The organism is Bowmanella pacifica (assembly GCF_014645355.1).
Classification (GTDB): Bacteria; Pseudomonadota; Gammaproteobacteria; order Enterobacterales; family Alteromonadaceae; genus Bowmanella; species Bowmanella pacifica.
Genome location: NZ_BMLS01000003.1, coordinates 343,424 through 401,094, shown reverse-complemented (window position 1 = coordinate 401,094; position 57,671 = coordinate 343,424). Strand labels below are relative to the sequence as shown.

Annotated in this window: 53 protein-coding genes and 1 pseudogene (2 of these 54 running past the window's edge); 38 read left to right on the top strand and 16 right to left on the bottom strand. The window is 48.8% G+C overall.

Annotated elements, in window-relative coordinates:
• Window positions 1–135 carry the 3' end of an L-2-hydroxyglutarate dehydrogenase gene (gene lhgD, locus IEX02_RS11795; RefSeq protein ID WP_188695107.1) on the top strand. It extends 1,068 nt beyond the left edge of the window, so the window shows 135 of its 1,203 coding nt (coding positions 1,069–1,203); its start codon lies off the left edge, out of view; the stop codon is at window positions 133–135.
• A gap of 96 nt (window positions 136–231) precedes the next feature.
• Complete coding sequence (locus tag IEX02_RS11790) at window positions 232–1,059, top strand: pirin family protein (protein WP_188695104.1); 828 nt, start codon at window positions 232–234, stop codon at window positions 1,057–1,059.
• 17 nt (window positions 1,060–1,076) lie between these two features.
• Here IEX02_RS11790 and IEX02_RS11785 read toward each other — a convergent pair whose 3' ends face one another.
• A complete protein-coding gene (locus IEX02_RS11785) occupies window positions 1,077–1,370 on the bottom strand; it encodes a hypothetical protein (protein ID WP_188695101.1) in 294 nt (97 codons plus the stop codon).
• The gene (locus IEX02_RS11780) at window positions 1,367–3,019 is read right to left on the bottom strand and encodes a response regulator (protein ID WP_188695099.1); all 1,653 of its coding nucleotides are present in this window, start codon (window positions 3,017–3,019) and stop codon (window positions 1,367–1,369) included. The genes IEX02_RS11785 and IEX02_RS11780 overlap by 4 nt, the downstream gene beginning before the upstream one ends.
• A gap of 136 nt (window positions 3,020–3,155) precedes the next feature.
• On the opposite strand from IEX02_RS11780, the gene IEX02_RS11775 reads away from it, so the two are divergent.
• The 4 genes from IEX02_RS11775 (at window position 3,156) to IEX02_RS11760 (ending at window position 6,386) form a co-directional block, all read left to right on the top strand.
• Complete coding sequence (locus tag IEX02_RS11775; protein WP_188695096.1) at window positions 3,156–3,620, top strand: VC2046/SO_2500 family protein; 465 nt, start codon at window positions 3,156–3,158, stop codon at window positions 3,618–3,620.
• A gap of 97 nt (window positions 3,621–3,717) precedes the next feature.
• Window positions 3,718–4,707, top strand: a complete 990-nt coding sequence (locus IEX02_RS11770) for a GlxA family transcriptional regulator (RefSeq protein ID WP_188695094.1) — start codon at window positions 3,718–3,720, stop codon at window positions 4,705–4,707.
• A 230-nt stretch (window positions 4,708–4,937) separates the two neighbouring features.
• Window positions 4,938–5,540: a PEP-CTERM sorting domain-containing protein gene (locus IEX02_RS11765; protein ID WP_188695091.1), complete on the top strand. Its 603-nt coding sequence runs from the start codon at window positions 4,938–4,940 to the stop codon at window positions 5,538–5,540.
• A gap of 243 nt (window positions 5,541–5,783) precedes the next feature.
• The gene (locus IEX02_RS11760; protein ID WP_188695088.1) at window positions 5,784–6,386 is read left to right on the top strand and encodes a PEP-CTERM sorting domain-containing protein; all 603 of its coding nucleotides are present in this window, start codon (window positions 5,784–5,786) and stop codon (window positions 6,384–6,386) included.
• A gap of 95 nt (window positions 6,387–6,481) precedes the next feature.
• Here the strand turns inward: IEX02_RS11760 and IEX02_RS11755 are convergent, their stop codons facing one another.
• The 10 genes from IEX02_RS11755 to IEX02_RS11710 all read right to left on the bottom strand — a co-directional run bounded on the left by IEX02_RS11755 (window position 6,482) and on the right by IEX02_RS11710 (window position 17,678).
• Window positions 6,482–7,447 carry a D-cysteine desulfhydrase family protein gene (locus IEX02_RS11755; RefSeq protein WP_188695085.1) on the bottom strand — a complete coding sequence of 322 codons (966 nt, stop codon included), beginning with the start codon at window positions 7,445–7,447 and terminating at the stop codon, window positions 6,482–6,484.
• Window positions 7,444–8,214 carry a type I methionyl aminopeptidase gene (gene map / locus IEX02_RS11750; protein ID WP_188695083.1) on the bottom strand — a complete coding sequence of 257 codons (771 nt, stop codon included), beginning with the start codon at window positions 8,212–8,214 and terminating at the stop codon, window positions 7,444–7,446. Before map ends, IEX02_RS11755 begins: the two co-directional genes overlap by 4 nt.
• Complete coding sequence (locus IEX02_RS11745; RefSeq protein WP_188695080.1) at window positions 8,214–8,744, bottom strand: mechanosensitive ion channel domain-containing protein; 531 nt, start codon at window positions 8,742–8,744, stop codon at window positions 8,214–8,216. Before IEX02_RS11745 ends, map begins: the two co-directional genes overlap by 1 nt.
• 10 nt (window positions 8,745–8,754) lie before the next feature.
• Window positions 8,755–8,976: a TerC family protein gene (locus IEX02_RS11740; RefSeq protein WP_505625240.1), complete on the bottom strand. Its 222-nt coding sequence runs from the start codon at window positions 8,974–8,976 to the stop codon at window positions 8,755–8,757.
• Window positions 8,977–9,014: 38 nt separating this feature from the next.
• A complete protein-coding gene (locus IEX02_RS11735; protein ID WP_188695077.1) occupies window positions 9,015–9,338 on the bottom strand; it encodes a YdbL family probable chaperone protein in 324 nt (107 codons plus the stop codon).
• A gap of 9 nt (window positions 9,339–9,347) precedes the next feature.
• Entirely contained in the window at window positions 9,348–9,494 is a 147-nt protein-coding gene (locus IEX02_RS20370) for a YnbE family lipoprotein (RefSeq protein WP_229702218.1), read from the bottom strand.
• 43 nt (window positions 9,495–9,537) lie between these two features.
• Entirely contained in the window at window positions 9,538–11,985 is a 2,448-nt protein-coding gene (locus IEX02_RS11725) for an intermembrane phospholipid transport YdbH family protein (RefSeq protein WP_188695071.1), read from the bottom strand.
• Window positions 11,986–12,047: 62 nt separating this feature from the next.
• Window positions 12,048–13,097, bottom strand: a complete 1,050-nt coding sequence (locus IEX02_RS11720) for an efflux RND transporter periplasmic adaptor subunit (protein WP_188695068.1) — start codon at window positions 13,095–13,097, stop codon at window positions 12,048–12,050.
• 1 nt (window position 13,098) lies between these two features.
• A complete protein-coding gene (locus tag IEX02_RS11715) occupies window positions 13,099–16,185 on the bottom strand; it encodes an efflux RND transporter permease subunit (protein ID WP_188695065.1) in 3,087 nt (1,028 codons plus the stop codon).
• 212 nt (window positions 16,186–16,397) lie between these two features.
• A complete protein-coding gene (locus IEX02_RS11710) occupies window positions 16,398–17,678 on the bottom strand; it encodes a citrate synthase (protein WP_188695062.1) in 1,281 nt (426 codons plus the stop codon).
• 696 nt (window positions 17,679–18,374) lie between these two features.
• On the opposite strand from IEX02_RS11710, the gene sdhC reads away from it, so the two are divergent.
• From sdhC to IEX02_RS11585, 26 genes and pseudogenes are all read left to right on the top strand, one after another.
• A complete protein-coding gene (gene sdhC / locus IEX02_RS11705; RefSeq protein WP_188695059.1) occupies window positions 18,375–18,749 on the top strand; it encodes a succinate dehydrogenase, cytochrome b556 subunit in 375 nt (124 codons plus the stop codon).
• The gene (gene sdhD, locus IEX02_RS11700) at window positions 18,743–19,090 is read left to right on the top strand and encodes a succinate dehydrogenase, hydrophobic membrane anchor protein (protein WP_188695056.1); all 348 of its coding nucleotides are present in this window, start codon (window positions 18,743–18,745) and stop codon (window positions 19,088–19,090) included. The genes sdhC and sdhD overlap by 7 nt, the downstream gene beginning before the upstream one ends.
• Window positions 19,091–20,863: a succinate dehydrogenase flavoprotein subunit gene (gene sdhA, locus IEX02_RS11695; RefSeq protein WP_188695053.1), complete on the top strand. Its 1,773-nt coding sequence runs from the start codon at window positions 19,091–19,093 to the stop codon at window positions 20,861–20,863.
• A 16-nt stretch (window positions 20,864–20,879) separates the two neighbouring features.
• The gene (locus IEX02_RS11690) at window positions 20,880–21,590 is read left to right on the top strand and encodes a succinate dehydrogenase iron-sulfur subunit (RefSeq protein ID WP_188695051.1); all 711 of its coding nucleotides are present in this window, start codon (window positions 20,880–20,882) and stop codon (window positions 21,588–21,590) included.
• A 249-nt stretch (window positions 21,591–21,839) separates the two neighbouring features.
• Window positions 21,840–24,656: a 2-oxoglutarate dehydrogenase E1 component gene (locus IEX02_RS11685; RefSeq protein ID WP_188695048.1), complete on the top strand. Its 2,817-nt coding sequence runs from the start codon at window positions 21,840–21,842 to the stop codon at window positions 24,654–24,656.
• A 12-nt stretch (window positions 24,657–24,668) separates the two neighbouring features.
• Entirely contained in the window at window positions 24,669–26,159 is a 1,491-nt protein-coding gene (gene odhB, locus IEX02_RS11680) for a 2-oxoglutarate dehydrogenase complex dihydrolipoyllysine-residue succinyltransferase (protein ID WP_188695045.1), read from the top strand.
• Window positions 26,160–26,393: 234 nt separating this feature from the next.
• Complete coding sequence (gene sucC, locus IEX02_RS11675) at window positions 26,394–27,563, top strand: ADP-forming succinate--CoA ligase subunit beta (protein WP_188695042.1); 1,170 nt, start codon at window positions 26,394–26,396, stop codon at window positions 27,561–27,563.
• A complete protein-coding gene (sucD, locus tag IEX02_RS11670; RefSeq protein ID WP_188695039.1) occupies window positions 27,560–28,432 on the top strand; it encodes a succinate--CoA ligase subunit alpha in 873 nt (290 codons plus the stop codon). The genes sucC and sucD overlap by 4 nt, the downstream gene beginning before the upstream one ends.
• Window positions 28,433–28,718: 286 nt before the next feature.
• On the top strand, window positions 28,719–29,630 hold the full coding sequence (locus tag IEX02_RS11665) for a glycosyltransferase family protein (protein WP_188695036.1): 912 nt from the start codon (window positions 28,719–28,721) through the stop codon (window positions 29,628–29,630).
• Window positions 29,631–29,677: 47 nt separating this feature from the next.
• A pseudogene (locus tag IEX02_RS11660) lies at window positions 29,678–29,767 on the top strand (succinate--CoA ligase subunit alpha); the annotation flags it as partial.
• 629 nt (window positions 29,768–30,396) lie between these two features.
• Window positions 30,397–30,702: a hypothetical protein gene (locus tag IEX02_RS11655; RefSeq protein WP_188695033.1), complete on the top strand. Its 306-nt coding sequence runs from the start codon at window positions 30,397–30,399 to the stop codon at window positions 30,700–30,702.
• Window positions 30,703–30,828: 126 nt separating this feature from the next.
• Window positions 30,829–31,221: a hypothetical protein gene (locus tag IEX02_RS11650; protein ID WP_188695029.1), complete on the top strand. Its 393-nt coding sequence runs from the start codon at window positions 30,829–30,831 to the stop codon at window positions 31,219–31,221.
• 93 nt (window positions 31,222–31,314) lie between these two features.
• On the top strand, window positions 31,315–31,947 hold the full coding sequence (gene catB, locus IEX02_RS11645; RefSeq protein WP_373285004.1) for a type B chloramphenicol O-acetyltransferase: 633 nt from the start codon (window positions 31,315–31,317) through the stop codon (window positions 31,945–31,947).
• A 117-nt stretch (window positions 31,948–32,064) separates the two neighbouring features.
• Window positions 32,065–32,856, top strand: coding sequence for an MBL fold metallo-hydrolase (locus tag IEX02_RS11640; RefSeq protein WP_188695022.1), 792 nt, complete (start codon window positions 32,065–32,067; stop codon window positions 32,854–32,856).
• Window positions 32,857–32,954: 98 nt separating this feature from the next.
• Window positions 32,955–33,167 (top strand): hypothetical protein, encoded by a 213-nt coding sequence (locus tag IEX02_RS11635; RefSeq protein WP_188695020.1) that lies wholly within the window; start codon window positions 32,955–32,957, stop codon window positions 33,165–33,167.
• 75 nt (window positions 33,168–33,242) lie between these two features.
• Window positions 33,243–34,420 (top strand): IS3 family transposase gene (locus IEX02_RS11630; protein WP_188695017.1). Its coding sequence is split into 2 segments (ribosomal slippage): window positions 33,243–33,536 and window positions 33,539–34,420, totalling 1,176 coding nucleotides; the frame shifts between segments, so codons are not numbered across the junction.
• Complete coding sequence (locus tag IEX02_RS11625) at window positions 34,410–35,084, top strand: MBL fold metallo-hydrolase (RefSeq protein ID WP_188695014.1); 675 nt, start codon at window positions 34,410–34,412, stop codon at window positions 35,082–35,084. The genes IEX02_RS11630 and IEX02_RS11625 overlap by 11 nt, the downstream gene beginning before the upstream one ends.
• Window positions 35,085–35,198: 114 nt before the next feature.
• Window positions 35,199–35,999 carry a class I SAM-dependent methyltransferase gene (locus IEX02_RS11620; RefSeq protein ID WP_188695011.1) on the top strand — a complete coding sequence of 267 codons (801 nt, stop codon included), beginning with the start codon at window positions 35,199–35,201 and terminating at the stop codon, window positions 35,997–35,999.
• A gap of 284 nt (window positions 36,000–36,283) precedes the next feature.
• Window positions 36,284–36,811: a cytochrome b gene (locus IEX02_RS11615; RefSeq protein WP_188695009.1), complete on the top strand. Its 528-nt coding sequence runs from the start codon at window positions 36,284–36,286 to the stop codon at window positions 36,809–36,811.
• Between the two features lie 206 nt (window positions 36,812–37,017).
• Window positions 37,018–37,407, top strand: coding sequence for an HIT family protein (locus IEX02_RS11610; RefSeq protein WP_188695006.1), 390 nt, complete (start codon window positions 37,018–37,020; stop codon window positions 37,405–37,407).
• 128 nt (window positions 37,408–37,535) lie between these two features.
• Window positions 37,536–37,964, top strand: coding sequence for an amidohydrolase family protein (locus IEX02_RS20365; protein WP_229702200.1), 429 nt, complete (start codon window positions 37,536–37,538; stop codon window positions 37,962–37,964).
• Window positions 37,894–38,340, top strand: coding sequence for an amidohydrolase family protein (locus IEX02_RS11605; RefSeq protein ID WP_229702199.1), 447 nt, complete (start codon window positions 37,894–37,896; stop codon window positions 38,338–38,340). The genes IEX02_RS20365 and IEX02_RS11605 overlap by 71 nt, the downstream gene beginning before the upstream one ends.
• Window positions 38,341–38,481: 141 nt before the next feature.
• A complete protein-coding gene (locus IEX02_RS11600; protein ID WP_188695000.1) occupies window positions 38,482–38,862 on the top strand; it encodes a hypothetical protein in 381 nt (126 codons plus the stop codon).
• 26 nt (window positions 38,863–38,888) lie between these two features.
• Complete coding sequence (locus IEX02_RS11595; RefSeq protein WP_188694998.1) at window positions 38,889–40,217, top strand: serine hydrolase domain-containing protein; 1,329 nt, start codon at window positions 38,889–38,891, stop codon at window positions 40,215–40,217.
• A 482-nt stretch (window positions 40,218–40,699) separates the two neighbouring features.
• A complete protein-coding gene (gdhA, locus tag IEX02_RS11590) occupies window positions 40,700–42,052 on the top strand; it encodes an NADP-specific glutamate dehydrogenase (protein WP_188694995.1) in 1,353 nt (450 codons plus the stop codon).
• A 269-nt stretch (window positions 42,053–42,321) separates the two neighbouring features.
• Window positions 42,322–43,749 carry a GGDEF domain-containing protein gene (locus tag IEX02_RS11585; RefSeq protein WP_188694993.1) on the top strand — a complete coding sequence of 476 codons (1,428 nt, stop codon included), beginning with the start codon at window positions 42,322–42,324 and terminating at the stop codon, window positions 43,747–43,749.
• Between the two features lie 2 nt (window positions 43,750–43,751).
• On the opposite strand, the gene IEX02_RS11580 is transcribed toward IEX02_RS11585, so the two are convergent.
• Both IEX02_RS11580 and IEX02_RS11575 read right to left on the bottom strand, forming a co-directional pair.
• A complete protein-coding gene (locus tag IEX02_RS11580) occupies window positions 43,752–44,519 on the bottom strand; it encodes a DUF3307 domain-containing protein (RefSeq protein ID WP_188694990.1) in 768 nt (255 codons plus the stop codon).
• Window positions 44,512–45,150: a hypothetical protein gene (locus tag IEX02_RS11575; RefSeq protein WP_188694987.1), complete on the bottom strand. Its 639-nt coding sequence runs from the start codon at window positions 45,148–45,150 to the stop codon at window positions 44,512–44,514. The genes IEX02_RS11580 and IEX02_RS11575 overlap by 8 nt, the downstream gene beginning before the upstream one ends.
• A gap of 183 nt (window positions 45,151–45,333) precedes the next feature.
• Here IEX02_RS11575 and glnS point away from each other — a divergent pair, with 183 nt between their 5' ends.
• Window positions 45,334–46,998, top strand: a complete 1,665-nt coding sequence (gene glnS, locus IEX02_RS11570; RefSeq protein ID WP_188694985.1) for a glutamine--tRNA ligase — start codon at window positions 45,334–45,336, stop codon at window positions 46,996–46,998.
• A 70-nt stretch (window positions 46,999–47,068) separates the two neighbouring features.
• Here the strand turns inward: glnS and IEX02_RS11565 are convergent, their stop codons facing one another.
• Window positions 47,069–47,812 carry a YciK family oxidoreductase gene (locus tag IEX02_RS11565; protein WP_188695701.1) on the bottom strand — a complete coding sequence of 248 codons (744 nt, stop codon included), beginning with the start codon at window positions 47,810–47,812 and terminating at the stop codon, window positions 47,069–47,071.
• Window positions 47,813–48,109: 297 nt separating this feature from the next.
• Between IEX02_RS11565 and IEX02_RS11560 the strand changes: the two genes are divergently transcribed.
• Window positions 48,110–50,686, top strand: a complete 2,577-nt coding sequence (locus tag IEX02_RS11560; protein WP_188694982.1) for a VolA/Pla-1 family phospholipase — start codon at window positions 48,110–48,112, stop codon at window positions 50,684–50,686.
• A gap of 105 nt (window positions 50,687–50,791) precedes the next feature.
• Entirely contained in the window at window positions 50,792–51,820 is a 1,029-nt protein-coding gene (gene sohB / locus IEX02_RS11555; RefSeq protein ID WP_188694979.1) for a protease SohB, read from the top strand.
• A gap of 455 nt (window positions 51,821–52,275) precedes the next feature.
• Here sohB and IEX02_RS11550 read toward each other — a convergent pair whose 3' ends face one another.
• A complete protein-coding gene (locus IEX02_RS11550; protein WP_188694976.1) occupies window positions 52,276–53,622 on the bottom strand; it encodes a dicarboxylate/amino acid:cation symporter in 1,347 nt (448 codons plus the stop codon).
• Between the two features lie 128 nt (window positions 53,623–53,750).
• Here IEX02_RS11550 and IEX02_RS11545 point away from each other — a divergent pair, with 128 nt between their 5' ends.
• The 3 genes from IEX02_RS11545 to IEX02_RS11535 all read left to right on the top strand — a co-directional run.
• Window positions 53,751–55,946 (top strand): Ig-like domain-containing protein, encoded by a 2,196-nt coding sequence (locus IEX02_RS11545; protein WP_188694974.1) that lies wholly within the window; start codon window positions 53,751–53,753, stop codon window positions 55,944–55,946.
• A gap of 196 nt (window positions 55,947–56,142) precedes the next feature.
• On the top strand, window positions 56,143–56,631 hold the full coding sequence (locus tag IEX02_RS11540; RefSeq protein WP_188694971.1) for a TlpA family protein disulfide reductase: 489 nt from the start codon (window positions 56,143–56,145) through the stop codon (window positions 56,629–56,631).
• A gap of 250 nt (window positions 56,632–56,881) precedes the next feature.
• Window positions 56,882–57,671 carry the 5' portion of a M14 family metallopeptidase gene (locus tag IEX02_RS11535; protein WP_188694969.1) on the top strand. 335 nt of this gene lie beyond the right edge of the window, so only the first 790 of its 1,125 coding nucleotides appear in the window; it begins with the start codon at window positions 56,882–56,884; its stop codon lies off the right edge, out of view.

Genomic DNA, 57,671 nt, shown 5'->3' with positions numbered 1-57,671 from the left:
GATAAAGGCGAGTTGCTACATGACTTTCGCTTTGTTGAAACCCAGCGTACCTTGCATGTGGGTAATGCTCCTTCACCTGCCGCCACATCGGCTATTCCTATTGCCCGCGCCGTGGTGGACAAGTTGATGGGATAGTTCGTTTATATCGAAAGGTTTCATGATTATCTTGCGCTGTTTATTCGTTTCTTATTCTCTTACATTGGGTTCTATAGCACTCTTCGGGCAGCAATCATGCAAAGACAAGTAAAGCAATTGGTAACGGGCATTCCAACCCAGGATGGGGCGGGGGTGACACTGACCCGAATTATTGGTCAGCCGGCATTACCCCGCTTGGACCCTTTTTTAATGCTGGATGAATTTGGTTCTGACCAGCCACAAGATTATCTGGCGGGTTTTCCACCTCATCCTCACCGTGGTTTTCAGACGGTGACTTACATGCTGGCTGGAAAAATGGCCCATGCGGACTCGGTAGGCAACCGAGGCCTGATTGAAACAGGTGGTGTGCAATGGATGAACGCCGGGCGAGGCATCATTCATGAAGAAATGCCGCAGCAAACCGAAGGTTTACTACGCGGTTTTCAACTGTGGGTTAACTTACCGGCCAGTGAAAAAATGTCTACCCCTGGATATCAGGATTTAGCGGCAGATAAGATCACCGAAGTAACAGTGCAACCAGGTATTAAAGCCAGGATTTTAGTTGGACGAGTATTTGACGCGCAAGGACCGGTTTCCACACAAGCCGTTAGCCCGCTTTTTGTCGATATTCATGCCGCGCAGGATGCTGAGTTAACTATTCCGGTTGATGCGGGACACAACGCCTTTGTCTACCCCTATGAAGGCCAGATTCAAGTTGCCAACACCGCAGTGTTAAAAGGGCAGTTGGCGGTACTTAGTGAGGGGGAAGAGGTTAATATTCAAGTCAGTACCGGGGCCCGCTTTATTCTGGTGGCGGGACGACCACTCAACGAGCCTGTGGTGCAATATGGCCCTTTTGTGATGAATACCGAGCAGGAAATCCAACAAGCGATTCGGGATTATCAAAACGGCAGGTTGGCTTAAGCCAACCTGCCGCACTATTAGTTCTGCTCTTCTTCGCGTTTGCGTGGTTCACCTATGGCACGCTCATCACCTTTACAGATGGTGTCGTACTGGTCCCGATAGTAACGGATCTCCAGACAAGCTTCCTCGTAACGCTTCTTTGCGGTCAGAGCTTGTTGGGGATGATCCTTATCCATCATGACTTTTCGCCATTCGGCACATTGCTGTTCTTGTTGTTTGACCTCAAGAATACGTTCGCAGGGGGCGTCATTACTGGTACAGCCTAATGTCAGGCTGGCCAGCAGGGCAGGAAGGATAACGTGGTATTTCATCTGTGCTCCAGGTAACTTTTTACTTTGTCTTTAATGCTGTCGAACTTGGTTTGGTGGCTTTCTGGTAAACGCATGCCATCCACCATTCGATAAGTTTGACGACACTTCATTATTAGTGGTTGATCGGGCTTATTCATTTTTTCCATCAGCTTCAACAGGCATTGCAGCAAGTTGAGTGCAACGCCGGTATTCATCGGCGCTAACTCCTGCGCACTGAGGAATGACTGATAAGCCGCTTCATATTGCCCCTCGGCGTATTGGGATATCCCGGTACGGTTATGTTTATTGTAATTATCTCTAACTTCGTTTTGACGGCGCTCAATGTTGTTGATCAGATACTGCAGATTTGGGTCAACCGGCAGGTTACTGCTGCGCATTTGCATCAACAGTTGTCCGGTGTCCTCAAACTCGCCTAAATCAGACATTAATGTCAGGGAGTCGGGCGCCAGTGCCATGGGATACTCTTCAAAGCGCTGGCGCAGCTCATATTGAGTGGCATTTAACGCGCGTTTTGCTTCCAGCAGCTTACCGTCAATCAGATTGATTCTGGCCCCAATCAATTCTTCAAAAATATTGTAGTCAAAACTTTCCTTGGTACGGCTGAGAAGTTCATCATTACGGTTGCGCTGTAACACCAGCATGGCTTCCTGATGATAACGATTGCGTTGTTTTTTATCCTCTGCCTGGGAAGCGGCGTCCAGAATACTACGGACATAGTTACACAGGTGCGTAACACTGCGATGCACGGACTTTTTACTTTGCTCCAAAATCGCCTGGCAGCAGTTTTTGGCCATTTCAAAATCACCGGCCAGCCTGGCAATTTCGCAGCCCAGGAATTGTCTGGTTAACGAGAATGGCGCCATATTCAGCGAGGTCTGAATGGTTTTCAGAGCTTCATCCAGCTCGTTTCTTTTCACCCGGCACTGGGCCATGATATCCAGTCCCTCTACGGCGTACAGCTTTTGTGCCGCTACGCGACTGGCCAGTAGCATGGCATCGGGAATGTTACCCAGATATAAATGGGTTCTGGCTAGCGCGATATTAATCCAGGGCAACGGTTTGGCATCGCTGATGGAATTGAGTAACTGCAAGGCTTCTTCGTTGCGCTCTTCCCGCCACAGCAAGTCCAGCAGAATGGTTAAACAATATTTGCTATAGCGGTTACCAGAGCGGATCAGCTTACGGCATTCTTCAATGGCCGAGTTGTTGTCGCCGTCCATAATCTTCTGATAAATATGCTGCAGGGTATGACGCTTTTGGTAGGCTTTGGCCAGGCGATTATGCAGTTGAGATTGGGAAAACGGCTTAATGATATAGCCGTCCGGCTGCTTTTCTATGCTGCCCAGCACCATAGGGCGATCACTGTCGGCGCTGACCATCATATAAATAGTGGTGGCTTTCACCAGTTTGCGCACCCTCAGCTCTTCAAGCAGCTGATAGCCGTTCTTTTTGTCGCTGCCTAAATGCAGATCGGAAATAATAATATCGAACTTTTCCTGACGACAGGCTGCCACCGCCGATTCACCGTTTTGCACCACCACCACCGATGTGGCACCCAGGTTATTCATGATGCCGCGTAGCAAAATAAGAAAGGGTCGTTGATCATCAACGACAAGTACGCGCTTGTTGTGGTAGGAGAGGGTTGCCATCTTAGCCCGGGTTCATACATCCAGTGTTTACAGCTTCGGTCATCTTCTTTTAATCGCCCATCGAAAGCAAGCTGAATGCCACGCTAAAGTTATACGTAATGCATACGATATATCTGCTAGAAGGGTAGGGAGCGTCATGCAATCGGTAATTAACGATCTTGAATTTAGCGGTGTATTAAACCGGGCAGCCAAACCAGGCCAGGCACAAACCTTTAGTTTGTTGCTGAGTATGCTGCATCAGAATCTGCTTGAGCGACCGCAGCCAGCTAAGCCCACCTGGCCTGAAGAGCAGGGACTCTCTTCTTTGCGTCTACCCCAGGCTCCCACAGTTCCCCTTAAGGTCGAAGCTGCACATTGGCAGCAGATGCAGATACAAGGCGCGTATATTCAGCATCAACTTACCGCCTCTGCGCTGCTTTGGCAGTGTTTGCATCCTTCTCCGCTGTCCTTGCACAATGACGCCAAGCACATTGATGAAGTTGTCACCGAAAATTGTGACTGGTATTGCCGCCAGCGCCTTAGCGGTCATATCACTGAAGCTATGCAAACCGACGAGACAGCCTTATTTGAGCTGTTGGAACAACTCCATCCCGCTGCCTGAGCGGCGCGATATTTTCAGTATGGCCGAAATGGCATGTTATGCGTCCTATCGGTCACTTCATGCTCGCTGTTATAGTGCGTTCAACCAAGGGGGGCGTATGAAGCAGGTTGGCATTTTCCTTTATGAGCAGGTTCAGGCCGTTGACGTGGCGGGTGCATTGGATACCTTTGGGCAGGCCAATGCCGAACTGGAAAAGCTGGGACGACCAGCTGCATATCAGTTGCATCTTATCGGGCTTCAGGCCGGTTTAATTTGTGCCGAGAATGGCCTGAAGATGACCGTGGATATTGGACTTGGCGACTGTCCTGAACTGGACTACCTTGTTTTGCCTGGCGGTTGTGGCAGCCAGCAATTGCTGGAAAATGTCAGTTTTTTGCAATGGGTGCAAGAACGTGACATAGAACTGCAAAAGTTGCTGAGCATTTGTACCGGCGCTTTTTTGTTGGCGGCCACTGGCTTGGTTGATGGCCGAAAGGTATCTACACACTGGCGTTTCGCTCAATCATTACAAGCTATGTTTCCGGCCATTGTGGTGGAGGCCGAAGCACTGTATTGCCGGGATGGTAAGTATTACTCGTCCGGTGGGATGACAGCGGGTATAGATCTGTGTTTGTCGGTACTGGAGCAAGATCTGGGGCTGCATATGGCACAGACTGTGGCTCAGGAATTGGTGATGTACCTGCGCCGCAGCGGTAATCAATCACAATATTCACGCCCACTTAGCGTGCAAAGCAGTGAAGAAACACGTTTTATCCACTTACAACAATGGTTGTTAGATAACCTGCATGGTTCGGTAACCGCCTCTCAAATGGCTGCCGAGGTGTGTATGAGTGAACGACACTTTCGACGGCAGTTTAGCGCTCGTTTCGGATTGTCACCAAGCCGCTATCTTGAACAACTGCGTTTAGACAGAGCCAGGAGCCTGTTGCTGTGCGATGGCTACACCTTGGAACGGGTGTGTGCTGAGTGCGGTTTTGTTAGTACCAGTAGCTTCGGACGCTTATTTAAACAGCGATTTTTCACCACGCCTATGGCATTCAGAAAACACTTTGGCGTACAACAAGCCGGTAGAGGACAGGCTGGCTAACTATCCTGCCACCGTGCCTGGAATTGGGCGCAACTCAGAAGATTCATACTTTCGGCTAGAAGACGATGCTGGTGACTAACCGTACAATTTCGCTGGTCTGGTGGTTTACGAAACCCTTGTTAAAGTCTGTTGTTTTCTTGCTTTGCTCTTAGTTAATTTATTGATATCAAATAATTTAATTTGGTGTAACTGTTGCTAAGGCGTCGGCTTAAAAAGTTGTAAGGATAGTTATGCTAAGTAAAAAATTACTCAATCTGATTGCCGCTGTGGCCTTCCTCAGCCCGCTTTCATTACATGCTGCGTTAATTGTGGGAGCTAATGATGAACTGCTTGGTGCCACCGGGGTAACGGTTGGCAGTTATATCTATGATGTTAGTTTTATCGATGGTTCCTGTCAGAGTGTTTATTCGGGCTGTAACGAGATTAGCGATTTTACTTTTCAGGATTTAGCCGGTGCGAACTTGGCCTCACTGGCATTGCTGGACCAAGTTTTTCTTGGCATTTATGACACCAATCCTTCGCTGATAAATGGTTGCACTGCATCAGACCTTTGTTTTGTTGTTACTGCCTATGGTTTTAACAATACGTCAACGCATAGCGCATCTGCACGAAATGCGTCCGGGAGCGGAGATTTACTTGTCCATCAAAATTGGAGCACGGGGCATGATCAGTCAAATCCAAGTAAAGGCTCCGCTGCCAGAGTGACTTGGGCCAAGTGGTCTTTGGTTGGATTGGCCGATATTCCCTCTCAGATACCTGAGCCTTCGGTTGGGATATTGATGCTATTGGGCTTGGCCAGTCTAGGCATGTCACGCCGCCGGGCTAAGCATTAAAGTTGGTGTGTCATCGAGAAAGGCGGTAGCAATATTACCGACTTTGTTAATGGAGTAGAGAAAATAGCACTGCCGGGCAGTGCTATTTTTGTATTGCTAACGACCCATGTTGATGGTGGTGAAATTCATACTTTTGGCCAGCAGACCGTATCTGCGAGTTCTTTGTAAAATTTTAAGCAGATGATCTTCAGGCAAAAGTCGGCTTTGACAAAGAAGCTGAGTTAAAAAGTTGTAAGGATAGTTATGCTAAGTAAAAAATTACTCAATCTGATTGCCGCTGTGGCCTTCCTCAGTTCACTTTCATCACATGCAGCATTAATTGTGGGGGCAAACGATGAACTGCTTGGTGCCACTGGGGTAACGGTTGGCAGTTATATCTATGATGTCAGTTTTATCGATGGTTCCTGTCAGAGTGTTTATTCAGGCTGTAACGAGATTAGCGATTTTACTTTTCAGGATTTAGCCAGTGCTAATCAGGCATCCCAGGCTTTGTTGGATCAGGTTTTCCTTGGCATTTACGATACCATTCCATCGCTGATAAATGGTTGCACGGCGTCAGAAGTTTGTTTTGTTGCTACTGCCTATGGTTTTAACAATACGTCAACTCAGAGCGCATCTGCACGAAATGCTGACACTATTAACGATATGGTGGCGCATCCTTCAATGAGTACCCATCATGATCATTCAAACCCAAGTAACGGCTCTGCCGCCAGGGTGACGTTTGCCAAGTGGTCTTTAGTGGGGCTGGCCGATATTCCTTCGCAGATACCTGAGCCTTCGGTTTGGATATTGATGCTATTAGGCTTGGCTAGCTTAGGCATGTCACGCCGCCGGGCTAAGCAATAAAGTTTATGTGTCTTCGGCAGGGGGCGGTAGCAATATTACCGACTTTGTTGATGGGGTAGAGAAAAGCGCACTGCCGGGCAGTGCGCTTTTACTCTTTAGAGTTCATTGGCATAAGCAAACAGGGCAGGGGCACCGCCGGTATGCCAGAACAAAACCTTGTCATCGGCGCTGAAATAGCCTTTTTGGATAAGATCCAGTAGACCAGCCATGGCGCGTCCAGTGTAGACAGGGTCTACTAAAATTCCTTCTGTTTTGGCCAATAAATCAATAGCCTGACGCTCTGCATCACCAATAACCGCATAACCGCCACCCAGATAATCTTCATTCAGCAGTACATCTTTAGCATTAAAGGGTTCCAATGCCAAAGCCTCGGCGGCTTCATTGGCAAGATTGAGTACCTTGTCGGCAAATAGCAGTTCCGGCGTATCGGCTTTATCAATCCGAATACCCAGAATCTGCGAATCCAGGCCGACGAGTCTGGCACCGGCCAGAATACCGGCATGGGTACCACCCGATGCCGACGCAAATACCACATGGGTGAAACGGGTTTCGGATTGCTTAACCAACTCCAACACCGCATTGGCATAGCCCAGTGCGCCGAGCAGATTTGAGCCGCCGTAAGGCACCATATAAGGGGTTTTACCCTGTGCTTTGAGCTCGGCAATCAGCGCGGGAATGCCTTCGCCTTTGCGGTTCTCTCCTGCCCAGTGAATATGCGCACCAAGCAGGGTATCCAGCAGTAAATTGCCGTTACACTTCTCTGGCGCTTCGCCGCCCAGCACTAAATGGCATTCCAGACCCAGTTTGGCAGCCGCTGCGGCGGTTTGACGGCAGTGATTTGACTGGATGGCGCCGGCGGTAATTATGCAGTCGGCACCTTGTTCAATGGCGTCAAACAGAATGTACTCCAGTTTGCGGGTCTTGTTTCCCCCTAGCGCCAGACCGGTTAAATCATCCCGTTTCAGCCAGAGTTGCGGACCGCCGAGCTTTTCACTCAGTTGTTGCATTGGCTCCAGCGGGGTCGGCAGGCTTGCCAGTTCAATACGATTATCCAGACTCATGCCACTTCCTCTTGTCGCAATGTGAGTACCTCTACACCGGATTCGGTAACGGCGACGGTATGTTCCCACTGGGCGGATAACTTGCCGTCACGGGTTACCACAGTCCAACCATCTTTCTTGGTTTTGGTGCGATAGCCACCCTGATTGATCATAGGTTCGATGGTAAACGTCATGCCCGGCTCCAAGGTTACACCGGTGCCCGGTTCTCCATAGTGCAGCACTTGCGGGCCTTCATGCATTTGTTCACCAATACCATGACCACAATAATCTCTCACTACCGAATAACCTGCGCTCTCTGCCACCCGCTGAATAGCATGGCCGACATCACCTAAGGTGGCGCCGGGTTTGACGCATTTAATACCGGCCCACATGGCCTGATAGGTGGTGTCCACTAGGAGTTTGGCCAGTGGTGTCACCTTGCCAATCATGTACATTTTGCTGGAATCTGCCACATAGCCATTTTTTTCCAGAGTAATGTCCAGATTGACGATATCGCCGTTTTTCAGGCGCTGTGTGGCTTTAGGCATACCGTGACACACTACCTCATTAATAGAGCAGTTCAGCACATAAGGGTAGTCATACTGGCCTTTGCTGGCCGGGCGGGAAGCTAATTCATTGCAAATAAAGCTCTCAACCTTATTGTTAATGTCCATGGTACTGACACCGGCCTGAACATAGTCATCCAACATAGCAAATACTTTCGCCAGTAATTGGCCTGAGTATCGCATCAGTTCTAACTGTTCGGCATTTTTCAGGATAATAGACATTAATCAGACTCCAGTTGTTCGGCTTTCTCGGGTAAACGCAAGGCGTTGTCGGGCAATTTAATCACAGGGGTTTGTAAGATCAGGCTGTTGGGGTAGGTGATAAGCTCGCCCTGGTCACGACGAATAAGCACGTGGAAAGTGGTTATCTCCTCAATCACGCCGGACATATCAAAATCTTTATTAACGATCATAACCCGGTCACCGACCCGGTAAGGGAAGTTAAAGAATATCAAAATACCGGCGGTAATATTTGCCAGGATAGACCACTGCGCGACCAGCGCCACACCCAGAATGGCGAAGGTGGACGATAAAAACACCATTAAATTGGCGTAGTCGATCCCCATGGTCACCACAGCGGCAAATAAAAACAGCCCCAGATGCGCCATATGCAAAAACTTTTTGATCATGGCCTTGCGCGTCAGGCTGGCGTCTTTGGTTTCTACCACCTTTTGCACAAACATTTGGATGCCAGTGCGGCTGATAAAATACAGGCCCAGCAGCGCCAGTAAGATCAGTATTTTAGTTTGCATCCTTTCCTCGTTAACTGATGGATTTGTTGAGCTTTATTTTCTTCGCCTGCTGGCGTTTACGCAAACGAATGTTGAGCATTTCCACCGCCACAGAGAACGCCATGGCAAAGTAGATATAGCCTTTGGGCACATGTACGTCGAAACCTTCAATAACCAAGGTGAAACCCACCATGATCAGGAAAGACAACGCCAGCATCTCAAACATGTCGACTCCTAAAAAAAACGCGGCCAGTATAACTGGCCGACGTTAGTGGGTGTGCTCGCTGAGGATTATTTCTTAACCCATTGACCGTCAAGCAGTATGTAGTGTCCGGCAGAGGTTTTTTCAACGGCTTTCTTACCTGCCAGCGCTTCGACCTGGGCTAAGGAAATACCATTCTTCTGGGCCAACTCCTGGTATTTGGCTTTACGTTTTGCGTTAACGTCTTTTACCAGTTCAGGGACTTCGGGCGCACTTTTGACAATACCCAGATAACCGTCGGTTTGCTCGCCGACGTAACCTTTCTGTTTGGCTTCATCCAGTTCAATAGCCATTGCCGGTAAGCTCAGCAATAAAGGCAAAGCGAACAGGGCGGATAAAATACGGTTTTTCATCATGTCTCCTTAGAACAGCTCGCTGTCTTCACTGAACAGGTTGTCCAGCTCTTTGTCGACTTTTACACGGATTTCGTGGTCGACCTTCACATTCAGGTTAATGGTAATAGGTTCCTTGGTTTCCACCTGGACCCTATGGGTACACGCGCCTAGCATTAGCACGGCAGACAGTAACAATAAGCGTCTCACAGCGTTTTCCTCATTTAATTTTCTCTTGCACTTTCTTTTGTACCTCATCCCCCAGTTGCAGGGCCCGTAACAGGGTGAAGAGGTTTTCTTCATGGGTATAGTTAAAGTTCACATCCTGTTTTTGGCCAGGATTATGTCCTTTTATTTTCATTTCCAGGTTTAACCAACCATCGGGCTTTAAGTCTACCTTGCTGGTTACCGAGGAAATATCCAAATTCTTCAGCGCTGACAAACTCGGTGCCAGGGTTGGCTGACTGGCCAACAAATCTTCAAATGCCTGGTTATCATAAATCAGTAACTTTGCGGGTCCCTCGTTATAGAGGCTACCACCCTGTACCTCAATTTGTTTACCTGCAAGTTTAATAGGCACATCAACATTGATTCTGCCTCTGACCTCAATGCCTGACTCTTTGCCCAGGCTGGCAAGCTGCTTCGCATCCAGACCTTTGAGATGCAATGTCAGTTGCTGCGGCTGTTCGCTTAGCTGTAGCCGAGGGAGAAGAAAACTGCCATCTAACAAACTTCCGGACAGATCCTGTATCCGCAGCCCTTGTTCATCGGCCATCAGTTGACCGCTGATATCCCTTATCGCCACGCCCACGTCAACTGAGGCTATGTCTAGCCTAGCCGGAGTCAGATGAAGGTTACCTGAATGCTGGCTAACCTGTGCCGCTAAATTAATCTCCTTGACCTGGTAATCCTGGTAGCTCAAGGACAAAGACGCGATATCCAGTTCGCCACTTAGGGTTTCGTTACTGAGGTTGTATTTAGCCTTGGCGCCAAGTTTGCCTTGCGTGAAGCTTAGCTGTGGCAGCAAAGGGCGGGCAAAGGCCGTAAATCTGGCGGCATTTTGGGGCGGCAGCGTCAGGTTAATCTGTTCCTGAACTTGTTCAACCTGACCATGCAAGCCAGACGCCAATTGCCACCTATGCAAGGAGCTGCCTTGCAAAGGGGCAGCCAATGGCAGAGTGGCCTCGTGACTCAGACCGATGTCCGCCAGTTTCCATTTATCCAGTTGAAGCTGTTTGATTTGGCTGCTACCAGAGAAGGTGAATAAAGCATCTTGCAGACTAAATTGCTGCTGGTGACGCAGCGTTGAAGCCAGGCCTTGCCCTGTGGTGACAGTATCCAAAGTCATTTCCAACTGCCCTTTGGCACTGCTAAGGTCGGCCGATTGTGCAGACAAGCTTGCCGATAATTTGCCCAGCACATTGTCTTTGAAGTGACCTGTGGCCATTTTTATGCTGGCAGTTATCTCGCCCCCCTGTTGCAGGTCGTAGGTAAAATCGCTGGTCAGCATAATATTATCAGCCTGCCAGTCTTTACCTTGCCAGGTTTTGGCGCTTATCTGCCAGTCTTGCCCGCTAAGTTGATACTGCGGCTGGTCGGTGGACAACTGCAGCGCAAATTGCCCCTGACCTTGTATGGCCAGTGGAAACAGTGCGGCTTGTTGTGCGTCGGGAGTGAGCGTGCTGGCGAGTTGATACTGTCCTGTCAGCGTTCCAGGTGATTGCCAGCGTAGGTCATCTAAGGTCAGTTGTCCGGTGGTATTACCCGCAAGCACAACTTGCAGGTGAGGAACAGCCAAGTGCTGCAGGCTCAATGTCGCAGGTTGAGGCACGGTTATCTGTATCTGGCCTGGTTGGTATGCATTGGCTATGGCCTGGGGTAACTGGCACTTCCCCGTGACGAGGTTCAGGGGCAGGGCAGATAAATCCAGCTGTCCTTGTAAACCGATAATATCCAGCGACAAGCCAAGTGTTCCCTTTGCGGCAAGTTCAATCTGACAGTCCTGCTCTGCGAGTGCATAGGGAAACGCCATCGCCAGTGCGTGCTGGCTGGTGACATGCTGTCCATCAAAGTTGATCTGACTTTGAATCAAGCTGGTCAGAAGTTCTGGTGGTAAGGTGGCGGGGAGCGGTAAATAGTCAGCCAGATCCGCTAAAGACCAGTCAATATTAGCCTGAGCATGGTTATCGGCTAATGAAATGCTTGCTTGCCAGGGGCCGTCCAGCTTTAGTTTACCTTGATCGTACTGCACCGCTAATTCCAATGGCTGGCGCAGCATGGGGCTTTGCAGGTTTAGGGCCGCGATGCTGACCGACGGTAGCGTTGGGATCTGCCAGCGTAACGGCTGCATTTCTGTTGCGGCTGGCTGGTTGCTGGGCTGGTGTATAACCGTTAATCGGGCAACCCCTAGTGCCTCACCGTCGTAGCTTAGGTGCTCGCCGCTAAGTGTAAAGCCGGCACCGCTTAGACAAAGCTGTTGAGCCTGTACTTGCCAGCGCCCGGCTTGACGAGTCAGGGAAAATTGCAGGCAATCCAGCCTGAGCTGATAGGGGGCCAGGTAATGATTGGTCAGCGAGACGGCGAGCGGGTGGCGAAAGCCATAAAGCAGCGCAATGATGATCAGGATAGCTATCATTATCCCACTTACCCATTTAAAGGCTGCCTTCATCGAATCCCTGCTTGCCTGCACATAAAGGCCAATAGCTTAGCGCAAAACCCCGCTGTTGATCATCAGGATTGCGTAATCTGTACTTGCTGTCCGTCGCGTAATCGTTCAGCGCCTCGTACCGCCACTTTATCGCCGGCTTTAAGTTGACCTTGCTTGATGCTGACCCATTCCTGCTGGCCCCGACCTATTTCGACTTTTTCCCGGTGGGCACGATTCTCGTCGTCAATACGCACCACATAAGTGCCGTCACGGCGAAGTAATAAGGCATCTCTGTGTACCGTTAATGCCAGGCTGGGAGCCTGCGCTGGCACTGTTGCGGTAACAAGTTGGCCAGCTGTCCAGTTTTGACTGGCTTGCGCTGGCAGGCTCACACGCAGTTCAAAGGACTGTGACTGCATATCAGCGGCCGGGATAATGGCTTTTACATCTGCTTCAATTTGCTGTTCACCTGCTTCAAGCCGGATTTGCTGGCTTTGACGCAGATAAGCCAGGTATTTAACCGGCACAAAAATACGGGCTTCCAGATTCTCGGTATCTAGCATAGTCACTAGTACTTCACTGCGGTTTACATCACCGCCGGCTTCTCTTAGGCGATCGGTGATAACTCCGGTAAAGGGCGCGGGGACTAACGTCCGGGAGAGCTGGTCGTCAATTTGCGCCAGACGCAACTTAGCAATATCAAGATCCGTTTGTGCCAGCTCAAACTGGGACTGCGTTTGATCCAACTGAAATGCTGAGGCGCTATTAGTCTGCCTGAGCTCTTGTAAGCGTTTAAGCTCCCGTTGCAAATAATGCAGATTGATAGTGGCACGCTTGATTTGAGCCTGCTGCTCGGCCTGTTGAAGCAACAGAGGCTGAGGTTCTATTTTGGCGACAGGTTCGCCTTTAACTACCTGCGTGCCGGGTTCGGCGACCCATTCCAGTCGTCCGGCTACACCGGCCGTCAGTTTGACATTGTGGCGACTGAAAATACTGCCAACTAACTCTACCGTAGGGGAAAACGTGCTTTGCTTCACTTCGGATATGCGTACCGGACTGGCGGGTGGCTGGTTGGCCACAGCGCTGTGGCTGAGCAAGGCTGTGATTATAAGCAGGGAAAGTCGGGTTTTCATCTTAAGACTCCTGAATAAGCAGGGATGCAGGTTGATGGGTTTTAGCGCGCAGCCCCAGTTGCAACCAGGCCGGTAACAAAATCAAGGTAAACAGGGCGCTAAAGGCCATGCCGCCCACAATAACGGTAGCCAGGCCTCGGTAAATTTCAGAGCCGACACCGGGCATCAACATCAGCGGCAGCATGCCAAATAGACTGGTCAAGGTACTCATGTACACGGGTCTGGCTCTAACCAGCACCGCCTGAGCAACCGCCTGTTGTAGGCTTACGCCCTGAGCCTGAGCAAAACGGGTTTGATCTACCAGTAAGATGGCATTATTGACCACTAAACCCAGCAGAATAATAAAGCCAATCATGGTCAGTAGATCCAACGATTGGAAACTGAACAGGTTCAGTAACCATAAGGCCAACACGCCACCTGCGACAGCTAATGGCATCACGGTCAGTACCAGCAAGCTGTCATAAGCGGATTTAAATAAGGCGGTCATCAGCAAGAATAAAATCACAATGGCCAGCAAGAAGTTGGTGCCCATATCCTTGATGGCTTGCTGCATGTCGTTGGCATTGCCACTAACCTGAAAACTTGCGTCTGCTGGCAGGGCTTGGCGAAGCACGGGTAGTACATGGCGTTCTAATTGTTCCATAGCGTCTTGCAATGACATCTCTTCAGGGGGATTGAGCAACAAACTCACGGTGCGTTTGCCGTTGACCCGGCGAAGCTGTGTTGGCCCAACGGTTCTTATCACCTCTGCCAGCTCCCCCAGAGTTTGTAAACCGGCATTGGGAGTGTGCACGGGCAGTGAAGAAAGTTCATCGGGGGTGCGCCACTTATCGCCGCGCAAAATTAGGTTCATTCTGTCATTACCGTCAAAGTACTCAGCGATAAAAAGTCCCCCGCTCAAGGCTCTGACCATACTGGCGATATCGCCACGATCCAGTCCGGCCTGGGCTATACGTCTATCATCGGGCAGCAGACGCAGTTCTGGCTCGGCCAGAATCAAGCCGGGCACGGGCTGAGCGCTAACCCCCGGCATATGCTCGTTGATGGCACTTAGGGTGGTTTGTGCGGCATCCATCAGGGCTTCCACATCTGGTCCTTGTAAATCCAGGTTGATAGAACGGCCGTTACCGCCTCCCTGTATATTGATCATAGAGCCGCGGAACATAAATACCTGAGTATCAGGCAAATCACTGAGCACCTTTGTTCTGACGATGTCCATTAACTCCTCAACCTGAGTGGGATCAGCAGCATAGATAAAGCCTCCGCTGTTATTCGGCCCGAAGGTATAGAAGTTGTAACTTTTAATTTTTGGCTCAGCGTCTCCGCTTAGATAAGGGGCCAGCCGCTGGCGGGTGCGGTTGGCTAGTTCCTCTTCGATAAATTCCAGGCTGCCACCGGGAGGTAAGTTAAACGCAAAGAAAAAACCGTCGATGGGTGCGCGGGGCATAAAGTCGGTTCTGGGCAGTAAGCTTAGGGTTAGCAATAGCGATATACCCATTAATCCGCCTATCCAGGCCAGACGTTTCATATGTGTGTTGGTGGCACTCATGACCAGCTGACTTAGCCTTTGCCATAAAGGGGTCAAACGGTCTTCTTTGGGTAAATCACGCAGCAAAAAATGACTGGCTAACGGCAGTAAGGTGATGGCACCGAGCATTGAGGCGATAACGGCGACAGACAAGGTCAGGGCCAAATCGGAGAACAATTGACCTTCCACTCCTTGCATAAACAAAATAGGCAGAAAAATAGCTACGCTGGTCGCGGTGGAAGCAAACAATGCGCCTGTAACTTGTGACGCGCCCTTGAGCACGGCTTTTTTGCTGTCCAGACCTTGGCTTTTAAGTCTGACGATGTTTTCTTGCACAATAATGGCGGCGTCCAATACCAGGCCAACAGCAAAAGCGATGCCCGCCAGGGAGATGACATTCAAGGAACGATTCAGTGCGCCTAAGGCTAACAATGCCACCATTACCGAGAAAGGGATGGTCAGGGCAATGATGGCCGTGGCCCGCCAACCGCGTAGGAAATACCACAAGATTGCCAGCGCCAGTAAGACACCTAATCCCAGGTTACTTTTCACCAGCACCAGGGCATTGCGGATATGCACAGATGAATCGAAACTGAGATCGATCATCAGTCCCTGTTCTGCCAGGGGGCCTGCATTCAACTCTCGAATAGCCAGATTAATATCGTCCAGCAATGCTACGGTGTTGGCATCGCTGTCACGGCTGATCGTTATGTAATAGGCTGGGGCGCCATTACGTAAAGTAAAACCAAACCTGTCCACCAGGGTATCTTCGATGCTGGCAATATCGTGCAAGTACACCGGGCGTTCGTTGCGATAGGCTAGGATCATATTGCCCAAATCCTGTACCTGATATTGTCCTGCAAAACGGATGGTGTACTGACGCCTGCCCACATCAGCAAAGCCACCTGATACATCATTAGCCCGAGCAACGGCGCGGCTGATATCACCGATGGCAATACCCAGCGCTGCGGCTTTATATGGGTCAAAGCTGATACGTAGCTCTCTTGGCCGCTGACTGGCCAGGTTTACCTGGGCTACGCCAGGGATGCGGGCCAGACGCGGCTCTATCACATCTTCAATCAACTGCTGATATTGAGATATATCATCGGCATCGTTATCCGGTATGGTGCGAACCAGCAGAGATGCGGCATTGGGGCCATTACGTCCGCCGCCAACCGAAACCACCGGCTCAAAGGCATCCAGCGGCAGAGGCGGGGCCTGGTTCAGCCGGTTGATCACCTCCAGCATAGCGCGCTGCATATCCGTACCTACATCGTAGGTCAGGGTAATATTGCCAAATCCGCGTTGGATATTGGTGGTCACATTTATCACGCCCGGCGCATTTTTAACCGCGTTTTCCAAAGGCTCGATGATCACTGATTCCATTTCTTCCGGTGCGGCGGAGCGCCAACCTGTGCCAATACTAATCTGTGGTTGCTCAATATCTGGCGTTAGCTGGATGGGCAGTTTAAGGGCTGCAATCAGGCCGAACATGCAAAGCAGGGCGGCGATAACCAGCACGGCGGCGGGATTTTTTACACTGAGTCGCGTCAGGTTCATGACAATAAGCTGCAAAATTAATCTGCAACCAGCCTAGAAGTAAATGTGGTGTTAACTAATGGTGATGCGGTAGATGGCAGATTGCTGCGGCGAATATTCGTGCTGTTAACACCGTGTTACAGCTAGACATATTTGCGCGTGAGCCACTTACAACTTTAAGGCGCTAAGATAAAAAAAACCGCCATCAGGCGGTTTTTTCAAAACAATCAGCTTTATTTATTCAATGGCTGATATTTACGTACATCGTGGCCAGTATACAACTGACGCGGACGACCGATTTTTTGACCTGGCTGGCTGAGCATTTCGTGCCAGTGAGAAATCCATCCCACGGTACGAGCCAAAGCGAAAATACAGGTGAACATGTTAGTTGGGATACCAATGGCCTTCAGGATGATGCCAGAGTAGAAGTCCACATTGGGGAACAACTTCTTATCTTTGAAGTAGGGGTCTGACAGCGCAATGCGCTCCAGTTCCATCGCTACATCCAACAATGGATCCTGAATATTCAGCTCGGCCAGTACTTCGTGGCAGCTTTCACGCATCACGGTCGCACGTGGATCGTAGTTCTTGTAAACGCGGTGACCGAAGCCCATCAAACGGAAGGGGTCGTTTTTGTCTTTGGCGCGTTCAATAAATTCAGGAATACGATCTACTGAACCGATTTCTTCCAGCATGTTCAGACAAGCTTCGTTGGCACCACCGTGCGCAGGTCCCCACAAGGAGGCAACACCCGCTGCGATACACGCATAAGGGTTGGCACCGGACGAACCGGCCAGACGAACTGTACTGGTTGACGCGTTTTGTTCATGGTCAGCATGCAGGGTAAAGATACGGTCCATGGCACGAACTACGGCTTCACTGGCGTTGTACTCTTCAGCAGGTACTGAGAACATCATGTTCAGGAAGTTGGCCGCGAAAGAACGGTCATTGCGTGGATAAACAAAAGGCTGACCGGTGTTGTACTTGTAGCACATGGCGACCAGGGTCGGCATTTTGGCGACCAGGCGGTATGCACTGCGCAGACGCTGCTCTGGGTCTGAAATATCCAGATCATCATGGTAGAACGATGACATGGCACCAACGGTACCGCACAGCATTGCCATAGGGTGTGCGTCACGACGGAAACCGCGGAAGAAGTTATTCACCTGGTCATGCACCATAGTGTGACGAGTGATAGTGTTTTTGAACTGAGCATACTGCTCTGCAGTGGGCGCTTCGCCGTGCAGCAGCATGTAGCAGACTTCCAGATATCCGGCATCACGGGCCAGTTCTTCAATCGAGTAACCGCGGTGCAACAACACTCCTTTTTCACCATCTATATAAGTAATAGAGGATTCACAAGAGCCAGTTGCCATAAAACCAGGGTCAAACGTGAAGTAACCGTTGGCGCCCAATGACCGAACATCGATCACATCATGGCCTGCTGTTCCAGATAGAATAGGGAGTTCAATCTCCTTGTCGCCTACCTTTAAGATGGCCTTTTGATCTGCCATAAGATGCTCTCCTTCAGATTGCTTCTGTGGTGGTGTGTTTGAACTTCCCAGACTGATACGCGGGACGTAAACAGCCGAAATAAAGAGCGGGATAATTCACACAGGCGTTTAAAAATTGCCGCTATTTGTACTGATATTAGCGTTCCAAGTCAATTTTAATGCGTTTTTGCCTGATATCTATTCAACTAAAGTTTAGTGTCATGTTGGGAATCACCCCTATAACCTAGGCGCAACGCTGATTTTGCGATTTGAATGCAAAATCGCGGCGGCCAAGTGTATGCGTCCTGCTTATGGGCTTGCAAAGGATTTTGCCGGTTTAAAAGCAAAAATACTGGGTTTTTGACAGTATGATACTTGGTGTGACGCCTTGCTTGGTCAGTTGCTGTAAGGGATGACGGTGGATTACCACTTGCCATACATCAAGCAGCTATGAATTAGTTCACATTCTTCTATTGAGTGCGAAATAATCAAAATCCAAACAAGGCGTTAGGGCGTAACAAAAATTGTAATTATGGCTAGGGCTGGATATACTTTGCGACGTTTAAGTAGCGGTGTTTGTAGCATTTTTTTAACAAACTGGTACAGCACCCCGTCGTTTAAAACAGACAGCTTGAATAGAGAGACGGTTAATCTTGCGCAATGCAGGGTTAGTGACGTAGAACTCAACCCTTGCGGGGGTGTAACGGGCAACAAATCGTGAAAAAACAAAGACCAGTAAATTTGCAACTCAATACGATTAGTTTTCCTCCATCTGCCATTGTTTCCATTTTGCACCGGGTAACAGGTGTCGCCATGTTCTTTGCCTTGATTTTTGTGATCTCGGCGTGGGCGGTATCCGTATCCTCTGCACAAGGATTTGACATGGTGGTGGAATGCATGAATGGTGTTTTGGGTAAGCTGATTGCCATCGGCACAATATCTGCCTTCATCTATCACCTTCTGGGTGGCCTGCGCCATGTGATCATGGACATGGGACACTGGGAAGAATTGCAATCCGGTAATGCCAGCGCCAAAGCGGTCATTGCACTTTGGATTGTTCTGACAGTCGTAGTGGGAGTCGTACTATGGTAACCAATCAGGCCAGTCTGAAACGCAATGGCGTGCAGGATTATCTTTCTCTGCGCACCACCGCAGCAATTATCGCGTCCTTCTTCCTTTATATGGCGTGGTTCTTTATTGCAACGCCACAGATTACCTTTGACGTTTGGCAAGCTTTGTTTGCTGGCCTGGGGATGAAAGTCTTCACCCTGGCGGCGCTAGTTTCCATCATGATCCATGTGCGCATTGGCCTGTGGCAGGTTCTGACCGACTACGTTAAGGCACCAGCCTTGCGCGGTACTATCCAGTTCCTGTTGAACCTATTGGCTTTTGCCTACGTTGCCGTAGGTCTGTTCGTATTGTGGGGTGTGTAAGTGACTATTCCAGTACATGAATTTGATGCAGTGGTAATTGGCGCCGGTGGCGCGGGCATGCGTGCCGCCCTGCAGATTTCCCAGTCCGGCAAGTCCTGTGCCTTGCTGTCTAAAGTATTCCCAACCCGTTCCCACACGGTATCCGCCCAGGGCGGTATCACAGTTGCGCTGGGCAATGCCCACGAGGACAACTGGGAATGGCACATGTATGACACGGTAAAAGGTTCCGACTATATCGGTGACCAGGACGCCATTGAATATATGTGTAAGACAGGCCCAGAAGCTATTATTGAGCTGGAAAATATGGGCCTGCCTTTCTCTCGTTTTGAAAACGGCAAGATTTATCAGCGTCCCTTTGGTGGCCAGTCCAAGAACTTTGGTGGCGAGCAGGGCGCCCGTACCGCGGCGGCTGCCGACCGTACTGGTCACGCGCTGTTGCACTTGCTGTATCAGCAAAACGTTAAGAACAAAACTAAGGTATTCAGTGAATGGTATGCCTTGGACCTAGTGAAAAACCAGGACGGTGATGTTGTAGGCTGTACCGCCATCGATATCGAAACGGGTCAGGTTGTTTACTTCAAATCTAAAGCCGTTGTACTAGCCACAGGTGGTGCCGGTCGTATTTACGCTTCAACCACCAACGCACATATCAATACCGGTGACGGCGTGGGTATGGCTCTGCGTGCTGGCGTTGCGTTGCAAGATATGGAAATGTGGCAATTCCACCCCACAGGTATCGCTGGTGCCGGTGTACTGGTTACCGAAGGTTGCCGTGGTGAAGGTGGTTACCTGCTGAACAAAGACGGTGAACGTTTTATGGAACGTTATGCGCCTAACGCCAAAGACTTGGCAGGCCGTGACGTAGTCGCCCGTTCCATGATGACTGAAATCCGCGAAGGTCGTGGTTGTGATGGTCCTTGGGGTGTGCACATTAAACTTAAACTGGATCACCTGGGTAAAGAAGTGCTTGAGTCACGTTTGCCGGGTATTCTTGAACTGTCTCGTACTTTTGCTCACGTTGACCCGGTTAAAGAGCCGATTCCCGTTATCCCAACCTGCCACTACATGATGGGTGGTATTCCCACCAATGTTGATGGTCAGGCTATAACCCTGGATGCTAACGGCAATGAGAAACTGGTAAATGGTTTGTTTGCCTGTGGTGAGATTGCCTGCGTATCGGTACACGGTGCCAACCGTCTGGGTGGTAACTCACTACTTGACCTGGTGGTATTTGGTCGAGCAACCGGCCTGCACCTGGGTAAAGCCCTGGATGAAATCGCGCCTAGCCGTGATGCGTCTGAAAGTGATCTGGATGCTGCTCTGGCACGTTTCAATCGTTGGGAACGTTCTGAAGGCGGTAAGGGTGAAGATCCGGTTCAAATTCGTAAAGATATGCAGAAATGCATGCAGTTGAATTTCTCTGTATTCCGTGAAGGTGACGCTATGGCTAAAGGCCTGGTTGAGCTGAAAGAGATCAGAGAGCGTCTGCAACATGCTCGTCTGGATGACAAGAGCAGCGACTTCAATACCCAGCGTATCGAGTGCCTGGAGTTGGATAACCTGATGGAAACGGCTTATGCCACCGCAGTTGCCGCCAACTTCCGTACCGAGAGCCGTGGTGCCCATAGCCGCTTTGACTTCCCGGAGCGTGATGATGAGAATTGGCTGTGCCATTCCATCTATCGTCCAGACACCGAGTCTATGAGCAAGCGTGAAGTGAACATGTCGCCTAAGCTGCGTGAAGCCTTCCCGCCAAAAGCCAGGACTTACTAAGAGGAGCATGAAGTAGATGAAATTGAATTTCTCAATTTATCGTTACAATCCTGATGTGGACAGTGCACCTCGGATGCAGGATTATCAACTGGAAGTGGAAGAAGGTCGGGATATGATGGTGCTCGATGCACTTATCCAGCTTAAAGAGCAAGACCCGACCCTGTCATTCCGTCGCTCTTGCCGTGAAGGCGTCTGTGGTTCAGACGGTCTGAACATGAACGGCAAAAACGGTCTGGCCTGCATCACACCTTTATCTGCTTTGGGTAAAGGTAAGTTGGTGCTGCGTCCATTGCCCGGTTTGCCGGTAGTGCGTGACCTGGTGGTTGATATGAGCCAGTTCTACACTCAGTATGAGAAGATCAAACCTTATTTGATCAACGATACCAAGCAGCCACCTGCACGTGAATTCCTGCAAAGCCCGGAAGAACGTGAGAAGCTGGATGGTTTGTACGAGTGTATTTTGTGTGCTTGTTGCTCAACATCCTGTCCGTCTTTCTGGTGGAACCCGGATAAGTTTATTGGCCCAGCGGGTCTGTTACATGCCTACCGCTTCCTGGCGGACAGCCGTGACACCGCTACCGATGAGCGTTTAAACGATTTAGATGACGCCTTCAGCGTATTCCGTTGCCACGGAATCATGAACTGCGTTAGCGTTTGCCCCAAAGGATTAAATCCGACCAAAGCTATTGGTCAGATTAAATCCATGCTGTTGCAACGGGCTGTTTAGTTAGGCTGATTTCCGTTTTTCGGGATTCAGTTGTTTGGAAGCTAAATAGCCATCCGTTAGGGATGGCTATTTTTTGTTTGGCACTATTAGGCATAACTAATCGGGCCAATGCCTCTGGAAGAGGCGTGTAAACTCAGGGACGACAGCAGTTTGTCACAAACTGTACCGCCGTCAGTGTGACGGACGTTGGCTGGGGTATTGGCTCCAGTGTTGTAATTTAATTCCGGTCTTTTTGATTAAGGGACAAAAATGCTAGAAAGCGTGATGAAAGCATGGTGGGAGTCTTCCCACATGGCTGGTGGAAACGCTGCTTACGTAGAAGAGATATACGAAGCATATCTTGACGACCCGCAAAGCGTGTCGGAAGAGTGGCGCTCGATTTTCGATCAATTACCCAAGCTGAATGGCGTCGAACTCGAAGCCAAACACAGCCAAATCCGCGACCAGTTTCGCGACCTGGCGAAACTTGGGCCAATGGGTCGCGTTGCCAAAGCGGTAACAGCTGCCACGGGTGGTGATGAGAAGCAGGTTAAGGTCCTGCAGCTGATTAACGCCTATCGTTTCCGTGGTCATCAGCACGCCAATCTGGATCCACTGGGTTTGTGGAAACAAGAGCGAGTGCGTGATCTGGAATTGTCTCATCACGAGCTATCCGAAGCGGACTTTGACACAGTGTATAAGCTGGGCTCCTTTGCCATCGGCCAGGACAGCATGGCACTGGGTGAGCTGTTTAAGTCCCTTAATCGTACATACTGCGGCAGCATCGGTGCCGAGTATATGCATATCACTAATACCGAACAGAAACGTTGGATCCAGCAGCGTCTTGAATCGGTACAAGCCAAGCCTGAATTTGACCGTGAAACTAAGGTCAACATTCTTAAAGGCCTGGTGGCGGCTGACGGTATGGAAAAATACCTGGGCTCCAAATTCCCAGGTGCTAAGCGCTTCTCTCTGGAAGGTGGTGATGCCCTGATTCCTATGCTGAAGCAACTGATTGGCCACGCCGGTACCAATGGTGCCAAAGAAGTGGTTATCGGTATGGCTCACCGTGGTCGTTTGAACGTACTGGTTAACGTATTGGGTAAAAACCCGTCAGTGTTGTTCGACGAGTTTGCCGGTAAGCATGACGAATCACTGGGCGCCGGTGACGTGAAATACCACGCGGGTTATTCTTCTGACTTTGCTACCCCTGGCGGCAATGTCCACCTGGCGTTGGCCTTTAACCCCTCGCACTTGGAAATCGTTAACCCTGTGGTGATGGGCTCGGTGCGTGCACGTTTAGATCGTCGTGGCTGTAAAGATGGTTCCTCTGTGGTGCCAGTTACTATTCATGGTGACTCCGCTATTGCTGGCCAGGGTGTGGTGCAAGAAACCTTCAATATGTCGCAGACTCGCGGCTTCAAGGTTGGTGGTACCGTGCGTATCGTTATCAACAACCAGGTTGGTTTTACCACGTCGAAGACAGAAGACACCCGTTCTACCCAATACTGTACCGATATCGCCAAGATGGTACAGGCGCCTATCTTCCACGTAAATTCCGATGACCCAGAAGCCGTGGTGTTTGTCACCAAGCTGGCGCTGGATTATCGCAATACCTTTAAACGTGATGTGGTGATTGACCTGGTTTGTTATCGTCGCCATGGTCACAACGAAGCGGATGAGCCCAATGCAACTCAGCCGCTGATGTATCAGAAGATCAAAAAGCACCCAGTGCCACGTGAAATCTACGCTGATCAATTGACTGCCGAAGGCGTGGTTCAAGGTCATGACGTAGATAAAATGGTTGGCGATTACCGTGCTGCCTTAGACCACGGTGCCTGCGTGGTGGAAGAATGGCGTCCTATGACCGAGCATTCGGTTGATTGGTCTGCCTATCTTGGCCATGAATGGACAGTACCTTATGACGGTAGTCTGACCGTAGATAAGTTACGTGAACTGGGTGAAAAGCTGTGTAGCTACCCAGATAGCGTTAAGCTACAAAGCCGTGTGAACAAGCTATACGAAGATCGTAAAGCCATGATCGCAGGCGAAAAACCTTTGGATTGGGGCTGCGCCGAAAACCTGGCCTATGCCAGCGTGGTTGAAGCAGGCACCCGCATCCGTATGACGGGTCAGGACTCTGGTCGTGGTACCTTCTTCCACCGTCACGCGGTATTGCATAACCAAAAAGATGCCTCTACTTATATGCCGCTTGAGCATATCAGTGACAGCCAGGGACCTATCGAGATTTATGACTCGGTGTTGTCCGAAGAAGCAGCCATGGCCTTTGAATATGGCTACTCTACCGCTGAGCCAGACTGTCTGAATATCTGGGAAGCCCAGTTTGGCGATTTTGCCAACGGCGCCCAGGTAGTTATCGACCAGTTCCTGAGTTCAGGCGAAGCCAAATGGGGCCGTTTGTGCGGTCTGACCCTCTTGTTGCCACATGGCTACGAAGGGCAGGGACCCGAGCACAGCTCAGCACGTTTAGAGCGTTTCCTGCAGTTGTGTGCGGATCATAACTGGCAGGTATGTGTGCCTTCTACGCCGGCTCAGGTATTTAATATGCTGCGTCGTCAGGTGGTACGCCCTATGCGTAAGCCATTGATCGTAATGTCACCTAAGTCCTTGCTGCGTCATCCTATGGCGGTATCCAGCTTGGAAGAGTTAGCAGAGGGCACCTTCAAAAACGTGATTGGCGAGATTGACGATATCAATCCGGCCAACGTCAAGCGTGTAGTGATGTGTTCAGGCAAGGTGTATTACGATTTGCTGGATCAGCGTCGTAAGGCTGAGCAGACCGATGTGGTGCTTATTCGTATTGAGCAACTGTATCCTTTCCCGCATGAAGAACTGGCTGAAATTCTTAAGCCTTATCAGCATGTTAAAGATTGGGTATGGTGCCAGGAAGAACCTCAGAACCAAGGCGCCTGGTATTGTAGCCAGCACCACTTCTGGCAGGCCATTCCAGACGGCGCCAAGCTGAGCTATGCTGGTCGTTCGGCGTCAGCCTCTCCGGCCGTAGGCTATCTTTCTGTACACAATCAGCAGCAAAAAGCGCTGCTTGATGACGCATTGTCGATTTAATAAGGGACCCGTATGAGCATTGAAATTAAAGTACCGGTATTGCCCGAGTCGGTGGCTGACGCCACTATCGCTACCTGGCATGTTAAGCCTGGCGATAAGGTATCTCGCGACCAGAATTTGGTTGATATTGAGACTGACAAAGTCGTACTCGAAGTCGTGGCCCCCGCCGATGGTGTGCTTGCCGATATTCTTCAGGAAGAAGGCAGCACGGTATTGGCAGAGCAAGTTATTGCCAAGTTGGAAGAGGGTGGTAAGGCCGCCGCTAAGCCAGCTGGTAATGATGACAAACAACAAAAACCTTCCTCCAGTGAAAGTGCCAAAGGTGAATCTGTGGAAATAAAAGTACCCGTCCTGCCTGAGTCAGTGGCCGATGCCACTATTGCGACCTGGCATGTACAACCCGGTGAAGCGGTGTCCCGCGATCAGAACCTGGTTGATATTGAAACCGACAAAGTTGTTCTTGAAGTTGTGGCTCCTGCTGACGGCTCACTAAGTGAAATTCTGGCTCAGGAAGGTGACACTGTTACCGCCGAGCAAGTTATTGCCAACTTTGTTGCTGGTGCCGGTGCAGCACCTGCAAAAGCTGAAGAAGCCAAGAACGACGCAGAAGAAGACAGTGACGCGCTAAGCCCGTCTGTTCGTCGTCTGCTGGCGGAAAAGGGCGTGGATGCATCCAAGATTAAAGGCACTGGCAAGAACGGCCGCATCACCAAAGAAGATGTTGAGCAGTTCCTCAAAGCCGGCGACGCCCCTGCTGCCAAAGCGCAAAGCGGTGCTGCACCTGCTGTCGCGCCTCTGGGTGAGCGCACCGAGAAGCGCGTACCTATGACACGTCTGCGTAAGACTATCGCCAACCGTCTGTTGGAAGCGAAGAATTCAACGGCTATGTTGACCACCTTTAACGAGGTTAACATGAAGCCGATTATGGATCTGCGTAAGCAGTATCAAGAGGTGTTCGAGAAGCGTCACGGTATTCGTCTTGGCTTTATGTCTTTCTATGTGAAGGCCGTTACCGAAGCCCTGAAGCGTTTCCCTGAAGTGAATGCGTCTATTGATGGCGATGATATTTGCTATCACAACTACTTTGACATCAGCATCGCTGTGTCTACGCCTCGTGGTCTGGTAACCCCAGTGCTGCGCGACTCTGACCAGTTGTCTGTAGCCGATGTTGAGAAAGGTATCAAGGACCTGGCAATCAAAGGCCGTGACGGTAAATTGTCTATGGCTGATCTGCAAGGTGGTAACTTCACCATCACCAACGGTGGTGTATTCGGTTCCTTGATGTCTACGCCAATCATCAACCCACCACAAAGCGCTATTCTGGGTATGCACAAAATCCAGGATCGCCCCATGGCGGTGAATGGCAAGGTGGAAATCCTGCCTATGATGTATCTGGCCCTGTCTTATGATCACCGTATCATTGACGGCAAAGAGTCTGTGGGCTTCCTGGTTACCGTTAAGGAACTGTTGGAAGATCCGACACGCCTGCTGCTGGACATTTAAGCGCCAGTCAGGTTGAAGTTTAAAAGGTGAGGAAGCCTGAAGGCGACCTCACCTTGACGCTTCTGGAACTTGAACTGAGCTAATATTTTACTCAGTTCACCGGAGGCAGCGTCCCAGAAGGGGCCCGGCCTCAAATGCCTCCGGCAAGCTGATTGCCGGATTAGCGGTCGGAACTCAGGTTCCGGCAAACTCGTACTGCAAAAGCAGTTTTTTCTCAATAACGGAAAGAACACCATGAACTTGCATGAATATCAGGGCAAACAGCTATTTGCCGAATATGGCTTACCCGTATCTGAAGGGTATGCTGCCGACACGCCTCAGGCAGCAGTAGAAGCGGCCGAGCGCATCGGCGGCAGCGAATGGGTAGTCAAGTGTCAGGTCCACGCCGGTGGCCGCGGCAAGGCCGGTGGTGTAAAGCTGGTTAAGACCAAAGACGAAATTCGTAACTTCGCTCAAAACTGGTTGGGTAAAAATCTGGTTACTTACCAGACTGATGAGCACGGTCAACCGGTTAACAAGATTCTGGTTGAATCTTGTACCGATATCGACAAAGAGCTTTACTTGGGTGCAGTAGTAGACCGCGCTACCCGTCGTATCGTTTTCATGGCCTCTACTGAAGGTGGTGTTGAAATCGAGAAGGTAGCCGAAGAAACGCCTGAGAAGATTCTTAAAGCGGAAATCGATCCTCTGGTAGGCGCACAGCCTTTCCAGGCGCGTGAAATTGCCTTCAAACTGGGCCTGCAAGGCGTTCAGATTAAGCAGTTTACTAACATTTTCCTGGGTCTGGCGAAGATGTTCGTTGACCTGGACGTGGCGCTGATCGAAGTTAACCCGCTGGTTATCAAAACCGACGGCAACCTGCACTGCCTGGATGCCAAAGTGGTTATCGATTCTAACGCGATGTACCGTCAGCCTAAACTGCGCGATATGCACGATCCATCTCAGGAAGATGCCCGTGAAGCACAAGCTGCTAAGTGGGAACTGAACTACGTAGCGCTGGAAGGCAACATCGGTTGTATGGTTAACGGTGCTGGCCTGGCAATGGGTACCATGGACATCGTTAAGCTGCATGGCGGTGCTCCTGCTAACTTCCTGGATGTTGGTGGCGGCGCAACAAAAGAGCGCGTAACCGAAGCATTCAAGATCATCCTGTCTGACAGCAATGTACAAGCCGTATTGGTTAACATTTTCGGTGGTATCGTACGTTGTGACATGATCGCTGAAGGTATCATTGGTGCCGTTGAAGAAGTTGGCGTAAACGTACCTGTAGTTGTGCGTTTGGAAGGTAACAACGCTGATCTGGGTGCCAAGAAGCTGGAAGAGTGTGAACTGAACATCATTGCTGCTGCCAGCCTGACTGACGCAGCGCAGAAAGTGGTAGCCGCAGCCGGGGGTGCAAAATGAGCGTTTTGATTAACAAAGACACTAAAGTCATCTGCCAAGGCTTTACTGGCGGTCAGGGCACATTCCACTCTGAGCAAGCCATTGCTTACGGTACTCAGATGGTTGGCGGTGTAACCCCTGGTAAAGGTGGTACCACGCACTTGGGTCTGCCGGTATTTGATACGGTAAAAGAAGCCGTTGAAGCCACTGGCGCTACTGCTTCTGTTATCTACGTACCAGCCCCTTTTTGTAAAGACTCTATCATCGAAGCTGCTGATGCCGGTATCGAGCTGATCGTTTGTATCACCGAAGGTATCCCGACTATCGATATGCTATTCGTGAAAGAGTACATCACGCAGAAAGGCGTGCGTATGATCGGTCCAAACTGCCCAGGTGTTATCACCCCTGGAGAGTGTAAGATTGGTATCATGCCTGGTCACATTCATAAGCCGGGTAAAGTGGGTATCGTATCCCGTTCAGGTACACTGACTTATGAAGCGGTTAAGCAAACTACTGATGAAGGCTTCGGCCAGTCCACTTGTGTGGGCATCGGTGGTGATCCAATCCCAGGTTCTAACTTCATCGATATCCTGAAGTTGTTCCAGGAAGATCCGCAAACCGAAGCTATCATCATGATCGGTGAAATAGGTGGTACGGCTGAAGAAGAAGCGGCGGCTTTCATTAAAGAAAACGTCACTAAGCCAGTGGTTTCCTACATTGCCGGTGTCACTGCACCTCCAGGCAAGCGTATGGGCCACGCTGGCGCCATTATCTCTGGTGGTAAAGGCACGGCTGATGAGAAATTCAAAGCCCTGCAAGACGCCGGTGTAACCACCGTGCGTTCACTGGCCGATATCGGTAAAGCGCTGCGCGAGCGTACTGGCTGGTAATTACCTGTTAGTCGCCTCGGGCCGCTAGATGCGAGCTTTGAGCTAAAAGTATAAAAACCCGCTTCGGCGGGTTTTTTGTTTTTTTTTGGCCCTATGCTGTGAAGCTAGTTTACCTCGGTATAAGCATCGAGGGACTTCATGGGGAATGCGAATTAAGGGCTGTCAAAGAGCTGTTGAAAGCGCGTTTTTGTGGAAGCCACGTGTAATAAATCTGGGGGAAAAATTTATAGAGTGCTTTTGGAATGGTAAGATATTCCCGTTCACTCTTCTCATAAGTGTATGACTTTTGAAATATTACTGTATTGCCTCTCCACACAAAAATGAACTTTGGTATGACCATCGATTATATGTAAACCTGAAAGAAGAACTTTCTGCTTTGGGGTATCATTATCGCGCTGGTGCAAAGAACAGAATATATTTTCTCGGTGCACCTCAGAGGCATTTCTACCCTCAAGTTGGCAAGTTCGATCCTACGGCGAACAACATCGCTTTGGTCTATTGTCATCCAGAGAAGCTGAATAGATTAGATAGGTTTGAACATGTCTTTGCTTGCAGCCAAGGCTTTAAGAGTTTCCTGAATTGGCAGAGATGGAAGAATTGGGAGATTTTTAAATCAGAGAAACCTTTTACTACAAAAAGACCTATTCAGATTATTCCTCCTTTTTCGTCCTTAAAACCGGTAAGTAATACAATGCCCCGGTATCAGTGTGATGTTTCGTTTATGGGGGTACCTCGTATTAGACCTGCACTCGAAGCCGTGCTGCCGCTTGTGGATGAGCTGAATATCAAGTTAAACCTCTATGGCCCGGGCTGGCATAGTTATCCGGGACAAGGAAACCCAGAAAAGTATTGGATTGCCAAGCAAATTCCTTATGAAGATATACCCAAGTTAGCATTGGGTAGCAAAATATGTTTGTTAGATCACCACGATACTATGAACAAGATCGGCTCAATCAGTCATAAGTATGTCGATTTTGTGATGTCAGGGGGCTTTGTGGTGAGCGACTATAACCTAGATGCAGTAAAGAACTATGGCGGCATCTGCTTTAGTGAGCAGCGTCCACTCAAAAGTATTCTGATTGAGTACTTAAATGATGAAGAAAAACGGCGCAGACACGTGTTAAAACAGCAATCAATAATGGAAAAGCAGACAACGAAAATTGCTGCTGAGCGTTTAGCCAGTTGCTTTATTGAGTAGTATTGGATGAGGTCAAAATCGCGGCCGTACCAAATATACGTGAGGAGAAACTCAAAGCCCTGCAAGACGCTGGTGTAACCACCGTGCGTTCACTGGCCGATATCGGTAAAGCGCTGCGCGAGCGTACTGGCTGGTAATTACCTGTTAGTCGCCTCGGGCCGCTGAATGCGAGCATCGAGCTAAAAGTATAAAAACCCGCTTCGGCGGGTTTTTGTTTTTTTCGCTGAGAGGCAGAGATTTTTAACAGTATTAATAGAAAACCACAGAGGACACGGGAAGGGATTTTTGGAGGCTTTTAACTCCGTGTTCTTCTGAGCTTCATGGTAGAAAAAGGATGACTTGAGAAAACCGGGTATGGGTTTTGCCGTCAGATTCGTAATAATAGGCCCATGATTCCTGGCGAAGCCATCCGAAATACATCTTCCACTCAATTTGCTCTCAGCAAATTGCCTGTCTTTTAGCAGCGCACTGAAGTGACCGGGAATTTTTTCGCGGGGAGCAAAGCGGCTCGGGCCGCTTAAGGACATCATCGATCTATTGCAGAAACTGTGTATCAATACAGTTTCAGCAGTCGAGCCGTATAACAGCAATGGTACGGAACACGTCCGCCTTTTCCCGGCACCAATTTGGTGCAACCTCCAAACTCATGCTAGGCAAGGACCACAGAGCATGCTAAAAAATGACTATGCAAAAGTACGGAACTTATCCGTGTTTAAACACGGAACTCTTCCGGCTATTAACATTGTTATGTTTCAAGGAGAGAAAATTGAAACTCAAGGATATGAATTCAAAAGCTAGAGAGGCTTTTGCAAAGTCTCAAATCGATATTGGTGTCGCGATTTTTAAATCAATTATGCTACTGGTTACTACAGTTCCTATTGCACTGTTCATACAAGGAGGTTTTGCGAGTGAGAAATCTACAGATCCAATATCAGTTGTAAAGGTTATCCAGTCATTCTCTACTGAAAGCCAAATACTTATCGGTTTGCTATTTTGTTTCGCACTTTTTGCAGGGCATAATCTAAGAAGTACTGGCATCAAAATTCTTAATGAAATAGAAGATGAGACATAACAATCACATTAAGCCGCTCGCAGGCTCGCTGGGACAGTAACGCGTGGGCTCTGTCGCTTCGCTCGGATTTTAGCCCACGCGTTACTGCCCCTTATGTGGGGTGTTAGGCATTTAAAAGGACGTTAAGTGAACTGGGCACGAATTGCTAAATACACAGTGATCTTCTTTATATGTTCTGTTGCTTCAGGTGTTCCACTGGGGTATGTAATGGGGCGCTATGATTCAGTTGGTGAAATTATTCCAAGCTGGATTTACTGGAGCTTTATTTTCCTTTCTATGCTTGTTGAGGCAGCGATCATTTATTTTCTAGTGAAGAATCAGGCAAATTTTGCTTTTATACATGCACTTATAGTGGTTTTGCTCAGTTCTTTAATTGCATCATGTATTCTGTTTTTTCTTGCTGGCGAGGTTCTTTTGGGTGGCTGGCAAATTGATTATGTCAGTATGTTTATTGCGCTTTTGTTTGGTGTTGCATTGGGCAAGCAAGCAGCAAAAAGTTCAGGTGTTGTAAATGCCTAACAATCGCCATCAAAAGCGCGCCCGTTGGGCGCTCGACTCGCAACACGTTGCTCGCGTTTGTGGCGGACGTTATGTGCTTCAAGGAAAGTTGCAATCATGAACTATTTTAAATCTCCTTTCTTGGGTGTTTCGTTACTAGAACAAGTGACGAATCCAAATATTATCGTTGGCAAACATAGCTACTACTCGGGCTATTATCATGGTCATAGCTTCGATGATTGTGCGCGTTATCTTAGTCCTGATAGAAATGACGTAGATAAGCTGATAATCGGTAGCTATTGCTCCATAGGTTCTGGTGCCGTATTTATGATGGCTGGAAACCAAGGCCATCGAAATGACTGGATTAGTACATTTCCATTTTTCTACCAAGAAAATGAAAGCTTCGCGGATGCCGTAGACGGCTTCCAGCGTTCGGGCGACACTGTCATTGGAAATGATGTTTGGATTGGCTCCGAAACCATGATTATGCCTGGCGTGAAAATTGGAGACGGTGCGATTATTGCGAGCCGTGCTGTAGTAACCAAAGATGTAGCGCCATATGAAGTGGTGGGCTCTAATCCGGCGAAGCATATTAGGTTTCGGTTTTCAGAATCAGAAATTTCTATGCTGTTAGACATGGAATGGTGGACTTGGCCTGATCTGAAGCTAAAAAATTGCATGAAATACCTTTGCTCATCGGATATTGAAGGTCTATATGGGTATTGGAAAAAGGAAGTCCGCACATAACAAAGCCAATCACGGCGACGCCTACTACATTGCGGCTTCGTCTTCATTCCGTAGTCGCGCATGTTGGCGGCGTTACATGCCAATGTACTATTTAGCATTGCTTAACTAGGATGAGTTTTGACAAAATTTAAATGCATACAATTAATTTCATTGCTATTTTTCAGTCCTACTGTCTTTTCTAGCAATATCCATGTAGAGAAATTATCCGATCAAGTTCATGTTTTGAGTGGAAAGGAGTACGGAACTAATATTGGATTAATAACTACAGAGAATGGTTTGATCTTAATCGATCCCATGCCAGGGGGCGGGCATTTACTAGAGCTAGATAATATAGTTAAGTCAATTTACGATAAACCCATAATTTATATCTTGAATACTCACGCACATTCAGATCATACGGGTGGTAATGAGTTTTTCATAAAGCAAGGTGCAAGGTTTGTCGAGAGTATTTCTAATTCAGATGATTTTGTTCATATTAAAGTGAAGTCTCATTCTTCGAATGACAACATTTACTACCACAAAATTAGCAACACTATCTTTGTCGGTGATGTTTTCGATACCAGTTGGCACCCAACATTTTATGCAGGCGGAACTCAAGGTTTTAATGATGCGATTGATACAATTATGAAGCTAGGTGACGAACAGGCTCTTATAGTGCCAGGCCATGGCGCACCAGCAAGCAAGTTGTCTTTACTAGAATTCAGAAAAAATACTTCAGAATGGATAATGAGAGTCCGAGAGCTACACCAAAAAGGGTGGGATGAAGACCGAATAATGAATGATGCTCAAGCTAAGAGTATTGTGGAAAAATTCAATTTAGGCGATAGGTCACCATTCCTTCCCCAAAAGGCATTCAAGAGATTTATAGAAAGAACAATTTCGGTGATAGAAAAAGAGAAAGGCATGTAACAACGCGTGTCCGATTTATCGGGGGAGCACCATTCGCTTCGCTCTCCGCTGCTGCAAGCGTTATAACTCATCACAAGTTGGAGTGTAAGGATACATACATGAATATTAATGCAACTGTTGTAGGACAGATTATCTTTATCAACTTCTTAGTTATGCTTTTTTTAACTCTAAAATTTGCCAAAGGAAAATCGGATAATTTACCTCTGGTAGGTTTTTACACTTTTCTCTTAAGCTTCCTTTTCTTTCCTGCTAGTTGGCTTTATTGCTGGTATTGGTCAAGAATGAAGCCTAATGTGGCAAGTGAGTTATAACAAGCTGTTTAAAGTAGACAATGGACTTCCCCCGCTTTAACGGACACGCATCGATAACTCAAAATGAGGTAAACGATGCCCGCCTACAAAACTGGAAAACGCACCCAACAATACAGTCTTGAATTCAAGATAAAGGCGGTATTGTGGAGCCACGAATCACATCGAAGCAGCAAGGATGTTGCACAAGCCCTGGACATTCACCCCTTCATGTTGTCTCGTTGGCGTAAGGAATATCGCGAAGGTAAATACGGCATGCCGCAGAACAACAAAGCCCCCAAGCCAGCAGGCAAACTCAAAGCGCAGGATGAATTACAGCAGCTCAAGAAGCGCATTGCTGAATTGGAAGAGGAAAACGACATCCTAAAAAAGTGGCAACGTTTCCAGGCGGAGGAACGGCACAAAGGTATCGGTTCATAAAAGCGCATGCTCAGCATCACAGTGTGTCGGCCTTATGCCGACATCTGGAGGTGTCTCGTAGCGGCTATTATGACTGGCGTAACAGACCGCTTAGTCAACGGGCACTGCACGATGCACAATTACTGAAGCAGATTCAGCGCATTTATACCGCCAGCCAGGGTCGATATGGCAGCCCCAAGGTGTATCAGGCATTGCGTCAGCAAGGCATGAGGGTAAGTGAAAAACGCGTGGCCAGATTGATGCGACAAGCCGAGCTTAAAGCCCGAGTGGAAAAGGTGTATCGGCGTATGCATAAAGCCAGAGCCGCCCTCAAGGCACTGCCCAACTACCGCCTGATGCTGGATGCGCCAACCGGGTTAAACCAACAATGGTCAGCGGATGTGACCTATATCCGCCATGGCCGCAGCTTTATCTATCTGGCGGTCATTCTCGACTTGTGGTCACGCCGGATTGTAGGCTGGGCCTTGTCGTACCAGCTCAATGCAGACCTGGCAATAGCTGCGCTGTATGTGGCGTTAAGGCAACGAAAGCCCAAACCGGGATTAGTCCTGCACACTGACCGAGGGGTGGAATATCGCGCCCATGCCATGCAGCGCTGGTTGCAAAAATACGGTATCCGACACAGCATGAGTCGCCCTGGCCGTTGCACCGATAATGCTGAAGTCGAGTCCTTTTTTAAGAGCCTGAAAGCCGAGCTGATTCACCAGAATCACTTTGCCAATAAGGCGCAGTTGGAAGCAAAAGTGAAACAGTACATTGGCACGTTCTATAACCGGAAGCGATTACACAGTAGTCTGAATTATCTTTCTCCGGTACAGTTTGAACATGCCGCTTAATAACAGCGCGTGTCCGATTTATCGGGGGAACATCATCTTAATCGATCCCATGCCAGGGGGCGGGCATTTACTAGAGCTAGATAATATAGTTAAGTCAATTTACGATAAACCCATAATTTATATCTTGAATACTCACGCACATTCAGATCATACGGGTGGTAATGAGTTTTTCATAAAGCAAGGTGCAAAGTTTGTCGAGAGTATTTCTAATTCAGATGATTTTGTTCATATTAAAGTGAAGTCTCATTCTTCGAATGACAACATTTACTACCACAAAATTAGCAACACTATCTTTGTCGGTGATGTTTTCGATACCAGTTGGCACCCAACATTTTATGCAGGCGGAACTCAAGGTTTTAATGATGCGATTGATACAATTATGAAGCTAGGTGACGAACAGGCTCTTATAGTGCCAGGCCATGGCGCACCAGCAAGCAAGTTGTCTTTACTAGAATTCAGAAAAAATACTTCAGAATGGATAATGAGAGTCCGAGAGCTACACCAAAAAGGGTGGGATGAAGACCGAATAATGAATGATGCTCAAGCTAAGAGTATTGTGGAAAAATTCAATTTAGGCGATAGGTCACCATTCCTTCCCCAAAAGGCATTCAAGAGATTTATAGAAAGAACAATTTCGGTGATAGAAAAAGAGAAAGGCATGTAACAAGCCGTTGCAGGCAGGGACTTTTAACAGTTGGCTTTCCCTCACTGCGTTCGTTAATTATAGCCAACTGCTTAAAAGCCCCTGAACGGGGCGTTAGATTTTCCGGGAGACTTGATGGAACTCTACGAAACTGGAAATGCAAACATCTGGTCGAACTCCTATGTTCGCGAACAACTACTGAAAGCGCATCTCAATCCAGATTCTGATGCAGCAAGCCGTAAACCAAAAACGATCAGAGCAACCGTTGACTGGGTTCTCGAGAATCAGTTGATTACAGGCTCTGTCATTGATCTTGGGTGTGGTCCAGGTCTTTATACTCAAGCGTTCGCCGCTCGCGGATGGTCGGCAGTTGGTGTGGATATCAACGAGTCAGCGATCAACCACGCCATTGAATCAGGAAAATCAAAAGGACTGACGGTTCAGTATCTGCATCAGTCTTATCTCGACAAAATTGATGCAGGTGATTTTGATGTAGCAACCTGCATTTATTGTGATTTCGGCGCACTGACAAGCGAACAACAGAAAACGTTTCTCTTGAATGTCTATCAGTTACTTACCCCAAGTGGTGTGCTGGTATTTGATGTATTTGGCGCAGGCATTTCGCAAACTAAAATTGAGGGACGTTCTTGGGAAAGGGCAGATGCCAATGGATTTTGGTCAAAGTCATCTTGTTACGTATTGTCAGAGTGTCAGCATTTTGAGAAAGAGCAGGTGTGGGGACAAAAATATATCGTCATCCCCGACTCAGGCGAACCATCCACCTACATCCTCTGGGATCACTATTTCACAGTTGAGAAGCTGGAGTCATTGCTTTTAGAGGCTGGTTTTTCCGTGATTGAAACAAAATCGGACCTCGTTCAGGAAAGCGATTTTACTTCTGGAGACGTTTTGTTTGTACGTGCCAGAAAAATCTAACAATACAATTAGATTCGCTCCCTGTGGTCGCCGGACGTTCGTTCCTAGCGCCGTTTAACGCGGCGTTAACTATCCGCTTTCTGGATAAAGACAGTTGACGTCAAACTGTATCACCTGCGTGTTTCCTTTTACTTATTGAACCATAAACAGTTTTTCCTTACTTACCTGGGGTGGTTGATTGTTATCTTTTTGCGTCTAATGCCTTGTTCGTGAGGATAAGAGTGATGCCGTTTGACGCATTCAGCGGGTAAAATAGCCTGGTTTGTTTAAGGAGAAGCTTTTAGATGTTGAGAGATAACCAAACCCGCTACGGTGCTATTTCCAGATTTTTGCATTGGGGAATGGCGCTGTTGATAGTGTGGCAATGCGGTAGTTCAGCTGCGCGTTTCTTTATGGAGGATAGCGCCATTGAACAGTTTATGTGGCCAACTCACAAACCGGTTGGTTTGCTGATCTTTGTGTTTATGGTGATTCGCATTGTGTGGGCCATTATGCATATGTCCAGCCGTCCTGCCGCCGTGAATATGCTGGCAAAATTAGGCCATATTGCGCTATATGGGCTGTTGTTTGCTGTACCGCTGTTTGCCTTGCTTCGTCAATACGGCTCAGGCAGAACATTTGAAGCCTTTGGCATCATAGTGATGGCGGGCTTTGAAGGTGAGAAGATCCAATGGATGCTTGAGCTAGGCAATGGCTGGCATGGCTTACTGGGCTGGACATTGTTTGCTTTTATAGCGGGTCATATATTGATGGCTTTTGTGCACCGCTATGATGCGGGTAAGCAAGACATTATCCGCAGAATGTGGCGATAAGGGCAGAAACAAGCAAAGCGAACTGAGCCTGATTATTTTTGAGTTATTTGTTTGCGTCTGAAGCCGCCTGTTATGCAGGCGGCTTTTTTATTTAAGCTGATGCCCTGGCCAGACAGTTTGATTTTAGTTACTGAGTGTTTTTCTGATTCTTTGTATTGGCATAGGCAGCTATGCTCTAAAACTGCTATTTCAGGGAGAAGATGTGTATGACAGTGGTTGAACAGATTGTTGCCCGGCAGGTAGATGCCGTGATTGTTTATGAGTCGGCTCGTGTTATCGCTTTTGCAGACCATGATCCCATTAACCCAGGGCATCTGCTTATCGCACCCGTGCAGCCTTATGCCTCCTTTATTGATTTACCTGCCAATGTGCTGGAAGAAATCCAGTCGGTTGCCAAGCAGTTGTATGTCCGGCTTGAACAAAAGTTCGCGCCAGATGGCATCTCATTTATCCAAAATAACGGCTTTTTTAACGAACTTAATCATTATCACCTGCATATCTTCCCGCGATTTAAAGACGATCAGTTTGGTTGGCAAAGCCGGGATGGGGGGATTCGCAAGGTGAGTGAACTTAGCGAACTCTTTGCTGATTTCTAAAGCGTCAAAATGTCTAACTATCTGTAAAAGGCATGAGGATAACCAGCCTGCCAATGTGAACTATATTGAGAAGCGATGCGGCATAAGGCTGCGGTATCTGTTTGGGATGTTATGAGGGAGCATATTTAATGAGATATTTCAGTAATAGAACATTGGCGTTAGTGGCAACCGCGTTTCTAGCGGCCGGTTGTGGCAAGAATGTAAGTAAAACGCCAGAAGCCGATACGCTTTATTTTGGTGGTGCCATTTTGACTATGGAAGGGGATACACCTCAGTATGCCGAGGCATTATTGGTTAAAAACGGCAGAATTCTCTTTGTTGGCAAATTGGATGAGGCTGACAATATCGCAACGGCCAAGCATCGTATCGATTTAGCGGGTAAGACGATGCTCCCTGGCTTTATCGATGCCCACGGTCATATATTCAATACCGGGATCCAGAAGCTTTCGGCCAATCTACTACCCCCACCTGACGGTGAGGGCGCTGATGTTGCCGTCATTTTTCTCTATGCATACCTACTACTGGGGGGACTGGCATCGCGACGAAACCTTGGGTAAAGAACGGGCTTATCATATCAGTCCAACGGAGTCGGCCCTTCGCCGAGGCATGAAGTTCACTGAACACCATGATGCGCCGGTTGCTTTGCCTAGTGCCATAATGATTATTCACACCACAGTGAATCAAACCAGTCGAAGTGGAGATGTCATTGGCGAAGAGCAACGAGTCACGCCGTATATTGCACTGAAGGCCGTCACAGAATGGGCCGCCTGGCAGTATTTTGAAGAAGACAGCAAAGGCTCGCTGGTCAAAGGTAAACTTGCCGACTTCGTTATTTTGGACAACAACCCGCTGACGGTAAACCCGCAATCCATAATGGATATTAAGGTGTTGCAAACCATTAAAGAGGGCAAAACTGTCTATGAGGCCTTATAGCTCATGACTTTATACTGATTACTGTTTGAATGTGAAAGCACCTAGCGCTCTGTTAATTTAACCCATAGCAGGGCGTCTTTTTACAGCTTGGTGACTAAGACTAAAATGTCGCAGGGAAGATTGGAAAGAAAAAGGATTATTATGAATAGCTATCTAGTGACTGCCGGTATTCTTACGCTATTGCTCGGTGCTGCGCATAGCATACTGGGCGAAGTGTTGATTTTTCGTCGCTTTAATCTAAACGCAATCAAGTCTGATGAAGTAAAGCAGTTTTTGAGTATCAGACAGTTTCGCTCGTTATGGGCCTCCTGGCATTTAGTCTCAGTGCTCGGTTGGGGAATGGGAGCTGCGCTGCTGTGTTTGGCCTTTGCTGATACGCGCATAGACCCTATGCTCATTATCGCGAGGATGCTTAGCCTGACTTTTTTGGTTTCATCAATATTTTGGCTGTTCTCTACCAAAGGTAAGCATCCTGCTTGGATAGTGCTACTGATTATATCTGTTTTGCTGTTTTTGGTTTAAAGCCCACCCACGGTGCTGGAGACATTATGAATAAGCTATTGAGTAAGGTTTTATCACTGGGGCTTGGTGTGTTGTTTACATGCCAAGCAACAGCGCAAACTTCTTCAGACTTTCCGGATGCGCGACAAAGCGATCCTGCTAAGTTGGGGTGGATGGTGGGTTCTCCGCCCCCGGCAGATAAAATTTTGCGTTTTGAAGATGGTAGCTATTTTCGTTTTCCACAAATGCGCTGGAGTGTATCGAACTTCCGACAACTGATGCCTACCGTTAATGTCTCCAGGGGGGTAGGTAACGCCTCTCCACTTAAGGCTAAATTGCGCGATGATCTGGATGAGGTGCAGTTTACGCCTATTGGACCCACCTCTGCTATGACCTGGCAGGCATCGCTACTGGAAAACTATACCGACGGCATAGTGGTCATGCATAAAGGTAACCTGGTGTATGAGCGTTATTTCGGTGTGTTAACGCCACAGGGACAACATGCCGCGATGTCTGTGACTAAAACCTTCGTTGGGACGCTGGGGGCGTTACTGATTGCCGAGGGTAGGTTAGATCCCAGCAAAAAAGTGGTGGAATACCTTCCTGAACTTGATAGCTCCGCCTTTGGTTCGGCAACAGTAAGGCAGGTGATGGATATGACCACCGGCATCCGCTTCAGCGAAGATTATGCGGATCCTAACGCCGAAGTGTGGGCTCATGCGGCGGCGGGAAATCCGTTACCTAAGCCTGCAGACTATCAGGGGCCTCGTTCCTACTATGACTTTCTGAAAACCGTGACTGGTGAGGGGATGCACGGTGAAGCCTTCCATTATCGCACCGCCAATACCGATGTTTTGGGCTGGATAATCGCAAGAGTGACAGGAAGGAATGTAGCGCAGTTATTGTCGGAGCGAATCTGGCAAAAAATGGGGATGGAGCAGGATGCTTATATGTCGGTGGACTCCATAGGCACGCCCTTTGCCGGCGGTGGACTGAATCTGGGCCTGCGAGATTTAGCCCGCTTTGGGGAAATGATGAGAAACGACGGCTACTTCAACGGCCAGCAGATTCTGCCACAGGCGGTTATTGCTGATATTCGCAAGGGTGCAAGCCAAACAGATTTTGCTGCCGCCGGTTATGCCTTGCTAAAAGGCTGGAGTTACCGAAACATGTGGTGGGTTACTCACAATACTCATGGTGCATTTATGGCCCGAGGTGTGCACGGGCAGGCGTTATACATTGATCCAAAAGCCGAAATGGTTATTGCCCGGTTTGCCAGTTACCCCATTGCTGGTAATGCCGCAAATGATCCCGTATCTCTGGCGGCCTATCAGGCATTAGCTGAACATTTGCTTAGGGAACAGACCTCGCCCTGAGTACCCTGCAAACAACGTTTTGTAGAACGGCTTTACATGCTGTATCGCGATATCCCTGCTTGCCCTCAGTAAAATCTGTGCTGAGGGCATTTATCCTCACAAACTGATAAAAACATTGTTTTTTTAGCGCTTCTCTCCTGCTTTTGGCGGGTTTTCTAAGTGTATTACCTAAAAGTCGTACTTGTAATTTTCCTTCAGCTGAGGATACTGGGGGGCTCATTTGGTGTGAAAATAAATTCTAACTGCAGATAAATAGGCCAAAAACTCCGTATAAACGGGGAAGGCCGTATTAAAACTAAACGCAGCTTTGCCAATGAGTACCATGCAGTCGCATTAATAGCGGCGGCGCTTTTATGCACCATGGTATAACCAGCTAAACTGGCATCGGTTTGACCCTACCTAACGTTCATAACAATTAAAAAAATCAGATTAACTGTTTGTTATTTAGTGACTTTTGAAAAATGGAAAAGGGTTAATAAACGATGACATATATTCATCAAACGATCATGGACTTAAAGCATAGCAGCCCGGCCCAGGCCGAGTTTTATCAGGCTGTGGAAGAAGTGCTGGACTCATTGGGGCCCATTTTGGAAACCAATAAAATTTATCAACAGCAGGCAATTATCCAGCGTATTGTCGAACCTGAACGTCAGATCATGTTCAGGGTACCCTGGGTTGATGACAAGGGCGAAATTCAGGTCAATAAAGGCTATCGGATTGAATTTAACTCGGCGCTTGGCCCTTATAAAGGTGGGCTGAGATTTCACCCCAGCGTTAATGCCAGCATTATTAAGTTTCTGGGCTTTGAGCAGATTTTTAAAAACGCCTTGACGGGGTTGCCTATAGGTGGCGGCAAAGGCGGTGCGAACTTCGATCCCAAAGGGCGCTCTGACGGCGAAATTATGCGTTTTTGCCAATCCTTTATGAATGAGCTTTATCGCCATATCGGTCCCACCACGGATGTGCCTGCGGGTGATATCGGCGTGGGCGCGCGGGAGATTGGCTATATGTTTGGTCAGTATAAGCGTCTTACTGGCCGCTATGAGGGGGTATTAACAGGCAAAAGTTTGTTGTGGGGCGGCTCTTTGGTTCGCAAGGAAGCCACCGGATATGGCGCGGTGTACTTTGCTGACTTTATGCTAAAAGACCGCGGCGACAGCTTACAGGGTAAACGCTGCTTGGTGTCAGGGGCCGGTAACGTCGCTATTTATGCGATGAAAAAACTCTATCAACTGGGCGCTACGCCAGTCACTTGCAGTGACTCATCAGGCACGCTTTACCATGATAAAGGCATTGATTTAGCGTTGGTAACGCATCTCAAAGAAGAGCGACGCAGCTGTTTAAAAGAGTATCTCAACGCTCATCCTGATGCCCAATATACGCCCAGAAGTGACTATCCAGAAGATGGACACGTGGTATGGCGCTACACTGCTGATGCGGCTTTCCCTTGTGCGACACAAAATGAGCTGACCGGCGCGGATGCGCAAAGCTTGTTGGCCAATGGTTGTAAGCTGGTCAGTGAGGGCGCCAATATGCCGTCTACTCAGGAAGCGGTAAACGCCTTTATCGCGGCCGGTATTGCCTACGGGCCAGGTAAAGCGGCGAATGCCGGCGGTGTGGCTACCAGTCAGTTAGAAATGGCGCAAAATGCGAGTATGCAAAACTGGACGTTCGAGCAGGTGGATAAGCAACTGCAGCACATTATGAGAAATATTTTTGTGACCGCCAATGACACCGCCAAAGCCTTTGGCCAAGAGGGTAACTTGGTGCTGGGCGCGAATATCGCCGGATTCCGCCGGGTGGCGGATGCCATGATCGAGCAAGGCGTTGTTTAAATTCATCGACCTGTTTTCTATCTAGGATCTACCTTGATAATGCTGAGCACCAACACGCCAAGGTGCTCAGTATTCTGCCTGATAAGGGCATACTTCCCTAAGTGGTGAACCGGCTTATAGATGAAGCTGGTAGCCCGCTACATGCACGTCACACAAGGGCCAAGCGCCATTGCACGACGGTTATACCTCTTTTGATTACCAATCTGTAATGGAATACCCAGCAATATATACATATTCTTAGTTTATGCTTCCGTGATTCTGTTGTGACTGTGAGCTGGTCTATTTCTCAAACTAAGGGTGTAACGTTACGTCTTACCTTTATTCTGTTTGTGTTGGTGTTTGCGGGTTGTTTGTTTGGGATATGGACGCGTCCTGTTGGTCTTCTGGCTAGTGTATGGCCCGCCAATGCGCTGATGTTGGGGATGTTGTTACGGGTACCAAAGATTGCCACTCCGTTAGGTTGGCTGGCGGGTGCTATGGCGTTTTTGCTTGCCGATCTGTTGACCGGTAGTGAACTTTTTATTGCCCTTATTCTCAACGCCGCCAACTTATTTAGTATCGCAACGGCGTACTTTATTTTAAGTCGCTTATCTGTTGACCTACTGCGCTTAAGACACCCAGTGGCGATGCTGTATATTTTGCTCGGAGCCGCCTGCGGCGGCGTATCAGCCGGACTGGTTGGCAGTTTGGCAAATCCCTATTTTTTTGATGGCAACATGCTAAACGGTTTCACATTTTGGTGGATAACCGAAGTTGTGAATTACGTCGCAATTTTACCTATTTTCCTCTCTGCCAGTTGGTCTCAGGTTAGTTTGTATTATCCAAACAGATGGGGAAATCGAAGCTATGACTGGCTGCCTGCTCTTGCTGTTGTGGTGTCTTGTATGGCGATGTTATTGATAGGTGGGCCTGGGGCGGTTGCTTTTCCGGTATTGGCGTTATTGTGGTGCGCATTGGTTTACTCGGTGTTTTGTACTGCGATACTGACGCTGCTTTGCAGTGTATTGGCTTTATTGAGTTTGTCGGCAAGTAGTTATCATCTGATATTCAGTGGTGTGGATGATGCGGCACTGTTCTCTATTCGTCTTGGCGCCTCTGTTGTGGCGGTGGCCCCCATTATGTTGGCAATAGTGATACGTAATCGCAATGAATTGATGGAAAAGCTGCGACACCTGAGCAACCATGACGCCTTGACTGGCGCTGCCAGTCGGGCGTCATTTTTGATTGAGGCTACCCGTAGTGTGGAGGAGAGACAATATCCCCATGCGGTGATGATGATTGATTTGGACCACTTTAAATTGATCAATGACCAGTATGGCCATGCCGCAGGAGACAAAGCACTTAAAGACACCACCTCGCAAATCAAGACCTGTTTAAGGCCCAAGGATTTAATAGGACGTATGGGGGGAGAGGAGTTTGCAGTGCTGCTGGTTAATTGTCATCCAGCTGATGCAGTAATCGTTGCTCAGCGGATATGCTCGGCTGTGGCTAGCCAGCCGGTAGCGCTGCCGGGCGGTGTAAGTTTGCAGGTTACAACCAGTATTGGATTAAGTTTTGCCGAACGCGGCGAGCCAGTGTCGTTAGAGAGGCTACTGGCTGATGCCGATGCCGCGCTTTACCAAAGTAAAGGGGCAGGGCGCAATAGAGTGACTTGCAGTACATCTGACACCTGCAGAGCAAGCTCACAGCCAGGCTAATTTCACGTGATGAATATGTCGCTAATAGCTTGGCTGAGATGTAAAGCTGTTATGCCTAGCAACAAACTAATACTGACACTAAGCAAGGTGCCCAGCATCACATATTCGGTGAGTCGTCGGTCTTTTTGGCGGGTAAGATCACCAAAACGAAAGACGGATTTAGCCGCCATTAAAAAGCCGATGCCGGAATATTGTCCCAGCAGCACAAACGTCAGGATAAGCACCCGCTCAAGCACGCCAATAGCATGACCGGCATTAGGTAAGCTGTCTTCGTTAATGTTTAGCGTCCACTTTCTAAGTAAAAGCGCAATCAATACTGAACTTGGGCGCATCATCAGTAAATAGGCCACCAGGACGACCAGATGGGCGGGACTCCACAGCCAGGTCCACAGTGAAGCCAGCCATGGCCAGTGCGATGACAATTGCATCGCAATGGCCATCAGCACAATGAAATGCAGAAATTGGTCCAGCAAAAAGTAACGGGCATAAGGCGGACAAAAGGATTTTGCCAAATCAATGAAATAATGGCTTATCCCTACCAGCAGGGCTAACCAGATTGGCTGCCAGAATGCAGGCCCCCAGCCGTATGCCCATTCCCAACTGAAAATAGCCAACCAGGCCAGCAAGGCATGTACTAAGGCATGACAAAATAATTTGGGTGAACGGTGATGGTGAGCCAGGCGCTCATTGATCCAACTGACCGGGTGGAAGAAAAAGTCACCAAGCAAATGGGCGGTCAGCAACGCCAGGATAAGTAGCAGTTCATCCATGAAAATACCTGTCGGTTAATTGTTCGCTGTAAAGGATAACCTGCATCAGTAGATCATAGTGGCCTTGGTTAAGCAACTTGGTTGCGTTAACTCTGGAGGTATGCAAGCGTTTGGCCACGGCTAAATGGCTTTTATCTTCAAGAAGCAGGTACTCCTGTAAAGCCTGAGCCTGGCGCACTGTCATCTGCGATATCAAGGCGTCGGTTTGGCGCAGAGTAATGCCCATATGCCAGTTAAAGTCTTCTTCTGTACTTTGGGCGTTCATGCGCAGGCCCTGAGGCAGGCTGTCCAGCCCGGTACCCGATAAGGTAAAAGCTTCGCCTGTGGCGCTTTTTACGTCCGGACGCGGGTTGCTGATAGTACCTATGCCTACACTTAAGCGGCAATCTTGTTGCTGGCTGCGCATGGCAAGCCTAAGCAGGATGGCGCTGTAGGCCCAGTCTTGTGGTTTATTCAACAGGAGCTGAAAGGCATCGCCACGATAGACATTGTATTGTCCAGCGTTCTTGCGGCATAGATAGCGTAAGGTTTGGTCCAAAGCATAAAGCAAGGCGTCATATTCGTTGGCGGGAATATGGCTGGACGCCACTAAGTCGCCGGTTAAAACCGCATAGACTTTTGATTTCGTCATGTAACCTCCTGGGGTTACTTTTATATATGTAACCTAATTTAGTTACTTTTGGCTAAGTAATCAACTGGGGTTACATGAATCGGCGGGGTTCGGCTGTGAAAGCCGCTATCTGGCTGCTGTATTCCCGTCACAAACTGGTATACTAGCGCTTTGTTAATAAACCTAATAACGACAGGGGTGGTAATGGCCGAGACCGACATTCGTCCGACCAATTTTATTCGTCAAATCATTGATAAGGATCTGGCTGAAGGGGTACACAATCATGTGCATACCCGGTTCCCGCCTGAGCCTAATGGCTATTTGCATATCGGCCATGCCAAATCTATTTGCTTAAACTTCGGCTTGGCTCAGGACTACCAGGGACAATGTAACCTGAGGTTTGACGATACCAACCCTGAGAAAGAGAACATTGATTACGTTAATTCCATTAAGGACGACGTGACTTGGCTCGGCTTCTCCTGGGATGGCGAGGTGTGCTATTCCTCCGACTATTTTGACCGCTTACATGGCTATGCTGTGGAGTTGATTGAGAAGGGCCTGGCTTATGTAGACTTTTCCAGCCAGGAAGCCATGCGTGAACTGCGTGGAACCTTGAAAGAGCCGGGTAAGAACAGCCCCTATCGTGATACATCAGTAGAAGAAAATCTGGCCCATTTCGCCAAAATGACCGCGGGTGAATACCCTGAAGGGCATTGTGTACTGCGCGCTAAGATTGATATGACTTCTCCTTTTATGTGCATGCGCGATCCGGTGATTTATCGGGTGAAGTTTGCCCACCACCACCAGACCGGTGACAAGTGGTGTGTATACCCCATGTACGATTTCACGCACTGTATTTCGGATGCGATTGAAGGTATTACTCATTCTCTGTGTACGCTGGAGTTCCAGGACAACCGTCGTTTATATGACTGGGTATTGGATAACATCAGTATCGAGTGTCATCCCCGTCAGTACGAGTTCTCCCGTCTGAATCTGGAATACACGGTACTTTCCAAGCGTAAGTTGATTCAACTGGTGGAAGAGCAACATGTAGATGGCTGGGATGACCCGCGTATGCCCACCATTGCCGGTTTGCGTCGCCGTGGTTATACGCCAGTGTCTATTCGCGAGTTCTGCAAACGTATCGGCGTGACCAAAATGGACAATATGGTGGAAATGGGCATGCTGGAAGCCTGTATCCGCGATGATCTGAATCAGAATGCTGCCCGTGCTATGGCTGTACTGGATCCGCTCAAGGTGGTGATTGAAAACTATCCGGCCGATCAGGTGGAAATGCTCAGTGCACCTAACCATCCGTCTGATGAGAGCATGGGGCAGCGCGAACTGCCTTTCACCCGTGAGATCTATATCGAGCGTGAAGACTTCCGTGAAGAAGCTAATAAGAAGTTCAAGCGTTTGGTGCTGGGTAAGGAAGTGCGTTTGCGTAATGCTTATTTCCTCAAGGCCGAGCGGGCTGAAAAAGACGAACAGGGCAATATCACCACGCTTTACTGCACTTATGATGCGGATACCTTAGGTAAAGATCCGGCTGATGGTCGTAAGGCCAAAGGGGTGATTCATTGGGTATCGGCCAGTCAGGGTGTGCCTGCTGAAGTGCGTTTATATGACCGCTTATTTAAAGTGCCAAATCCGGCCGGTGAAGAAAGTTTTACCGACAGTATTAATCCTGAGTCCATGACGGTGGTGCAAGGGATAGTCGAGCCGAGTTTGGTCAATGCCGAACCGGGTAAAGCGTTGCAGTTTGAACGTTTGGGCTATTTCTGTAAGGACAAGCGTGCCGATAACCTGGTATTTAACCGTACTGTTGGCTTGCGTGATACCTGGGCGAAAATCGAAGGCCAGGGATAACCCGGCTATAAAACAATAAAAGCAGTGGATGGTGTTGGCCATTCACTGCTTTTTTTATGCCTGAGATTTTTTATTTAGGTTGCGCGTCGACGCTCTGGCCATTCACGCCGTTGCTGTCATCCGCCATCATATAAATATACAGTGGCATAAGATCTTCAGGGGTTTTCAGGCTTTCTGGTTTTTCACCCGGGTAGGCCTTGGCACGCATTTTAGTGCGCGTGGCACCAGGGTTGATACAGTTAAAGCGAATCGGCGAGTTGGCGTATTCATCCGCTAATACCTGCATCATACCTTCAGTGGCAAACTTAGATACCGCATAGGCACCCCAATATGCTCGTCCTGTTTTGCCCACACCCGATGAGGTAAATACCACCGATGCCTTAGGGGCAAGCTTCAGCACGGGCAGCAAGGCTTGTGTTAACAGGAACTGGCTGGTGACATTAACCTGCATGATATCCTGCCATTCTTTTTCTTCTATTTGCGCAAAAGGTCGCAAATAGCCGAGCAAGCTGGCGTTATGCAATACACCATCCAGCTTGCCGAATTGCTCGCGAATGGTTTGTGCAAATTGCTGATAATGTGTGGCGGTGGCACCGTTCAAGTCCAGTGGCACGATAGCCGGCTCTGGTCCACCGGCATTAACAATCTCATCGTAAACCGACTCCAGTTTGCTAACTGTGCGGCCCAGCAAGATAACAGTAGCACCAGCCTTGGCATAAGAAAGGGCGGCCACTTTGCCGATACCGTCGCCAGCACCGGTTACCAGGATCACTTTATCCTGTAGAGCATCTTCCGCGGTGTGATATTGCTGCATATATAACAGTCCAAATACATGAAAACCGGCGGATTCTAGCATTTAATTAGACTGCTGTATGAGAAAAATACCTGCCCAGGCTTCTGTCACAAACGATTAACAAAACTTTGCAAATGGCTAGCAAAGTCAATAATATTGCATTAACGTTAACTGGTCATACTTGTTGGGATAACTCAGTAAATTCCCGGCTTTGACCGGCTAAAATACAAGCAAAGCGCCTCTTTTACCCTAGTGCCGACAAGGAAAACCCGGTCGGATGGTGGAACAAGAACAAAAAACAGGTTTTGGGGAGACACAATGAAAAAATTAGTAATCAGCGCTGCAGTAGCCTCAGTCATGGGGTTGGCAGGATGTGGCGGCGGTGAGTCTTTCAGCGACATCCAGTCTGATGCCGACAAGGCCCCGGCTAAACCCTTTGCCAGGATAGTGTTCGATCCGGCCGCCTCCAAGTTAAACGTACCCAATGATTTGTTGATGATCCCGGACACCAGTTTGGGGTTCTTTGACTTTACGATTAACACGGCCAGTGATGCCGATTTTGATGCCGGCGATCCGCAATCTGCATTAACGGCCCTGGATGGTTGGTCAACTCAGCATCCTTTTAAAATTGATATTAATGTACCCGCAGGGGTGAGCCTGGATGCGTCCAGCGTCAGTGCCAGTTCTGTCCGCTTGTTTGAGTCAACGCAAGCGTTGGAGGGCCAGGAGCCACTGTGTCAGGCTATTGCCGCAGAAGCTGCTGCACCCGGATTGCCTTGTGTGTTAGGTGATGAGCTGGTGTGGGGGGTCGACTATATAGCGCAAATGCCGGCAGGCCAAAGCGGTGCTGTGCAATCCGTTCAGGTTATTCCTCTCAAACCGCTGAAACCCGGTCAGGGGTACATGCTGGTGGTAACTGACGATCTTAAGGACAGTGATGGTCGCCCGGTTAAAGGTTCCTCCAGTTGGGAGCTGGCCTCTCAGGATCCTGAAACGACACCCTTAGGTTCTGATGCGCAAAAGCAACTGCAGAATATCCTTAATTTCTTTATCACCCTGTTAGGTGGTGAAGGTTTGGACAGGGGAGAGGTGTCTTACGCGGCTTATTTCTCTACCCAGTCAGCCGGTAAAGTGTTGTCCACGGTTAAGTCTATGCAAATCGCACAATTTGCACAGGCGGTTGGTGCTGGTATGAGCCCGCAACAAGCGGCGGCCCAGTATTTACCCGTTATCCAGATTGGCAGTGCTCCTGCCCCTGATGCTTACTCTGTGTTGGCGCCCACCGCGCTGGGCGCACAAATGTGGGCACAACTGGGCGCCCTTGGTTTGAATACCTGTCAGGGCCTGGTGGCTGGACTGCAAAGTGCAGATCCTGTGACGGCCGGAACCGCGCAGCAGGTCTTTGCCCAATTGGGTGCATACTGTGCGGCGGGTTTGAAGCAAGGCTCTATTCAGCTTGATTACTACCTGAGTAGAACTGAACCTACTACGGATTGGTGGCGAGCTGCCTGTACTAACGGTGCCATGTTAAAGAGTATGGGCGCTGAAGCCATTGGCAATGTGGTCGCTGCTGGGCTAACCGGGCCTTACAATGCCCAGTGTCAGGCGCTCTCGCAGGGACAGTTGTTTGATCTTGATCTGAAAACGGCTGGTGTTATCGCTTTTGATGACCCTCGCCACTTAACCAAAGTCAGCCCTATCCCTAAGAGTTATGGCAAAGAAACATTGACGGTTCAGGTCACCGTACCTGATCCAAACTATGCCAATCTAATTAATCAGCAGCTTGGGCAACCCGCTATCAGTAAGCCAGCTGCAGGTTGGCCGGTTGTGATATTGCAACACGGCATTACCTCCAAAAAAGAAAACATGCTGGCGATAACAGGTGCATTGTCCTTGGCTGGCTTTGCCACTGTAGCTATTGACCATCCTTTACATGGCAGCCGCGGTTTTGTGATTGACGGTAAGACAATCAATGCCACCGGTGGTACGGGGGGCAGCCCAACCGATTATCTGAATCTGGCCAGCCTGCTTACCGGACGGGACAACATGCGCCAAAGCATTGTTGATGTGATGGGCCTACGTCTTGGTCTGAATGCCGACGTCGATTTATCTGACGGTAGCAGCACACTACTTGATGGTACCGATGTGTCCTTTATGGGCCATTCATGGGGAGCCATCACCGGAACCGCCAGTGTTGCGTTAGCGAATACCACTCTGGGCGGTGATTTAGCTAACTTCGATGGTATGTATTCGTTCAATGCAGCCAGTATGGTGAATCCGGGAGGCGGTATTGGCGGCTTTGCGCTGGAGTCTGCGACTTTCGGTCCTATGGTAAAAGGTTCGCTGATGGCGGCTGCCTCTCCAGAGTTCCAGGCCGCATTGCAGCAGTATATGCAGGCCAATGGGATTCCTGAGGTAACTACTGCCTTATTGGCGGCTTTCTACCCTGTGTTTGAGTCTCAATTAACACCCGCGCAGCTCGCTGAGGCAAATGCTACTTTTGCCTCCTTTGCCTTTGCTACCCAAACCTTAATTGATGCCGCAGATCCTAATAACTATGCAGCGCTGCTGGGCAGCAACACGCCTGTGCATATGTTGGAGATTGTTGGCGATGGTGGCGAAATCAATCTGCCGGATCAGGTTGTACCTAACAGTACCAGCCTGCCTTTGGGCGGCACTGAGCCGCTGGCCAAGTTAACTGGCTTGTGGCCTCCAGTGGTATCGGATACGCAGGGCAGTGGCTTAGTGCAGATTTCCGAGGGAACGCACAGTTCAATCTTGGATCCAGGTCCAAGTGCGGCAGCTACGGTGGAAATGCAGCGGCAAGTGGCGACCTTCCTGGCGACAAAAGGTAACTTGATAAAAATCACAGATACCAGCGTGATTGCCCAATAAACCGCCGTTTTGTGCAGATAATAAAGCCAGGTCTTTGACCTGGCTTTATTTTTATGTAGATTGCCCCCACATACAAAGGGCAAAAAATGATGGGAGTAACGAATCTTGGAATTTCTCTACGAATACGGACTATTTGCTGCTAAGGCGGCAACCTTGGTGGTGGCGCTGTTATTAGCTGTGGGTGGTGTTATCGGGCTGGCCAGTCGTCAAAAGGCTGGCAAAGGAGAGCTGGAAATCAGTTCAATATCAGAGCGTCTGGATGAGCTGAAATTGCATGCCAGTCAGCTCATCCTCAGTAAGGATGAATGGAAAAAGCAGGAAAAAGCTGACAAAAAGCAAAAGAAAGCTGAACAGAAAAAAGGCAAAGAGGAAACCGAAAAACATCAAGCCAATTTATTTGTGGTGGATTTTAAAGGCTCAATGGATGCGCATGAAGTGGACGCTTTGCGCGAAGAGATTACGGCCATCTTATGTATTGCTAAACCAGAAGATGAAGTATTGGTGCGTTTGGAAAGTGGCGGTGGTGTAGTACACGGCTATGGGCTGGCGGCTTCTCAGCTCCAGCGTTTGCGTGATGCCAATATCCGTTTGACGGTCGCTGTGGACAAGGTGGCTGCCAGCGGTGGTTATATGATGGCCTGTGTGGCTGATAAAGTGATCGCCTCTAAGTTTGCCATTATTGGCTCTATCGGCGTGATTGCTCAGCTACCCAACTTCAATAAGTTGTTGAAAAAACACGATATAGATTGGGAGCAACATACCGCAGGGCAGTTTAAACGTACCTTAACGGTGTTTGGTGAAAACAATGACGAAGGCCGTCAGAAGTTTCGTGAAGAGCTCGAAGAAGTACATAAGCTGTTTAAATCTTTTGTGCAGGAGCACCGCAGCGAACTGGATCTGAATAAAGTCGCTACCGGCGAATACTGGTATGGCAGCCAGGCATTGGCATTGAAATTGGTCGATGAGCTGCAGACATCAGATGATTTGTTACTCAAAGCCAATCAGGATAAGAAAATTTTCCAGGTTAAATACACACAGAAGAAAAACCTGATGGAAAAGTTGGGTAAAAGCGCAGGAATTGCACTGGAGTCCACTTTGGGCAAACTCTGGCAAAAGTCCCAGCACCCTTTATAAAAACTCCCTCCTTTATACATTGTGCCGCCCCAGCATTCAGCTGGGACGGCAAGCCTAAATCGCCTCACATCTTTTCTTTAGTCGATACAATTCGCCTTGGTATTTTTCATGAGTGTCGTGGTTTTTTTTACTGCTAAGGGCGGTTTAAAACAGGCAGGGGAGAGTGCATCCACGATAACCCCGAGGGAACATTTCTGCTTATCTATGGACATCACCGACGAATGTCCATACCACGCCGTATACGACCGCCAGGGATGGCGGAAGTGCAGAAAATGCAGGAGCAACTTTTCTGCCGACCGCCAGGGATGGCGGAAGGGCGGAAAATGCAGGGGCAACTTTTCGGCCCGTCCATCCCTGGACATCGCTGACGAGTGTTCCCTACCACGTCAGCATACCGTCCATCCCTGGACATAAAAAACCGCGGATTACCGCGGTTTTTTATGGGTTAGCTCGAGCTACTTGTTATGGTCGAAATGATCGAAATCGATATTCTCTTCACGGGCACCGGCATTGGGATCATTGTAGGTATCCAATTCCAGTTCCCCTTCGCTTTTCGCCACAATACAGGCAACCGTACAATCCCCAGTCACGTTTACCGCGGTACGTGTCATATCCAGTAAACGGTCAACACCAATAATCAGCGCGATACCTTCAACCGGTAAGCCAACTTGCTGTAGCACCATGGCCAGCATAATCAGGCCGACACCAGGCACGCCTGCGGTGCCAACTGACGCCAGGGTGGCGGTCAGTATCACCATCAGGTAGTCAGACACAGACAGGTCTACGCCATATACCTGTGCAATAAACACCGTCGCTACCCCTTGCATAATGGCGGTGCCATCCATATTGATGGTGGCGCCTAAAGGCACGGTGAAGGACGCCACGGTGTTTTTCACACCCAGCTTATTGCGGGCCGTTTCCAGCGTAACCGGCAAAGTTGCACTGCTACTTGAAGTACTAAAGGCGAATAAGGCTGCATCACGCATTTTGCGAATCATAATCACCGGATTTAAACCGGCCAGCACCTTCAGCAGTATGGGATAGGACACAAAGGCATGGACCAACAATACAAACAGCACCAGGAAGAAGTATTTAAGTAGGCTGGCAAACGTATCAAAGCCAATGGTGGCAAAGAGTTTGGCCATTAGGGCGAACACACCATAAGGGGCCAGGTTCATCAAAATGGTCACCAGACGCATGACAACTTTGTTCAAATCTTCGAACAAATCACCTAGGCGTTTGCCTGCACTGCCAGACATGGCCATTGCAATACCAAACAATACCGAGAAAACAATGATTTGCAGCATGTTCCCTTGTGCCATGGCATTAATGGGGTTGGTGGGGAACATATTAATAATAACGTCGGATAACGAAGGGGCTTCCTTGGTGCTAAAGCTTGTGTTGGTATCCAGGTTTATACCTTCGCCTGGTGAAACCAGTAACGCGAAAGAAATTGCCAAACTGATCGCCAGCGCAGTAGTCAATAAGTAGAGTAAAATTGACTTGCCGCCCAGACGCCCTAGTTTACTAGGGTCGGACAGGTTACAGGTACCACATACCAGGGAGACAAAAACCAACGGGACGACCAACATTTGCAAGCTGGCGATAAAGATTTTACCTATGATATTAAATATACCTTCCACCAGAAGCGTATACGTAGAAATCTCCAGTCCTAATACCCGGAAGGTGAAATCTCCGCTATCATCAAACAGGGCTCGAAGCAGGGTTCCTGCGAGGATCCCGGCTAACATGCCGAGGAAAATTCTGGTGGTGAGACTGTACTTTGTTGCAGTAGAGGCCATAGATGTCCAAGTCGTTATAGTTATAAGCGGCTAAGACTAACAATTTTGCCGGATAAGCTGAACTTAAAAAACATCGAATTCAACCAAACAGCTTATTCCAAAGACAAACAGAGGTTAGGGAGAAAAGAATGACGTCAACCCTTAAGGTCGCAGCCATCTATTTATTGAGCCTTATGCTCGTTGCCTGCGGCGGCGGCGGTTCGCTGAGCAATGACGGTGGTGGTAATCCAACCCCCAGCACATATAGCATCAGTTTTTCTGTGGTGGATGAACAAGGTGGCGCTGTAGATCATGTGAACGGGGAACTGTCTGCATCTGCACCTTGGACAGTGCAAGCAAAGGTTACTAAAGACGGAAGTGCTCAGTCTGGCGTTACTGTCACTTTTACTTTGGCTGATGGCGAAGTGGCCAGTTTGTCTAAAGGCAGTGACACCACCAATAGTGATGGGGTCGCTGAAGTGCAGGTTCTTGCTGGTGGCAAGAAGGGTAGTGTGGTGCTCTCTGCCAGGTTGACTGACAATACCGAAGCTACGTTATCTTTTGATTCGGCCGGTGATGGCAATTCCACTACCGTTGATATTGCCAAATTGAGTCTGTTTGCCAGCTCTACGCAGTTACCGTCTTCAGGAACCGATGAAATCGAGTTGATTGCTTTGGTGCAAGACAGTGCCAATGCCCTGCTTGAAGGCATTGAGGTTCAGTTTTCAGCCTCTTCAGGTCAGCTAAGCCCTGGTAGCGCAGTTACCGCTGATGACGGTACCGCTCGCAAGATGCTGACAACATTGAATGAAGCGGAAAATCGCGAGATTGAAGTAAAAGCTGTGGCTGGCGGCAAAGAGCAAACCCTGATGGTTAAAGTCGTGGGAACCAGCGTCAGAATCAATGGGCCGTCTTCGGTTATTGTTAATGATGAAGCCGAGCTAGCGATAAGTGTTACCGATTCTGATGGTAAAGGTATTAACAATGCACCAGTCAGCCTAGCGGCAAGCAACGGCAACTTTGTTGGAGATACCACAAATCTGAGAACCGATGGCAATGGTCAAATCTTAGTTCGCTATACGGCAAGTGCTGCGGGGCAGGACACTATTACCGCCTCTGCGCTAAATGCCCAGGCTAGCTTCACTGTCAATGTTCAGCAGGATAATTTTGCTTTCCAGGGCCTATCCAACACCACGATTAAGCAAATACCTATTAATACTGACGCCATTATTACCATCAACTGGAGCAAAAATGGCATCGCTTATCAGGGCGGTACTGTGACTTTCAACGCCTCTCGCGGTCAGTTTAATAACAGCTCGGTGGTCACTAATGGTTCGGGGCAAGCGTCAGTGACCATTCGTTCCAGCAATGCGGGCGTATCAGCCATTTCTGCTGAAGGCCGGGATACTAATGGCAATATTGTCACCGCCAGAGCAGAAGTCGAGTTTGTTGCCACAGTTGCCCATAGCATTATCGTTGATGCAACCCCTGATGTAGTTGGCCCCGATGGCCAAACTGCCACTATTACCGCGTTAGTCAGAGATCCTGATGGCAATCTGGTAAAAGGCAAACAAGTTAACTTTACTGTTGATGACACATCATCGGGTAAGCTGTCTCCTAACTCGGGTGTAACAGATAGCCGTGGGGTTGCCACTACCGTATTTACCTCTGAAGCCGTCTCCAGTAATGAAGCGGTCAGAGTAACGGCCACCGTGGCGGATACTCCCGCGGTCAGCGGATTCACCGATTTAACTGTTGGTGCCCGAGCCTTTGATATCACTATTGGGACTGGCAACTTTATTGTGGTGCCCGAAGGCGATAACACCACCTATATGAAAGAGTTTGCAGTATTCGTTAGCACCTCAAACGGAACACCTGCTAAAGATGTACGCTTGACTGCCTCAGTGATGCCTCTGCCACTTACCCTTGGTGGTAGCTATTCAAAAGGTTATTGGCAATGGAATGCGATATTAGAAGTGTGGGAACCTATTGTGACCGTGACTTGTGATAACGAAGATATCAATGCCGATGGTGTATTGGATGCAGGCGAGGACACTAACAATGATACCTTCCTGACCCCTGGCATCATTGGTACGCTGAAGTTCGCTGATAACAACAACGTTACCGACGAAAATGGTCGTGCCACGTTGGAGTATCGCTATCCTAAAGACAGAGCGCCATGGACGTCAGTGGTTATTCAGGTTAACAGTGAATCAGCGCGTAGCGAAGATGCCGAAGATCAGCGCTATAGGTTGGATTACTCAGCTGAAGAGGCTAATAACGAAAACGGCAGTATGGCACCTAACTGGTTTGGTCGCGGCCTTACATGTACCGACAGACTGTAAGTCAGCCTGAACGTTCATAAATATGAAAAACCGATGCAACTGCATCGGTTTTTTATTGGCCTGTCTGTCTGTGGGAGTTCATATTGATGATGGGAAAACGGTCGACGTTATCCGACTGCTCGACCCGAGCACGTTGTCTTGGCGCGTCACTTTATTCTAAGGTGCCATCTTTACCCTAAGTTTGTTGCTGCAGAATATGCAAAAATTCTTTTCTTCGTCGTTACGCTGGTTATTGCTGTTGGTCGCCCTTGGCGGTTTATACCAATGGCAAACCCGGAATCTGCTGGAAACCGGTAATCAGGTGCCTGACACTCATCTGCCATTGCTCTCTGGCGGCAGCAGCCCGTTAACCGAAGAAGGTAAACCCACCTTAATTTATTTCTTCGCGCCCTGGTGTGCAGTTTGTGCCGCCAGCATTGGCAATCTGGAAGCGCTGGATAATGACGACTTAGTGGTTCGCCGAGTGGCAATGGACTATGCATCCCTTCAAGATATCAGTGAGTTTGTCCGGGACAATGAGGTGGCAGGAGAGGTATTGATTGGCCATGAAGGGTTAAAACAACAATTCAGAGTACTGGGTTATCCCACTTATTATGTGCTGGATGCTGACCAGCGGGTGGTCGCCAGTGATATGGGATACAGCACCACTATGGGGCTGAAAGTCAGGCAAGCATTAGCCTTGTAAGCGTTTTAAGCAATAGGAGGCTTGCTTGGCTTTTATTGAGCCTGCAAAACAGTAGATTGGCTGAGGGCGACTATTTTGTTATCAAATCGTGCACTGCCCCGGCAATGGCCACTGATATTCAGTGTAAAAGACGCGATACATACAGCACAGCTAGGCCGCGTGAGGCGCGGAGTTGCAGCCTTTTAGTTTGTGAGAATTGTTGTACTTTATGTTAGATTAGCGCGGTCACTCACCTAACGTCATATTAACAATGAGAATAAGCTGTAATTTTGATAGCGGTAATATCCAGGTTGTACGAGCTGACAGCCCTGACGATATTCACCTGAGAATTAATAAAGATCACCAATCTGACTTTTATCAGTGGTTTCATTTTCGCTTAGAAAGCCAGGCGATGGTGAATCATAAGCTGCATATCGGTGATTTGGCCAAATCGGCCTATCCCAGTGGTTGGCAAGGATATCAGGCGGTTGCCTCTTATGATCGCCAGGAATGGTTCCGGGTGGATTGTGAGTTTGATGGCGACACCCTGACCATTGATCATACGCCCGAATATGCCACGACCTATTATGCGTATTTCGCGCCATACTCCTATGAACGTCACCTGGATTTACTCGCCTGGGCGCAAACTTCTTTTGATTGCGAATTAAGTCATTTGGGGGAAACCCTGGATGGCCGCGATATGTCATTGCTAACGGTTGGGCATCCAGAGCCAGGAAAAAAAGCCGTATGGGTGGTTGCCCGTCAGCATCCTGGTGAGAGTATGGCCGAATGGTTGGTTGAAGGGTTGCTGGAACGCTTATTGGATGAAGATGATGGTCTGGCAAGACAGCTATTGGACCAAGCGGTGTTTTACATTGTGCCGAATATGAACCCGGATGGTTCAGTGCGCGGACACTTGCGTACTAATGCCAAGGGCGTCAACCTCAATCGTGAATGGGCACATCCGTCGCTGGAGAACAGTCCTGAGGTTTTCCACGTGCGCAATAAAATGCAGCAAACCGGCGTGGATATGTTCTTAGACGTGCACGGTGATGAAGCAC

Excerpts from the sequence above, each read along its gene's own strand:
- IEX02_RS11760 (WP_188695088.1), top strand. The coding sequence starts at position 5,784 with ATGCTAAGTAAAAAATTACTCAATCTGATTGCCGCTGTGGCCTTCCTC.
- IEX02_RS11575 (WP_188694987.1), bottom strand. The coding sequence starts at position 45,150 with ATGACGAAATCAAAAGTCTATGCGGTTTTAACCGGCGACTTAGTGGCG.
- IEX02_RS11560 (WP_188694982.1), top strand. The coding sequence starts at position 48,110 with ATGAAAAAATTAGTAATCAGCGCTGCAGTAGCCTCAGTCATGGGGTTG.
- IEX02_RS20365 (WP_229702200.1), top strand. The coding sequence starts at position 37,536 with ATGAGATATTTCAGTAATAGAACATTGGCGTTAGTGGCAACCGCGTTT.
- IEX02_RS11595 (WP_188694998.1), top strand. The coding sequence starts at position 38,889 with ATGAATAAGCTATTGAGTAAGGTTTTATCACTGGGGCTTGGTGTGTTG.
- sucD (WP_188695039.1), top strand. The coding sequence starts at position 27,560 with ATGAGCGTTTTGATTAACAAAGACACTAAAGTCATCTGCCAAGGCTTT.
- IEX02_RS11565 (WP_188695701.1), bottom strand. The coding sequence starts at position 47,812 with ATGCAGCAATATCACACCGCGGAAGATGCTCTACAGGATAAAGTGATC.
- IEX02_RS11785 (WP_188695101.1), bottom strand. The coding sequence starts at position 1,370 with ATGAAATACCACGTTATCCTTCCTGCCCTGCTGGCCAGCCTGACATTA.
- IEX02_RS11745 (WP_188695080.1), bottom strand. The coding sequence starts at position 8,744 with ATGCAAACTAAAATACTGATCTTACTGGCGCTGCTGGGCCTGTATTTT.
- IEX02_RS11755 (WP_188695085.1), bottom strand. The coding sequence starts at position 7,447 with ATGAGTCTGGATAATCGTATTGAACTGGCAAGCCTGCCGACCCCGCTG.
- IEX02_RS11615 (WP_188695009.1), top strand. The coding sequence starts at position 36,284 with ATGTTGAGAGATAACCAAACCCGCTACGGTGCTATTTCCAGATTTTTG.
- IEX02_RS11735 (WP_188695077.1), bottom strand. The coding sequence starts at position 9,338 with ATGAAAAACCGTATTTTATCCGCCCTGTTCGCTTTGCCTTTATTGCTG.
- map (WP_188695083.1), bottom strand. The coding sequence starts at position 8,214 with ATGTCTATTATCCTGAAAAATGCCGAACAGTTAGAACTGATGCGATAC.
- IEX02_RS20370 (WP_229702218.1), bottom strand. The coding sequence starts at position 9,494 with ATGCTAGGCGCGTGTACCCATAGGGTCCAGGTGGAAACCAAGGAACCT.
- IEX02_RS11610 (WP_188695006.1), top strand. The coding sequence starts at position 37,018 with ATGACAGTGGTTGAACAGATTGTTGCCCGGCAGGTAGATGCCGTGATT.
- IEX02_RS11780 (WP_188695099.1), bottom strand. The coding sequence starts at position 3,019 with ATGGCAACCCTCTCCTACCACAACAAGCGCGTACTTGTCGTTGATGAT.
- IEX02_RS11580 (WP_188694990.1), bottom strand. The coding sequence starts at position 44,519 with ATGGATGAACTGCTACTTATCCTGGCGTTGCTGACCGCCCATTTGCTT.
- sdhD (WP_188695056.1), top strand. The coding sequence starts at position 18,743 with ATGGTAACCAATCAGGCCAGTCTGAAACGCAATGGCGTGCAGGATTAT.
- IEX02_RS11685 (WP_188695048.1), top strand. The coding sequence starts at position 21,840 with ATGCTAGAAAGCGTGATGAAAGCATGGTGGGAGTCTTCCCACATGGCT.
- IEX02_RS11625 (WP_188695014.1), top strand. The coding sequence starts at position 34,410 with ATGCCGCTTAATAACAGCGCGTGTCCGATTTATCGGGGGAACATCATC.
- gdhA (WP_188694995.1), top strand. The coding sequence starts at position 40,700 with ATGACATATATTCATCAAACGATCATGGACTTAAAGCATAGCAGCCCG.
- IEX02_RS11540 (WP_188694971.1), top strand. The coding sequence starts at position 56,143 with ATGCAAAAATTCTTTTCTTCGTCGTTACGCTGGTTATTGCTGTTGGTC.
- IEX02_RS11620 (WP_188695011.1), top strand. The coding sequence starts at position 35,199 with ATGGAACTCTACGAAACTGGAAATGCAAACATCTGGTCGAACTCCTAT.
- IEX02_RS11770 (WP_188695094.1), top strand. The coding sequence starts at position 3,718 with ATGAAGCAGGTTGGCATTTTCCTTTATGAGCAGGTTCAGGCCGTTGAC.
- IEX02_RS11715 (WP_188695065.1), bottom strand. The coding sequence starts at position 16,185 with ATGAACCTGACGCGACTCAGTGTAAAAAATCCCGCCGCCGTGCTGGTT.
- IEX02_RS11550 (WP_188694976.1), bottom strand. The coding sequence starts at position 53,622 with ATGGCCTCTACTGCAACAAAGTACAGTCTCACCACCAGAATTTTCCTC.
- odhB (WP_188695045.1), top strand. The coding sequence starts at position 24,669 with ATGAGCATTGAAATTAAAGTACCGGTATTGCCCGAGTCGGTGGCTGAC.
- IEX02_RS11765 (WP_188695091.1), top strand. The coding sequence starts at position 4,938 with ATGCTAAGTAAAAAATTACTCAATCTGATTGCCGCTGTGGCCTTCCTC.
- IEX02_RS11690 (WP_188695051.1), top strand. The coding sequence starts at position 20,880 with ATGAAATTGAATTTCTCAATTTATCGTTACAATCCTGATGTGGACAGT.
- IEX02_RS11720 (WP_188695068.1), bottom strand. The coding sequence starts at position 13,097 with ATGAAAACCCGACTTTCCCTGCTTATAATCACAGCCTTGCTCAGCCAC.
- IEX02_RS11775 (WP_188695096.1), top strand. The coding sequence starts at position 3,156 with ATGCAATCGGTAATTAACGATCTTGAATTTAGCGGTGTATTAAACCGG.
- IEX02_RS11790 (WP_188695104.1), top strand. The coding sequence starts at position 232 with ATGCAAAGACAAGTAAAGCAATTGGTAACGGGCATTCCAACCCAGGAT.
- IEX02_RS11600 (WP_188695000.1), top strand. The coding sequence starts at position 38,482 with ATGAATAGCTATCTAGTGACTGCCGGTATTCTTACGCTATTGCTCGGT.
- IEX02_RS11605 (WP_229702199.1), top strand. The coding sequence starts at position 37,894 with ATGTTGCCGTCATTTTTCTCTATGCATACCTACTACTGGGGGGACTGG.
- IEX02_RS11710 (WP_188695062.1), bottom strand. The coding sequence starts at position 17,678 with ATGGCAGATCAAAAGGCCATCTTAAAGGTAGGCGACAAGGAGATTGAA.
- IEX02_RS11635 (WP_188695020.1), top strand. The coding sequence starts at position 32,955 with ATGAATATTAATGCAACTGTTGTAGGACAGATTATCTTTATCAACTTC.
- sucC (WP_188695042.1), top strand. The coding sequence starts at position 26,394 with ATGAACTTGCATGAATATCAGGGCAAACAGCTATTTGCCGAATATGGC.
- glnS (WP_188694985.1), top strand. The coding sequence starts at position 45,334 with ATGGCCGAGACCGACATTCGTCCGACCAATTTTATTCGTCAAATCATT.
- IEX02_RS11545 (WP_188694974.1), top strand. The coding sequence starts at position 53,751 with ATGACGTCAACCCTTAAGGTCGCAGCCATCTATTTATTGAGCCTTATG.
- IEX02_RS11725 (WP_188695071.1), bottom strand. The coding sequence starts at position 11,985 with ATGAAGGCAGCCTTTAAATGGGTAAGTGGGATAATGATAGCTATCCTG.